This is a genomic window from Streptomyces sp. WZ.A104, assembly GCF_002382885.1.
Taxonomy (GTDB): domain Bacteria; phylum Actinomycetota; class Actinomycetes; order Streptomycetales; family Streptomycetaceae; genus Streptomyces.
The window spans coordinates 1-57,122 of record NZ_NWVL01000049.1; the positions used below are offsets into that span (position 1 = coordinate 1).

The window sequence follows — 57,122 nt, forward strand, 5'->3', positions numbered from 1 at the left end:
GCCCCGGCGTCTCGCGACGGCGGCTGCTGGGCACCGCGGGCGCGGCGGGCGCGACCGGGCTGGTGCTGGGCGCCGGGGGCGGCGCCGCCGGGTACGCCGCGACCCGCCCCGACGCACCGGCCGCGCTGACGTCCATCGGCGCGACCGAGGCGATGTTTCACGGGAAACATCAACCGGGGATCACCGCTCCGCTTCAGGCCCGGGGCCATCTCGTCGCGTTCGACCTGGTGGCGGGCGCGGGCCGCAAGGAGGCAGCGGCGCTGATGCGGCGCTGGTCGGCGACGGCGAAGGAGCTGATGGCGGGCCGCCCGGCGGCAGGCGGGTCCGACGGTCCCGGGCACGACACCGGGATCGCACTGGACGCGGGCCCCTCGTCCCTCACCGTCACCTTCGGCTTCGGCCGTACGTTCTTCGCGCGCACCGGACTGACCGCCGCACTGCCCGCCGCGCTCGACCCGCTGCCCGCCTTCTCCTCCGACCACCTGGACGCCAAGCGCTCCGACGGCGACCTGTGGGTACAGATCGGCGCTGACGACGCACTGGTCGCCTTCCACGCGCTGCGGGCGATCCAGAAGGGCGCCGCGGGCACGGCACGGGTGCGGTGGCAGATGAACGGCTTCAACCGAACCCCGGGAACCACCGCCCGGCCGATGACCGCCCGCAACCTGATGGGCCAGATCGACGGGACCGGCAACCCGAAGCCCGCCGACGAGGACTTCGACCGGCGCGTCTTCGTGCCCGACTCCCCCGGCACCCCGCAGGAATGGCTGGCGGGCGGCTCGTACGCGGTCGTCCGCCGGATCAGGATGCTCCTGGACGACTGGGAGAAGCTTCCGGTGGACCATCAGGAGCGCGTCATCGGCCGGCGCAAGGCGGACGGGGCGCCGCTCAGCGGGGGGACCGAGACCACGGAGATGGACTTCGACAAGGCGGGCCCGGACGGCAGGCTCGTGATCCCCGGCAACGCCCACGCCCGGATCTCCTCCCCCGAGGAGAACGGCGGGGCCGCGATGCTGCGGCGACCGTTCTCGTACCACGACGGCATCGCGGAGGACGGCACTCCGGACGCCGGGCTGCTGTTCGTCTGCTGGCAGGCGGACCCGTTCCGGGGCTTCGTGCCGGTGCAGCGCAAGCTCGACCGGGGCGATGCGCTGTCGCGCTTCATCCGCCACGAGTCGAGCGGAGTGTTCGCGGTACCGGGCGGAGCCGCGGAGGGGGAGTACGTGGGGCAGCGGCTGCTGGAGTCGTAGGGGCACGGCGGCCGCTGGAGCCGCGGGCCAGGGGCCGCGCTGCTGGAGTCAGGAGAAGGGGCGCACCGCTGGAGTCGCGGAGAAGGGCCCCCGACCGCACCCCTGACCGCATCCTGAGACAGCGCGGCGGCCGCCGCAGGGCGCATTAGGGTGACCGTATGTCAGCCACGCGCTACGCCTATCTCGGCCCCGAAGGCACCTTCACCGAGGTCGCCCTCCGTACGCTCCCGGAAGCCGCCACCCGGGAACTCGCCCCGATGGTCTCCGTACCGGCCGCGCTGGACGCCGTACGCAACGGGGAGGCCGCGGCAGCGCTCGTACCGATCGAGAACTCCGTCGAGGGCGGCATCACCGCGACGCTCGACGAGCTGACCAGCGGGGAACCGCTGATGATCTACCGCGAGGTGCTGCTCTCCATCACCTTCGCGCTGCTGGTGCGGCCCGGGACCAAGCTGTCGGACGTCAAGACGGTCACCGCGCACCCGGCCGCCCAGCCGCAGGTGCGCAACTGGATGGCGGCCCACCTCCCGGGGGCCGTGTGGGAGTCGGCGGCTTCCAACGCGGACGGTGCCCGGCTGGTCCAGGAGGGGCGCTACGACGCCGCGTTCGCCGGGGAGTTCGCCGCCGCCACCTACGGCCTCGAACCGCTGGTGACGGAGATCCACGACGCGGAGAACGCCCAGACCCGCTTCGTACTGGTGGGCCGGCCCGCCCGGCCCTCCGCCCCGACCGGCGCCGACAAGACCTCCGTCGCGATCTGGCTCGGCGACGACCACCCCGGCGCCCTGCTGGAGCTGCTCCAGGAGTTCGCGGTGCGCGGGGTCAACCTGATGCTGATCCAGTCCCGCCCGACCGGCGAGGGCATCGGCAACTACTGCTTCGCCGTGGACGCGGAGGGGCACATCGCGGACCGGCGGGTCGGGGAGGCCCTGATGGGGCTGAAGCGGATCTGCCCGAAGGTGCGGTTCCTCGGCTCGTACCCGCGGGCCGGTGTGTCCGCGGACGAGGTCAGGCCGCTGCGGGCGGGCACCTCGGACACCGCGTTCACGGAAGCCGCGGACTGGCTGGCGCGCAGCCAGGACGGCCGGATCTGACGCAGGACCTCTCCGCAGCAGTGCTATCTACGGATAGTCACGCACTCCGCAGAGTTATCCACAGGATGGCCATTCGACCTGGGGACAAGTCGACACTCTCATGCGACATCATCGACAAATCGACCCACCACTCCCGGAGCCGTCCACAGAGGCACGAGGCGGCACGAGTCGTCGCGTGTCACGTCAATTCCCTTGATCAACTCTTTAGGGCGAGGAATTCCCACCCGAATGAGCGCCCAGGGAGGGTTTGGGTGGGGAATCCCTGGAACTTCACCCACCCCCCGGAACAATCCCTTCCGGCATCCACAGAACTTCTTCACAGCCTGTGGATAACCATTCCGGCGCCGATCCCCTGTGGACAACGGCCGCCGACCCGCCCCTCAACTGCCTCTCCCCCCAAGGCTGGTACGTCAAGGCGTAGTACACCTTCTGCCCTGTTCAGGGGAGTTAACGGCCGTTATTGACGCCCGCCGGGCAGCGATCACCCGCCATCGCCCACGAGCATCCGCGATGCATCCGCGGACATCCGGCATTGACTGCGATCCGCCCCCAGAAATATCAATTCCGGCAATTCGGTCATAGTGACACGCGTGGCGATATCGGTTCGAGTGCGAGAACCGCGCACCGGTAGCCTGGAGGGGTGATTGACCTTCGCCTGCTCCGTGAGGACCCCGACCGTGTTCGCGCCTCCCAGCGCGCCCGTGGAGAGGACGTCGACCTCGTCGACGCCCTGCTCTCCGCCGACGAGCTGCGCAGGTCGTCCGGCGTCCGCTTCGACGAACTCCGCGCCGAGCAGAAGTCGCTCGGCAAGCTGATCCCCAAGGCCACCCCCGAGGAGCGCGCCGAGCTCCTCAAGCGGGCCGAGCAGCTCAAGGCCGACGTCAAGGCAGCCGACGCCGCCCAGGACGAGGCCGACGCGGATGCCAAGCGCCTGCTGCTCCAGCTCGGCAACATCGTCCACGAGGACGTCCCGGTCGGCGGCGAGGAGGACTTCGTCGTCCTGGAGACGCACGGCACCATCCGGGACTTCGGCGCCGAGGGCTTCGAGCCCAAGGACCACCTGGAGCTCGGCGAGGCACTCGGCGCGATCGACATGGAGCGCGGGGCCAAGGTCTCCGGTTCGCGCTTCTACTACCTGACGGGCGTCGGCGCCCTCCTGGAGCTCGCCCTCGTCAACGCGGCGATCGCCCAGGCCACCGAGGCCGGCTTCGTCCCGATGCTGACCCCGGCGCTGGTCCGCCCGCGCGCCATGGAGGGCACCGGCTTCCTCGGCCAGGCCTCGGAGAACGTGTACCACCTGGAGAAGGACGACTACTACCTGGTCGGCACCTCCGAGGTCCCTCTCGCCGCGTACCACATGGACGAGATCATCGAGGCCGACAAGCTGCCCCTGCGGTACGCCGGCTTCTCCCCCTGCTTCCGCCGCGAGGCCGGCACGTACGGCAAGGACACCCGCGGCATCTTCCGCGTCCACCAGTTCGACAAGGTCGAGATGTTCTCGTACGTCGACCCGGCGGACGCCGAGGCCGAGCACCGCAGGCTCCTGGAGTGGGAGAAGCAGTGGCTCACCGGCCTGGAGCTGCCCTTCCAGGTGATCGACGTCGCCACCGGCGACCTCGGCGCTTCGGCCTCGCGGAAGTTCGACTGCGAGGCGTGGATCCCCACCCAGGGCAAGTACCGCGAGCTGACCTCCGCGTCGAACTGCGACGGCTTCCAGGCCCGCCGCCTGTCCGTCCGGATGCGCGAGGGCAAGAAGGTCCAGCCGCTGGCCACGCTGAACGGCACGCTCTGCGCCGTACCGCGCACGATCGTGGCGATCCTGGAGAACCACCAGCTCGCCGACGGTTCGGTCCGGGTCCCCGAGGTGCTCCGCCCCTACCTGGGCGGGCGCGAGGTCCTGGAACCGGTCGCCAAGTGACCTTCCCCTACAAGCTCGTCGCGACCGACCTCGACGGCACGCTGCTGCGTGACGACGGCACGGTCTCCGAGCGCACCCGCGAGGCTCTGGCCGCGGCCACCGCGGCCGGTGCCGCGCACATCATCGTCACCGGACGCGCGGTCCCCTGGACCCGGCACATCCTGGACGATCTCGGTTACGAGGGCCTCGCCGTCTGCGGTCAGGGCGCGCAGGTCTACCACGCGGGCGAGCACCGGCTGCTGACCTCGCTGACCCTGGACCGGCAGCTCGCCGGTCTCGCACTGTCCAAGGTCGAGGCTGAGGTCGGCCCGCTGCACCTGGCGGCCAGCCGCGACGGGCTGGACGGCGAGGTGCTGGTCTGCCCCGGCTACCGGGTGCAGGAGGGGCCGCTGCCGTACGTCTTCGTGGACAACTCCACCGAGCTGTGGGCCGCCCCGCTGAACAAGGTCTACATACAGCACCCGGAGCTGAGCGACGACGCGCTGGCCCTCGCCGCGCGGGCGGCCGTCGGAAGCCTGGTCGACGTGGTCATGGCCGGTGCCGGTGTGGTCGAGATCCTGCCGCTGGGCCTGAGCAAGGCGACCGGCCTCTCGCTGGCCGCCCGTCGGCTCGGCGTGAAGGCCGCGGACACCGTCGCGTTCGGCGACATGCCGAACGACATCCCGATGTTCGGCTGGGCACACCACGGCGTAGCCATGGCCAATGCCCACGAGGACCTCAAGGCCGTCGCCCACGAGATCACGGCGTCCAACGAGGACGACGGCATCGCGGTGGTCCTGGAGGAGCTCCTCCGGTCGGCGCCGGTGCGGTAGACGCCCCACCACCGGACATCGCGACGGCGGCCCGGCACCGTTTCCCGCGGTGTCGGGCCGCCGCTCTCTCAGCGCCGCCCGCTACGGCGGCGCAGATCCTTCAGCTGCCGCCCGAAGCAGTCCAGCCGCGCGTCCAGGCGCACGACGTCCTGCTGCACATCCGTCAGCCGCAGGCTCATGGCACCGATCACCTGATGGGTCACCTCCACCTTCCGCTCCAGGCCCTCCAGCCGCTCGGACATCCGGCCCAGCACCGGCCCGAGCTCCTGGAGCGCGCTGCCGACCCCGCTGAGACAGCTCTCGATGCGCGTGACGCGCTGGTCGAGGGAGGCGTACTGGCTGCGCAGCGGCCCCTCGGCGTCGAGGAGGTAGGTCCGCACACATCGGGCAATGTCGCTGTCGCGAAGAAGCATGGCGACGTTGAGGACGGTCCGGCGGGTGTAGATCCGCAGCTGCGTGGCCGCCTGTGGATAACTTTCCACCCCGTCGCCGGCCCATAGCGACATCATGTCGCTATGGAAGGACTGCAGTTCAGAGCCGCGCAGCACGCGCATGCCATTCTCGGCGAGCTCCTCCTGATGCCGGTCGGTCAGCCTCCTGACGGCACCTGTGGATACTTCGAAGTAACGAGCCACATCTTCTGTGCGAACGTGAATTCCGTCCGGGAGCATGACAAGGCCCTTCACCTTGTCGAGGACATCAACGCGCCCCAGCTGCTCGACGCGCAGCGTGCGCGATTCGAGCAGGGCGGCTTCCGTGGGCATGGGCATGCCTTTCGTACGAGGGAATGACGAGGACGGCCCCTACCCCGGGCTTCAGGGGTGGAGGACGCTCACGGTTGCCACTCACTCGATGACCGGTCCGGTGGGCTGAGCCTCACCCGGTGCCGGCATTCCCCTATTTCACGATCGCTACGACGGTCGGGTAGCCGGGTCATGTTGCCATGACCCGGCCCCCTCAGAACCGTGCGTGCCACTCATCGCGGCACACGGCTCAAGCAAGCCGCTAGGGCTTCGCAGGTCAGCAGGATGATGTGGCTCGTCTGCCATCGCCCGCGTGGTGCTGGCGATGACATTCGGAGTGCACGAGGCGGAGGTTGGTCCGTTCATCCGTGCCGCCGTCTCGCCGGTAGGTGAAGTGATGCTTGTGCAGCATCTTCTTCGAAGCCGCGAACCAGTTGATCCACTCGCGTGGACTGTCCGGTTCGTACTCGGCACCGACGATCAGCGCCTGCTTGCAGAGGGGGCAGACCCCCTTCTGCCTGGCCGCCAGGATGAGACTTGACTTATCCATGGGCGGTGGCGCCTGCTTCCGACGGCGTTCTTGCCAGTAACCGGTCAGGGCAGGGTCGTCCGGGGACGCCGCACCTCTCACCAACTGGTGTCGGACGATACCCATCCAGGAAAACTTCGTGAGATAGGCCCCGCTGATGCGGTTGCCGAACACCCACTGGTCCTGCCTGGCCAGGTTGTACCTACCGAAGTACCGGGCAACTACCCAGCGCCTCGGCTTCCTCTGGTGGCGATTATTGGCCCATTTGTAGGTCAGCCGCCACAGGTAGTGATCCAGCGACTTGAAGGTTGTCGAGGATGCCACCCCCCGGTAGTAGGCCGCCCAACCGCGAACGATCGGAGCGATCTTGCGCAGCACAGCGTCGATGCTGGCCCCTCTCAGGGCTTTCATCTCGGTCCGTAGCCGCTCCCGGAGCCTCTTACATGCTGTTGCACTCGGCTTGATGATCAGTTTGTTTCCGGTCCGGCGGACGGTGAAGCCAAGAAAATCGAACCCCACAGCGAGAGGCGCAACCTTGGTCTTTTCCTCATTGAAGTGAAGCCCCCTCGGCTTCAGCCATTTCTCCAGCCGGACCCTGACCTGGTTTGCTTCCGCTTCGTCATGACAGAGCACAACAAAGTCATCGGCATATCTCACCAGTACCGGGGTGCCTGGCGCCGCGCCGGGCTCACGCCCGGCCTTCGTCACCTTGTACTGACACCCAGCAGCCTGTTCCAACCCGTGCAGGGCAACGTTCATCAGCAGCGGGCTGATCACACCGCCTTGAGGAGTACCCTCCTCGGTCGGTGCGAACCGACCGCGATCGATAACGCCCGCTCTCAACCACCCTTGGATCAACTCCCTGGCCGGGAATTTCCCGATAGATGACATCAGGTGTTCGTGATCGATGCGGTCGAATGCTGCTGCCAGGTCTGCATCCAAGACCCATAGACGTTTCGGAGCTGCGCCCTTCAACGTCCAGAAGATCGCTGATATCGCGTCCTGACAGCTGCGGCCGGGCCGGAATCCATACGACCTCGGCTCGAACCGCGCTTCCCATTCAGGCTCCAAAGCATTCTTCACTCGTGCCTGAAGCACCCGGTCCCGGATGACCGGGATACCGAGCGGCCGTTGCTTCCCGTTGCTCTTGGGGATGTACACACGCCTGACCGGCCTGGCCCTCCAAGGCTCGGACGACCGATGGATTTCGGTCGCCAGCTTGCCCCTCGCCTTCGGCGTGAGGGCTCGCTCCCCGTCGATGCCAGCGGTCTCGCGACCACTGCTCTGCTGCGTCACGCGCTTCACGCTGACCAGCGTGTTGCTATGGCTTCGCAGCATAAGCTTCTGCAAGTTGCGAACCTTCTTGAGGTCCCCGTCCTGCGTTGCCTTGAAGATCCTCTGTCTCAGCCGCCGTACGTTCTCCTCGCAGGTGGCCCAGTCGATGCTGTGCCAGTCGAGAGTCACGCCCTCCGGTCCGTTCGTCGCAGCCGCGGCGGCTGTGGCTGTCGCCGTGCCGTTCATGCGCGCCTCCGATGTCTAACTTGTCCGTCGGTTATGGATACCTTTACAGGGGAGCCTCAATGGCTCACCTGATCCACTTGGGCTCCCTTTCGGGCCGGGCCACCAGGGGCCCGTATCCGGCGAGTTATGCGGGAGTGGGTGAAGGTCCCAGTCCCCGGTTTCCTCTGGCCTTTCGGCCTGCCGACCTTCGCTTCTTGGATCATCCTTCTCCCGCCGGGGAGTTGAACCTTCCTTACGGTCGGCCTACCAGACATGAGCTGTCTGGACCTCGACGGGGTTCTCACGTTCCGCACCGGTAAGACGCGGCTGGGGCAGGGCGCCCTCTCAACCCCGGGACCAGCGGTATCCGTTCCCCCGAGAGCAGTGCTTGAGGGTTCGCTCGGCGCCTTCCAACGCCGGGTCCTGTGACTGCGGCTTGCAGACCATCACACAGCCTTGGAATCACGGGGCATCATCAAGGGTTCATTCTCATTCGCCCGTCCAGCCTTCCCCTCGCCTGTGGTTCCCCGATGGCCGAGGACCCCTTGGGCTTGAACGCTCAGCTCCACACCCCTCCGTTACCAGTGACGCATGTGAGCGCGGGGACGGGTCTGGATACTGACCCGAAGTTCAGCCGAACTATCTTTCCTTCATGCAGCTGTCCTTACTTACACGGAGCGACCTCGTGTCGCACCCACGGATTCCAGTTGCCTCCACGCGACCTGTCCAACGACCCGATAAACGTACGGTTACGCGCGCGCCTGTCCGTCAGTCCGCCTGTCCGCCCGTCCGCCCGTCCGCCCGTCCGGTCATACGACGACCTCCGCCCTTCCCGAAGGGCGGAGGTCGTCGAGGCGTACGGCGGCTCAGGCCGGGATCACTCCTCCCCGGCCAGCTTCAGCGCCCGCAGCTTCTGGCCCGCGTACCAGGTGGCGGCGACCGTGACGGCGGCCAGCAGGACCGTGGCGAGCGGCAGGCCGACGTCCGAGGTGATCGCCCCGTCCCCCGCGACCTTCTGAGCGACCGCCAGGGACCACTGCTGGACACTGAGCGTCCGCGCACCGGGCACCAGGCTGCCGAAGAGGGCCTCCCAGACCAGGGCGTACACCAGGCCGAGAACCACCGCGTGCCGGCTGACCGTGCCGAGCAGCAGGAACAAGGCGCTGTAGGCGATCGAGGCGACCAGCGCCGCGATGGTGAAGGCGACGGCGATCTGCTGGCCGTTGCCGTTGAGGATCAGTCCCGCGATGAGTGTCGGCAGGGCGGAGAACACCATGGTCACCGCGATGGCCACGATCAGCTTGGTGAAGATGATCGTGGGCCGCTTCACCGGCTTGGCGAGCAGATAGACGATCGAGCCGTCGTCGATCTCCGGGCCGATCGCTCCGGTGCCCGCGATCACGCCGATCAGCGGCACCATCGTGGCGATGGCGAACCCGCCGAGGACGTTGGAGGCGACCTGGTCATCGGCCCCGGCGAACATCCGCACGGCCGCGGCGATCACCAGCAGCAGTGCGGGCAGGACGAACAGGATGGCGGCCCGGCGCCGGCCGAGCAGGGCCCGGTAGGTGAGCCGGGCGACTGTGGGGTCGTACATGACGGTGCACAGCTCCTTTCAGGCCACTACTCAGGCCGCTACGAGATAGGAAAAGACCGATTCGAGGGACTCGTCGGACGGAGAGACGGTGAGCAGCCGGATGCCCTGCTCACGGGCCACCTTCGGCAGCAGTTCGGTGAACCGCCCGAAGTCGACGGCCTGGATGCGCAGGGCCCTCTCGGTCAGGTCGACCTCGATGCCCGCGGTGGACGGGTCGGCGATGAGCGCGGCCGCGAGGGCCCGGTCGTCGCTGGAGCGGACCAGATAGCGGTGCGGCCGGTCCGTCATCAGTCGGCGGATCTTCCGGAAGTCGCCGGACGCGGCATGGCGGCCCGCCACGATCACCTCGATGTGCGAGGCCAGCTGCTCGACCTCTTCGAGGATGTGGGAGGAGAACAGGACCGTGCGGCCCTCGGCTCCCATCCGTCGCAGCAGCTCCATCAGCTGCATCCGCTGGCGCGGGTCCATCCCGTTGAACGGTTCGTCCAGGAGCAGCACCGAGGGTTCGTGGACCAGTGCGGACGCCATCTTCACGCGCTGGCGCATGCCCTTGCTGTACGTGGAGATCTTGCGGTCCTGCGCGTACTCCATCTGGACCGTGGCGAGCGCCCTTTGCGCCTCGGCCGCTCCCAGACCCTGGAGTTCGGCGTTGGCGACGACGAACTCCCTGCCGGTGAGGAAGTCGTACATCCCTTCCCGCTCCGGGACGATGCCGATCTCCTTGTAGACACTCTCGTTGCGCCAGATCGTCCGGCCGTCGAGCGTGACCTTCCCCGTCGAGGGGGCGAGGAATCCGCCCATCATGTTGATGAGGGTGGACTTTCCGGCGCCGTTCGGGCCGAGGAGTCCGGTGACGCCGGGGCCCACGGTCATGGAGACGTCGTTGACGGCGACCACATTGCCGAACCAGCGCGAGGTGTGGTCGATCTCGATGGTGGTCACAGCCCGGCCCTCCGGTAGCGGCGCATCAGGACGGCGTACGAGCCGGCGACGAGCGCGAGAACAACGATCAGGTAGACCACACCGGTACCGGCCCCCGGGCCTTCCCCTCCGGGGAAGGCTGAGGTCGCGCCGAGGAACGCGGCCTGGACACCGTCGATCAGCGTGATCGGCGAGAACAGGCCGAGCCACTGCACGGCCCCCTCCGACCCGGTCTCCCAGGCGATGGCCTGGACCGTGGAGACGGCACCGTAGGTGATGGTCAGCAGGGCGATCACCGCGGCGACACCGAAGCCCCGCCGGGGCGTGAGGGCGGCCATCACGAGGCCGAGCCCGGCGAACAGCACGGACAGCAGCGCCACCGACACCAGTCCCTGGCCGAACCACTTCGTCTGGTCCACGAAGTCGAACTTCGCGAGCAGTGAGCCCACATAGAGGATGAGCAGCGGGGCCCCGGTGAGAATGAACAGTGCCGACGCGGTGGCGGCGAACTTCGCGAGAACGTAGTCGGAGCGTTCGATCGGCCGGGAGAAGTACAGCGGGATGCTCTTGAAACGGAGGTCCCTGGAGACCGCCTGTGGTGCCTGTGCGGCGATGAAGAGGCCGATGACGGCCTGGAGGTAGATCGCGTACGAGGTGTACTTGAGCACCAGCTTGCTGGCGTCCGGCGTAGCCATCGAGACGGCCACGAGGATCGCCGCGACCAGGGCCATCACGCCGAACAGCAGCATGGGCAACACCTTGGACTTGGCGGAACGGCCCAGTCCGTAGGAGCCCCGCAGGGTCTGCGAGAACAGCGAGCGGCGGGCGTAGGCCCGTCCGAGCCGCGGTCCGTCGTAGGAGCGGTAGCCGATGTTGTGGATCCGGGAGGCGTCGCGCCCGGTCGCGGTGCCGGTCTCAGTGCTCATGGCGACCGCTTCCCTTCTGCTGTGCGGCCGCGGCCGTTACGGCCGCGGCCGGGCCGGCGGGACTGTTCGCCCCGCCCTGTTCGGTACGCCCGCCCTGTTCGGTGCGCCCGCCCTGTTCGGTGCGGAAGACCTCGGCGATCTGGTGGCGGCGCTGTTCCATACGGACGAGGCCGAGGCCGAGCCCGGCGACGCTGTCGCGGACCAGGTCGTACGTCTCCTCGCCGACGGCCTCGATCAGCAGGATGTGGCCCGCGCCCGGCAGCCCATCCGTGTCGATCCCGTCGTGGCCGACGAGCGTGACCCCGGCCTCGGTGAGGACCCGGCGCAGGGCGTCGGTGCCGTCGGGATGGGCGTCGCTGTCGGTGACCTCGACCGCAAGGGTCGCGGTGGTCTGGGTGAAGTCGCTGGTGGAGCTGGAGCGCAGGAGCGTTCCGCCGTCGATGACGACGACGTGGTCACAGGTGCGTTCCAGCTCGCCCAGGAGGTGCGAGGTCACCAGCACGGAGATACCGAAGTCGGTGTGGATCCGGCGGATCAGGCCGAGCATCTCGTCGCGGCCGACCGGGTCGAGGCCGTTGGTCGGCTCGTCGAGCAGGACCAGCTGGGGGTCGTGGACCAGGGCCTGGGCCAGTTTCACCCGCTGCTTCATACCGGTCGAGTAGCCGCCGATGGGGCGGTAGCGCTCTTCGTAGAGGCCGACGTGGCGCAGGGTGTCCGCGGTGCGCTCCCGGGCGGCCGTCGGCGGCAGCCCGGACATGCGAGCCATGTGCACGACAAACTCGGTCGCCGAGACGTCGGGCGGCAGGCAGTCGTGCTCGGGCATGTACCCCACCCGTTCCCGGATGGCGGCGCCGCTGGTCGCGACGTCGAGCCCGAGCACTGCGGCCCGGCCTTCGGTGGCGGGGGAAAGACCCAGCAGGATCTTGATCAGTGTGGACTTGCCGGCACCGTTGGAGCCCACCAGACCGGTCACACCCGGTCCGATGTCCAACGTGAGCCGGTCAAGCGCGGTCACCCGGGGGAACCGCATGCTCAGGGCTTCGGTCGCGATCACAGTCACGACGACGACGTTAGTGGCGCGGACCACAGAGGTCGTCAGCCCTGGCGGCTGGATCGGCGTCAGACTCCAGGCGTACGGCCCCGTAGGGGGACCCCGCGAAGGAGGAGGCCCGAGCCCGGACCGGCGGCGCGGGCGGGGTTGCCCACAGGTGGGCCACCGCCGCTTTCCACAAGTCTGTCACCGTCGCTCTCCACAGGCCGGCAACCGCTGTTGTCCACAGGCCATGCACGCCTCTTGACGCAGCCGCTGGACATTGTCACATTCATCAGTGTCACGTTACGGGCACGTACCGCACACGGCAGGGAACGGACGGTGGCATGACCGGCAGGACCTCGGCAGTGCAGAACGAAATCGCCCCGGAGCTGCGGGGGTTCAGGGAAGTGCAGCGCCTGGCCTATGCCTGCGCGGAGGCGGTCGCCGGACAGCTCAGATCCGGCGTGACCGAGCGCGAGGCGGCCCGGATGCAGCGGGTGTGGCTGCGCGAGCGTGGGGTGCGGGACTGGTTCCACCTCCCGTTCGCCTGGTTCGGCGACCGTACGGCCTTCGCGGGGTTCAAGGTGCCGCTCCAGTTCTTCCCGACCGACCGGAAGCTGGAGCCCGGGATGCCGTTCATCCTCGACATGGCCCCGGTCCACAAGGGATTCACCGCCGACATCGGATATTCGGGGTGCCTCGGCCTCAACCCGCTGCACGACAAGCTGCTGGCCGATCTTGAGGTGCACCGCGAGCTGATCCTGCGGGAGGTGCGTGAGCGCCGTTCGCTGCGCGAGATCTACGAGGACGTCGAACGCCTGATGACCACCCAGGGATACGCCAACAGGCACCGGGCCTACCCCTTCGGCGTCATCGCCCACAAGGTGGACCGGGTCCGCGAACGCCGTTGGTCCCCGCAGGTGTTCGGCTTCGGCACCCAGTCCCTCAAGGGCCTGGTCAGCGATGCCCTGCACGGTCACCGGGAGGGCTGGTCTCCCCTGTGGAGCCCCTACCGCTTCTCCGACCACCCGCCGCAGCCGGGCCTGTGGGCGGTCGAACCCCACCTCGGATTCCGGGGTACGGGCGCGAAGTTCGAGGAGATCCTGGTCGTCACCGACTCCAAGGACCCCGAGCAGAGCGCATTCTGGCTGGACGACGATCTGCCGCACGTGCGGCGCTGGGCCGAGGAGAAGGTGGCGGCGTGAATCTGTCTCAAGCACGTGAGCGGCGTGTGCACACGGGCGGCATCGAGCTGTGCGTCGTCGAGCTGGGCGACGGGGCCCGTCCGACCGTGGTGCTGGTCCACGGGTATCCGGACAGCAAGGAGGTCTGGTCGGAGGTTGCCGCACAGCTGGCCGAGCAGTGGCACGTCGTTCTGTACGACGTACGGGGGCACGGCAGGTCCACGGCCCCCGAGCCGCTGCGCGGAGGCTTCACCCTGGAGAAGCTGACCGACGACTTCCTGGCCGTGATCGACGCGGTCAGCCCGGACCGCCCGGTGCACGTGGTCGGGCACGACTGGGGCTCCGTGCAGGCCTGGGAGTTCGTCACGGTCGGGCGGACCGAAGGCAGGATCGCCTCCTTCACCTCGATGTCCGGGCCGTCCCTGGACCACTTCGGCCACTGGATAAAGCAGCGGATGACCCGGCCCACGCCACGCCGGGTCGGTCAGCTGCTCGGCCAGGGCGCGAAGTCCTGGTACGTGTACATGCTCCACACACCGGTCCTGCCCGAGCTGGCCTGGCGCGGGCCGCTCGGCAAGCGGTGGCCCCGCATCCTGGAGCGGATGGAGAAGGTGCCCGCCGGCGACTACCCCACCGCCTCCCTGCCGAACGACGCCGCGCACGGGGCCTGGCTCTACCGCGACAACGTCCGCGCCCGGCTGAGCAGGCCGCGCGCCGACGCCTACGCCCACGCACCGGTCCAGCTGATCACCCCGACCGGCGACTCCTTCCTCTCGGAGCGGCTCTACGACCAACTGGAGTCCTGGGTCCCCACGTTGGTACGCCGCTCGCTTCCGGCCAAGCACTGGGTGCCGCGCACCCGGCCGGACCAGCTGGCCTCGTGGATCGGCGAGTTCGTCGCCGCGAACGAGTCCGCCGGGCAGGAGGGGGCGCCCGGCCCGCAGGTGACCGCGAAGGGCCCCTGTGCGGAACGGTTCGGCGGGCAGCTGGTCCTGGTGACGGGAGCGGCCTCCGGGATCGGCCGGGCCACGGCGTTCGCGTTCGCCGAGGCGGGCGCCCGCGTGGTGGCCGTGGACCGCGATGCGGAGGGGGCGGCGCGGACGGCGGAGATGGCCCGGCTGATCGGGGCCCCGGCGGCCTGGGGCGAGGCGGCCGACGTCAGCGACGAGGCGGCGATGGAGAAGCTCGCCGACCGGGTCGCCGCCGAGTACGGCATCGTCGACGTCCTGGTCAACAACGCCGGGATCGGGCTCTCCGGCTCCTTCCTGGAGACCACGGGCGAGGAGTGGAAGAAGGTCCTCGACGTCAATCTGTGGGGCGTCATCCACGGCTGCCGGTTCTTCGGCAAGCAGATGGCCGAGCGCGGTCAGGGCGGCCACATCGTCAACACGGCGTCGGCCGCGGCCTTCCTGCCCTCACGCGCCCTGCCCGCCTACAGCACGTCGAAGGCGGCCGTGCTGATGCTGAGCGAGTGCCTGCGGGCCGAGCTGGCGGAGAAGTCGATCGGGGTGAGCGCGATATGCCCCGGCGTCGTCAACACCAACATCACCGCCACCACGCGCTTCGCGGGCGCCGACGTGGCGGAGGAGGAGCGGCTGCGGAAGCGGACGAGCCGGCTCTACGGTCGGCGCAACTACCCGCCGGAGAAGGTCGCCGACGCGATCCTGCGGGCGGTCGTGCGCAACCAGGCCGTGGTGCCGGTGACTCCGGAGGCGCGCGGCGCCCGGCTGCTGTCCCGGCTGAGCCCGGGGGCGCTGCGCTCCGTCGCCCGGCTGAAGCCTCCGCTGTGACCGGGGCCGCGGGCGGGGACACCGCCGAGTACCGGATCGAGGACCTGGCCCATGCCAGCGGGGCCACGGTCCGCACGATCCGCGCCTACCAGGACCGGGGCCTGCTCCCGACGCCCGAGCGCCGCGGCCGGGCCAACGTGTACCGGGAGACCCACCTGGCCCGGCTGCGGCAGATCGCGGACCTGCTCGACCGCGGCTACACCCTGGCCAGCATCAAGGAGCTGCTGGAGGCGTGGGACGCGGGCCGGGGGCTGGGCGGGGTGCTCGGCCTGGTCGCCGAGGTGCACGGCCCGTGGACGGACGAGGAGGCCGCCCGGATCACCCGCGAGGAGCTGGACGCGAAGTTCGGCGGCTCGCAGGACGACGGGGCGATCGCGGAGGCGGTGGAGCTCGGGGTGCTGGAGTGCGTCTCCGGCCGGGACGACGAGTTCCTGGTTCCGAGCCCCCAGGAGCTTGCGGTAGCGGTCGAGTTGCACGCGGCGGGCGTGCCACTGCGTGCAATCTCCGGGCACCTGAGGGAGCTTCGCGGCCAGGTGGAGCACATAGCCTCGCGTTTCCTGGAGTTCACCACCGAGCATGTCTTCGCCCGCTATCTGGGCCATCGGCCGCCCACGGACTCCGACGCCACCGAGGCGGCATCCCTCGTACGCCGTCTGCGGCCGCTCGCCCAGCAGACGGTGGACGCCGAACTCGCGCGTGCGATGCGGATGTTCGCCACCCGGCATCTGCATCACCACCTGGGGGCGGAGGAGTCGGTGGTGGACGAAGGTGCGACCCGCCCGGTACTGCTGCCCGCCAGGACAATCCAGGCTGTTCAGAAGCTGGTTGGTGCGGAGGGCGTCGCAGCCTTCGTCACGGCAGCCGCCGAACGAGAGGTGCAGGCACGCACCTTGGATGCCCTCGCCTCATCTCACAGCGAGCGTAATAAAGTTGACGAAAGCACCTAAATCATCCGCCAGTTGTCCACAGATTCACCAAATGGCCTGTGGATAACCCGAGTTGGCTGTGGATCAAACCTGGACCGGAAGAAAGGCGGAAAGAGCGGAAAAGAAACGGGAGGAGGGGGGGCGAAATCCGGATGCGGCGGCGGGAGCGCCCCGGGCACTCTGACGGGATGGACGAACGACGCACCGTCAAGGTGTCCAAGTACCTCTCGAAGCATCTGCGCCACCAGCCGGACCGCATCGGCATCACCCTCGACGAGCACGGCTGGGTGGCCGTCGACGAGCTGCTGCACGCTGCGGCGGCGCACGGCTTCGCCATCACCCGCGCCGAGCTCGACCACGCCGTCGCCGTCAACGACAAACGCCGCTTCACCGTCGAGGGCGACCGCATTCGCGCCAACCAGGGCCACACCGTCGCCGTCGACCTGGACCTGCCGCCCGCCGAGCCGCCCTCGTACCTCTACCACGGCACGGTCGCCCGGGTGCTGGACGCGATCCGGGCCGAGGGGCTGCGCCCCATGAACCGCCACCACGTCCACCTGTCGCCCGACCGCGAGACGGCCACCCGGGTCGGCGCCCGCCGGGGCCGCCCGCTCGTCCTCACCGTGGACGCGGTCGCCATGCACCGTGCCGGGCACATCTTCCGGGTCAGCGCCAACGGGGTCTGGCTCGCCGAGTCCGTGCCCCCGCGGTTCCTGCGCCTGCCCGGCTGAGGGGGCACTTCTCAGGACTCAGGCCAGCTGCGCGGGCGCCTCGGTCACGATGCGTTCGAACACCGCCGGGTCGGTGGCGAAGTCCGAGTCCGGGATCGGGGCGTGCAGGACGATCTCGGTGAACCCGAGCTCCGCATGGAGCCCCGCGAAATCGACGAACGCGTCCACGGACTCCAGCGGGGCGTTCCGATCGGGCGTGAAGCCGGTGAGCAGGATCCGGTCCGGCTCGGAGGCGTCCCGGCCGATCTCCGCGCAGGCCGCTGCGAACTTCTCGCCCTGCGCCCGCAGGGCCGCCCGTGACTGTTCCGGGGTGCCGTTCTCGTACAGCTTGGGGTCGCCGGTGGTGACCCAGGCCTGCCCGTGGCGGGCGGCGAGCTTCAGTCCGCGAGGCCCGGTCGCGGCCACCGCGAAGGGGAGCCGGGGCCGCTGGACGCAGCCCGGGATGTTCCGGGCCTCCTCCGCGGCGTAGTGCGCTCCGCGCTGGGTCACCGCGTCCTCGGTGAGCAGGCGGTCCAACAGCGGGACGAACTCGGCGAAGCGGTCGGCCCGTTCGCGCGGCGTCCAGGCGTCCTGTCCCAGGGTGGTGGCGTCGAAGCCGTTGCCCCCGGCGCCGATACCCAGGGTGATCCGGCCACCCGAGATGTCGTCCAGGGAGATCAGCTCCTTGGCCAGCGTCACGGGGTGGCGGAAGTTGGGCGAGGTCACGAGAGTGCCCAGCCGCAGCCGCTGCGTGGCTGTCGCGGCGGCGGTGAGCGTGGGGATGGCCCCGAACCACGGACCGTCCCGGAAGGACCGCCAGGACAGGTGGTCGTAGGTGTAGGCGGTGTGGAACCCGAGGTCCTCGGCCCGCTGCCAGATCTTCTGTCCTTCGGCCCACCTGTGGATGGGGAGGATCACCGTGCTCAGACGCATGACCCCGACGATACGCGGGCTTCCCATCCGCCACGGGTACACCACCGGAACGGTTCCCGAGGGGGAGTCGTACCATCGGTGGGTTTGTTCGAACAGCGGAGTCCGTTCGCGAGGGGGAAGTTCATGACCGGCGACAGCAGCCGGACGCGGACCGACAGCTACCACCAGGCCGGCAGCGACCGGGCCGACAGCCCCGAGCAGGCTGACAGACGGGGCAGGATGTCGGTCTGGGCGGTGGTCGCCATCGTGCTCGCGACCGGTGCCGGGCTGTGGGCCGCGGACGGCCGACCGTTCCGTGCCCGCCACTGCTGGGGGGCGTGGTACGAGAACAGCGGCCCGCTCTTCCTGAGCAAGGACGCGATCGCCGGGCCGGAGTCCCGGCGGCAGAGCACACAGTCGAAGCCTCCGTCGGACGGTGCGACGGAACAGGCGACCTGCGACGTGACCGTCACTTCGCCCCTCAAACTGCACGGAGGAACGGTCGAGGTCAAGGAGCGCGTCTCGCTGGCGATCGGCCGCGTTCCGGCTGAGGCCGGGGCCCGCCGTGCGTGGATGGCCCCTTATCTCGACGGTTCCGCCTCGCCGTTGCCCGACGGCCTGGAGGGTGTCGTGGCGCGGGACAGGGCGCTGCTGGTCCTCCCCGAGGCGTGTGACGTCGACGGAAGGCCCTCGGCTGTGACGATCCTCAGCGCGATGTGGAAGCAGGACGCGGGCGAGGAGTCGGCCGATCCCTTTCCGATCGGCTCGCCCCACCAGGTCACCGAGCTCTTGCTGACGGCCGCCGACGTGGGCATGGAAGAAGCGGACTGCGCGCCGGACGAGCCGTTGCGCGCAGAATCGCCGCTCGTGGTGGTGGACGGACCCTCGGAGTTCGCCGACGAGCACTTCGACATCTGCCGTGTCTCCGGGATGCGCTTCTCCTTCGCCCGCGACCAACTCGCCTACTGGCAGGTGGGTGCGGTCACGGGGAGGCTCCAGACGTGTTCCGTGACGACCGGGCCGAGGAACAGCCCGCAGGCGCCGACGGCCCAGTACGCGATGGTCTCGTCCCCACGGATGGCTGCCCTGTTCGACGGGCTGCCCGAGGGAGTGGACAAGGGGCTGCGACGGACCAAGTGCAAGGACAGACCCACGGTGTTCTACGGCAACGCCGACGAGGCGCCCGGCGGCGCAGCGGTGCCGGACGCCGCAACGGTGTTCACGCACTTCATGAAGGCCGCGGCCGGACGCAGCGGATGCCCCGACGCGGCTGGGCCGTGACGAGCGGCCGGCTGCGGCCGCTCGCGGCCGCGGACACGACGCCGCACGGGGAACACCGTGCAGAGGTGGGCACGCGCATGGAATACGGGAACAGACGAAACGCGGGAACAGGGGAAACGTGTGATGGCCGGTAGCCACGAGAACGAGGACGTCAGCACCCCGCCGCGGCGCTCCCCGCTGGGCAGACTCCTGCGCAACCGCACAGCCCGCACCGCCACCGTCGCCGGCCTGATCGGCGCGCTGCTCGGCGCCGGCGGCGTGGCCTGGCAGACGGACACGCTGCCGCTCGTCGGGCCCCGGCCGTGCTGGGACTCCCTCGACGACTCGGCCATGACGGCGCTCTTCGCCGACCGCAGGACCGAGGTCGAGGAACAGGAACTGCGGCCCGACCCGCACGGCGACAGGCTCATGTACGGGAACTGCCGGATCACGAGCTACCGCACGGACCACGGCGAGGAGAGAGCCGCCCGGCAGGTGACCGTGCACGTCCGCAGGCTGGACTCGCTCTTGGGCACCGACAGTCGCAAGTGGCCCGCGGAATTCCTCGCCGCGAACATGGCGCCGCTGGGGGACGGCCTGCCCGGCATGGCATCGGGCCTGCGCGCCTGGATAGCCCTGCCGCAGAGCTGCACCGGAGGCGGGGACAGCGGCCCGGCCGTGATCGACGCGGGACGGGGTCAGGCGGGCCTGGACCTCGACTCGGCGTACGACCCGGCCGAGCGGGCCGCGCTCGCCCGCATGGTGGTGGCGGTGGCCAACGGCGTCATGCGTGACTTCGACTGCGACGGCTCATACCCAGCTCCAGGGGAGCTGGCCGATCCCGTCGACTGGGCCGACGCCGACCCCCAGGCGTTCTGCGGGATCGAGGGGTTCGTCCTGCCCGCCCATCGCAAGCTGCTGACCACCACGCGCACGGTGGCCGGTGACGGCGGCCCCGCCCGGGTCTGCGAGGCCTCCTACGACCGTGGCCGGCCGTCCGTACGGTTCACGACCGTGGTCGAACCACTCACCGTGAACATCTTCTCGACGGACCTGCTCCACGGCGGCCCGCGGATCAAGGGCACCAAGGGGTACGGGACAACCAACGCCACCCGTGCCGTCTACCAGGCCGAATGCCAGAGCGGGCGCGCGGTGTTCATGGTGGAGCAACTGAAGAACATGGACCCCGCCACCTCCTTCACACGTGACCTCCTGCCCGTCTACGTCGCCGCCGAGGCCCAGCGCATCGGCTGCGGGCCCGAAAAGGTCACCATGCCGAATGGGTGACCCCCGCCTCTCCCGATAACCTCTGACATATGCCGGAGGAACGTTCCGCAGATCAGAGGCGCACTCACTCAAATGTGCGCCCCTGCGCACGCCCGTGCACTTCCGTGGGCGAGAATGACCCGGTGACCTCAGTGACCGATGCGCCCCTTCCCGCCGTGACCCGGCTGATCGCCACCGACCTCGACGGCACCCTGCTGCGCGACGACAAGACGCTCTCCGCGCGCACGGTCGCGGCCCTCGCCGCAGCCGAGGAGGCCGGGATCGAGGTCTTCTTCGTCACTGGCCGGCCGGCCCGCTGGATGGATGTCGTCCGGGACCACGTCCACAGCCACGGCACGGCGATCTGCGCCAACGGCGCCGTGGTCACCGATCTGCGGACGGACGGCGATCTCCTCTCCGTACGGCCGCTGGAGCGCGACGCCGCCCGCCATGTCGTCCACGCCCTGCGCGCGGCGGCCCCCGGCACCTCCTTCGCCGTCGAACTGACCACCGGCATCAACTACGAACCGGCCTACCCGCCCTTCCACCTGGACCCGGGCGCCGCCGTGGCCGTCGCCGAGAAGCTGCTCCACGAGGACACCCCGGACTCCGGCGCGCCCGTGATCAAGCTGCTCGCCCACCACACCGAGCTGGCCCCCGACGCGTTCCTCTCCCTGGCCCGCACGGCCGCCGGGGCGAGGGCCTCCTTCACCCGGTCCAGCCCCTCCGCACTCCTGGAGGTCAGCGGCCTCGGGGTCTCCAAGGCCACCACACTCGCCGCCTGTTGTGCCGAGCGGGGCATCTCGCCCGCCGAGGTGGTCGCCTTCGGGGACATGCCCAACGACATCGAGATGCTCAGCTGGGCCGGTGCCTCCTACGCGATGGGCAACGCCCACCCGGACGCGCTGGCCGCCGCCTCGGGCCGGACCGCGACCAACGAGGAGGACGGCGTGGCGGTCGTCATCGAGCGGATCCTCGCCGCCCGCGCGCAAGGCCGCTGACGTCCCGGAGGTTCGCTGAATCCTTTCGGCAGGCCGAGGGCCCGCCCGGACAGCGGCTCACAGCGGCGCCTCCCACACCACCGTCGTACCGCCGCCGTCCTCCCCGATCCCCGGGGCGATCCGGCTCGCCCCTCCCAGGGAGTCGGCGCGGCGGGCCAGGTTCCGCAGTCCGCTGCGGCGGCCGCCCTCCGGGATGCCCACCCCGTCGTCGGCGACCGAGAGGCGTACCGCGCTCCGCCCGTCCGGCAGGGTCACCGTCGCGTCGACGACCACGTCGATCAGCGAAGCCTGTGCGTGCCGGAACGCGTTGGAGAGGGCCTCGCGCAGCGCCGCCACAAGGTTCTTGCCGGTCAGCTCGCCGACGACGGAGTCCACCGGGCCCAGGAAGCGGTGCGAGGGTTTGAAGCCGAGCGGTACGGCCGCCATGTTGATCTCCCGCAGCACCCGGGTGCGCAGCCCCGCGGGGGCCTCGGCCGGTTCCTGCTGGAGCGCGAAGATGGCCGTACGGATCTCCTGAATGGTCACGTCCAGTTCGTCGACCGCCCGGCCGACGCCGGTCCGCACCTCGGGCACCACCGATCCGCGCTGGGCGCTCTCCAGCATCATCCCGGTGGCGAACAGCCGTTGGATGACCAGGTCGTGGAGGTCACGGGCGATCCGGTCGCGGTCCTCGTACACCGCGAGCCGCTCCCGGTCCCGCTGGGCCTCGGCCATCATCAGCGCGAGCGCGGCCTGGGAGGCGAACTGGGTTGCGAGCGTCCGCTCGGTGTCCGTGAACGGGCGCCCGCCCCGGGCGCGGGGGGTCGCCAGCGCTCCGAGGACCCGGCCGCCACTGTGCAGCGGCAGCAGCATGCTGGGGCCGAACCGGTCGGCCAGTCTGGTGATCATCCGGCTGTCGGTGGCCGAGTCGTCGATGAACACCGCCTCACCGGCGAGCAGTTTCGCCACCACCGGGCTCCGGGGCGGGATGATCACACCGAGCGAGGACGAGGGGTTGTCGGAGGAGACGGCGACGATCTCCAGACCGCCTTCCTCGGCGGGCAGCAGCACGATCCCGGCGGCGGAGTCGGCGAGCCTGCGGGCCTGTTCGGCGACGACGGACAGCGCGTCGTCGGCGTCGCCGCCCGACAGGAGCGCCGTGGTCACCGCGACCGACCCGTCGATCCAGCGCTCCCGCTGCCGCGCCGCCTCGTACAGCCGGGCGTTGCCGATGGCGATCCCGGCCTCCGTCGCGAGCACCCGCACCATGTGCAGGTCGTAGTCGCTGAACTCGGCGCCGCCCTCCTTCTCCGTCAGGTAGAGGTTGCCGAAGATCTCCCCCTGAACCCGGATCGGCACCCCGAGGAACGTCCGCATCCGGGGGTGGCCCGCCGGGAACCCCGCGGAGCGCGGATCGCTGGTCAGATCCGCCAGCCGTACGGGAGCGGGGTCGTGGATCAGCGCGCCGAGCAGGCCGCGGTGGCCGTCGGGCCGACGGCCGATCGCGTCGGCGACCTCCTGCGGAACGCCGTACGTGACGAAGTCCGAGAGCCCTTCGCCCGCCTCGTCGACGACGCCGATCGCGGCGTACCGGGCGTGCGCGAGCTCGGCGGCGGTCTCGCAGATCCGGTCCAGGGTGGAGTGGAGTTCCAGTCCCGTGCCGACGGAGCGCATCGCCTCCAGGAGCTGCGGCACCCGCGCGGTGAGCTCGGTGGACAGGCCCTGGAGGCTGCGGGTGGCCCGGGTGGCTGCGTCGAGTGAGTCCTTCGGGTCAGGCTCTGCCATGACCTGAGCCTAGTTAGTACGGTTTGATGAGGAAAGTCGGGAATGGCCGTACCGGCGGCACCAGCAGCGGCCCGGGACTGCGGAAGTCAGCGGCCCGCCCCCGCCATCCCCACCGCCTCCCGTTCACGCTCCAGCAGGTCCCGCAGCGGACCCTCCTCGGCGGCGAGTTCGGCGTACGGTCCTCGCTGCACCACCCGGCCCGCGTCCAGCACCAGCACCTCGTCGACCGCGTCGAGGCCGGTCAGCCGGTGGGTGATCAGCACCGTCGCACATCCCCGGGTCGCGGCCAGCAGGTCGGCGGTCAGGGCGTCGGCGGTCGGCAGGTCGAGGTGCTCGGCCGGTTCGTCCAGGACGAGCACGGGGAAGCCCGCGAGCAGCGCGCGGGCCAGGGCGAGGCGCTGTCGCTGTCCGCCGGAGAGCCGCGCGCCGTGCTCGCCCACCGGGGTGTCGAGCCCCTCGGGCAGGGCCAGCACCCAGTCCAGCAGCCGGGCCCGGGAGAGCGCTTCGCGCAGTTCGGCGTCCCGCGCCCCGGGGCGGGCGAGGCGCAGGTTCTCCCGGATCGTGCTGTCGAAGACATGCGCGTCCTGGGCGCACAGCCCCACCGAGCGCCGGACCGTGTCCGGCTCCAGTGCGGCCGCCGCCACGCCGCCGAGCCGGTACGTCCCCGACGAGGCGTCCAGGAACCGCAGGAGGACCTGGGCGAGCGTCGTCTTGCCCGAGCCGGAGGGGCCCACGACCGCGATGCGCCGTCCGGGCGTCAGTGTCAGGTCGAGCGAGACCAGCGCGTCCTGCCCGGACCCCGGGTAGCGGGCGGTCAGCCCCCGTACCTCCAGCGGGAAGGGGGACTCGGGCCCCTCGGCCGGAGCCGTGGGCTCCTGTACGGGCACGGGGGCGTCCAGCACCTCGAACACCCGCTCCGCGCTCCGGGCGACTCGCTGGCGGTACTGCACGGCGAGCGGCAGCCCGGCGACGGCCTCGAAGGCGGCGAGCGGGGTCAGCACCACGACGGCGAGAGCGACCCCGGACAGCCGTCCGTCCCCCACGGCGGGGACGGCGACGATCCCGGCGGCCACCACGGTGAGCCCGCAGACCAGGGCGGAGAGGCCGCCGCCCAGTGCCGTGGCGGCGGCCGCCCGGGAGGCGATCCGGCTCAGGAGCGTGTCGGCTTCGCGCAGCCGCTCCTGCCGGGCGGGCAGAGCTCCTGCGACGGTCAGTTCGGCGGTACCCCCGAGGAGATCGGTGACCCGGGTGGCCAGCGCGGCGCGGGCGGGCGCGAGCTGACGCTCCGTACGGCGGGCGCAGGCCCCGCTGACCAGCGGCACGCCGACCCCGGCGACCAGCAGTCCCACCGCCAGGATCACGCCCGCCTCCGGGAGCAGCCAGCCGGTGAACCCGGCGGCCGCCGTCCCCACCACGAGGGCGGTCCCGACGGGCAGCAGCCAGCGCAGCCAGTAGTCCTGGAGCGCGTCCACATCGGCGACGAGCCGGGAGAGCAGGTCGCCCCGGCGGGTGGTGCGCAGACCGGCGGGGGCGATGCGTTCGAGGCCCCGGTAGACGGCGACGCGCAGCTCGGCGAGGAGCTTCAGGACGGCGTCGTGCGAGACGAGCCGCTCGGCGTAGCGGAACACCGCCCGGCCGATGCCGAAGGCACGGGTCGCGGTGACCGCCATCATCAGATAGAGGACCGGGGGCTGTTCGGAGGCGCGGGAGATCAGCCAGCCGGAGACCGCCATGAGCCCCACGGCCGAACCGACCGCCAGGCTGCCCAGCAGCAGGGCCAGGGCCAGCTGTCCGCGCCGCGCCCCGGCGGACTCACGGACCCGGGCGAGCACCCGCCCGGTCCGGCTGCCGGCCGTCCGGAAGGGGTCGGGAGTCTCCGCGCGGCGGGCGTCCGGCAGCTCGCCCCCGGCCAGGGGCTGCGGTACGGCGGGGCCCGGGGCGGCGACGCCCGCGAGCGCCGTCGCGTACGGCTCCGTACCGCCCTCCGTGCGCGGCTCCAATGTCACCACCCGGTCGGCCACCGCCAGCAGCGCCGGGCGGTGTACGACGAGCAGCACGGTCCGCCCGGCCGCCAGCCTCCGTACGGCGTCGACGATGCCCGCCTCGCTCTCACCGTCCAGGCTCGCGGTCGGCTCGTCCAGCAGCAGGAGCGGCCGGTCGGCGAGGAACGCACGGGCCAGGGCGAGGCGCTGGCGCTGCCCGGCGGAGAGCCCCGCCCCGTCCTCGCCCAGTTCGGTCCGCATCCCGTCGGGCAGCGCGGCGACGAAGTCGTACGCCCCGGCGTCCCGCAACGCCGTGAGGACCGCCTCGTCGTCGGCGCCGGGCCGGGCGAGGCGAACGTTCTCGGCGATCGTGCCCGCGAAGAGGTGGGGGCGCTGGGGAACCCAGGCGATCCGGCTCCGCCAGCGCTCCGGGTCCAGGTCCGCGAGATCCCGGCCCCCCACGCGTACGCGCCCCTCGTCGGGCCGGGCGAAGCCCAGGACCACATTCAGCAGGGTGGACTTGCCGACGCCGCTGGGGCCGACCAGGGCAACGGTCTCCCCCGGCTCGACGGTGAGCGATGCGGCGTCCAACGAGGGCGCGGCGCGGCCCTCGTGGCGCACGGTCACCTCCGCCAGCTCCAGCCGCAGCGTGGCCGGGACATCCCCGGTGCCCGGGGCAGGGGGCTCGGTCTCCAGAACCGTGAAGATCTCCTCGGCGGCCGAGAGCCCCTCGGCCGCCGCGTGGTACTGCGCCCCGACCTGGCGGATCGGCAGATACGCCTCCGGGGCCAGGATCAGGACCACCAGGCCGGTGTAGAGGTCGAGTTCGCCGTGGACGAGCCGCATACCGATGGTGACGGCGACAAGGGCCACCGACAGGGTCGCCAGCAGCTCCAGGGCGAAGGAGGAGAGGAAGGCGATCCGCAGGGTGCGCAGGGTGGCCCGACGGTAGTCGGAGGTGATCGCGCGGATCGACTCGGCCTGCGCCTTGGCCCGTCCGAAGACCTTCAGGGTCGGCAGCCCGGCGACGACATCCAGGAAATGCCCGGAGAGCCGGGACAGCAGCTGCCACTGACGGTCCATCCGGGCCTGGGTGGCCCAGCCGATGAGGATCATGAAGAGGGGGATGAGCGGCAGGGTGACGACGATGATCGCCGCCGACACCCAGTCCTCGGTGACGATCCGGGCCAGCACCGCCACCGGGACGACGACCGCGAGCCCGAGCTGCGGGAGGTAGCGCGCGAAGTAGTCGTCGAGCGCGTCGATCCCCCGGGTCGCCAGGGCGACGAGCGAACCGGTGCGCTGCCCGTTCAGCCAGTCCGGCCCCAGCCGCGCGGCCCGCTCCAGCAGCCGGCCGCGCAGTTCGGACTTGACTGCCGCACTCGCCCGGTGGGCCGCCAGTTCGGTGAGCCAGGCGACGAGGGCCCGTCCGAGAGCGACGGCGGCGAGCAGGAGCAGGGGGGTACGGAGGTCGGTGACCGTGAGCCCGCCCTCGAACCCGCCGACCACGATCTCGGCGATGAGCATCGCCTGAGCGATCACCAGCAGGGCACCGACCAGACCGAGACCCACCACGGCCGCCAGGAAGAGACGGGTGGCCCGTGCGTAGCGGAGCAGACGCGGATCGATCGGTTTCACGTGAAACATCCCCCAGTGGGATCGGTGGGATCTGCGACCCTGTCGGCCCTGCGGGAGCAGCGGGGCCGACAGGGCCCACGGCCGTCAGTGGGCGTCGGCGATGTGCTGGGTGCCGATGCGCTTGCGGAAGACCCAGTACGTCCAGCTCTGGTAGAGCAGCACCACGGGCGTGGCGATGCCCGCGCACCAGGTCATGATCTTGAGCGTGTACGGGCTGGACGAGGCGTTGGTGACGGTGAGGTTCCAGGCATCGTTCAGCGAGGACGGCATGACGTTCGGGAAGAGCGTCAGGAACAACATCGCCACCGCGGCCACGATCGTCACTCCCGAGAGCGCGAACGACCAGCCCTCACGCCCCTTGGCGATGGCCCCGATCGCGCCCAGGAGCGCCACCACCGCCACGACCAGGGCCCCCAGGCTCCACCCGTCCCCGTTGTCGGCCTGGGTCCAGAGCAGGAAGCCCAGCGCGAGCACCGCGGTGACCGGGCCCAGCTTCAGGGCCAGGGCGCGGGCCCGGACGCGGATGTCACCGGCCGTCTTGAGACCGGCGAACACCGCCCCGTGGAACGTGAACAGGGTGAGCGTGACGAGTCCACCGAGGATCGCGTACGGGTTGAGGAGGTCCCAGAAGTTGCCGACGTACTCCATGTCCGCGTCGATCTTCACGCCGCGCACGATGTTGCCGAACGCGACGCCCCACAGCACGGCGGGGATCAGAGAGGTCCAGAAGATCGCGGTCTCCCAGTTCGTCTGCCACCGCTCCTCGGGCCGCTTGGCGCGGTACTCGAAGGCGACGCCGCGCACGATCAGGCAGAACAGGATGATCAGCAGCGGCAGGTAGAAGCCGGAGAAGAGGGTGGCGTACCACTCGGGGAAGGCGGCGAAGGTCGCGCCGCCCGCGGTGAGCAGCCAGACCTCGTTGCCGTCCCAGACGGGCCCGATCGTGTTGATCAGGACCCGCTTCTCCTTGCGGTCGCGGGCCAGCAGCTTGGTGAGGACCCCGATACCGAAGTCGAATCCCTCCAGGAAGAAGTAGCCGATCCAGAGGACGGCGATGAGCACGAACCAGACGTCGTGGAGTTCCATCTCTCAGCTCCTGTGCTCAGTACGAGAAGGCCATCGGCCGGTCGGCGTCTTCTTCGTCGTGACCGCCGATCCTGGTGGGCGGATTGAGGTCGCTCTCGGTGAGTTCCGGTGGCCCGGCCTTGACGTACTTCACGAGCAGCTTCACCTCGATCACGGCGAGCACCGCGTAGAGCAGGGTGAAGACGGTCATCGAGGTGATCACCTCGCCCTGCGAGACACCGGGGGAGACGCCCGCGCGGGTCTGGAGCACCCCGTAGACCACCCACGGCTGGCGTCCCATCTCGGTGAAGATCCAGCCCCAGGAGTTGGCGATCAGCGGGAAGAGCATGGTCCAGAGCGCGACGAGCCAGTAGAGCTTGGTGAACCGTGGGCTCAGCGCCTTGTTCCGGAACAGGACCAGATGGGGCACCTCGTCCTCACCGGTCCGCATCGCCGGTGGCAACAGGAACTTCTTCCGGGTCAGCCAGAGCCCCAGGAGGCCGAGGCCGAAGGAGGCCATGCCGAAGCCGATCATCCAGCGGAAGCTCCAGAACGCGACCGGGATGTTGGGCCGGTAGTCGCCGGGCCCGTACTTCTCCTGCGACTCCCTGTTGACGTCGTTGATGCCGGGTACGTACGAGTCGACGTCACTGTTGGCGAGGAAGGACAGTATCCCGGGGAGCGAGATCTCCACCGTGTTGTGGCCCTTGCTGACATCCCCGTACGCGAAGAGCGAGAACGGCGCCCGCTCCTGGCCGTCCCACAGCGCCTCCGCCGCGGCCATCTTCATCGGCTGCTGCCGGAACATGACCTTGGCCAGCATGTCGCCGCTGACAGCGGTGAGCAGCCCGGAGATCACGATCGTGACCAGGCCCAGGCGCAGCGAGGTCCGCATCACCGGGATGTGCTTCTTGCGGGCCAGGTGGAACGCGGCGATGCCGACCATGAAGGCCCCGCCGACGAGGAAGGCCGCCGTGATGGTGTGGAAGAACTGGGTCACCGCGGTGTCCTGGGTGAGCACCCGCCAGAAGTCCGTGAGCTCGGCGCGGCCGCGCTCCTCGTTGATCCGGTAACCGACCGGGTGCTGCATCCAGGAGTTGGCCGCCAGGATGAAGTAGGCGGACAGGACCGTGCCGATCGAGACCATCCACATGCAGGCGAGGTGGATCTTCTTCGGCAGCTTGTCCCAGCCGAAGATCCACAGCCCGATGAAGGTGGACTCGAAGAAGAAGGCGATCAACGCCTCGAAGGCGAGCGGGGCACCGAAGATGTCGCCGACGAAGCGCGAGTAGTCGGACCAGTTCATGCCGAACTGGAACTCCTGCACGATGCCCGTGACGACGCCCATGGCGATGTTGATCAAGAACAGCTTGCCCCAGAACTTGGTCGCCCTGAGGTACTTCTCGTTCGCCGTCCGCACCCAGGCGGTCTGCAGGCCGGCGGTGAGCGCGGCGAGCGAGATCGTCAACGGGACGAAGAGGAAGTGGTAGACGGTGGTGATGCCGAACTGCCATCGCGCCAGGGTTTCCGGCGCCAGAGCGAGGTCCACGTCGTCAGTCTCCTTACATCGCCGTGTCCATACCGGCACTATGCCCTGTTGATCCCACTGATTCCGGGAGAAAGCAGGGCACGCTTGTGAACGCGTTCACATTCACAAGCAATTATGGCGCACACACTTTCGGAGCCTGCGCCGGGGGTACCCCTTTTCGGCCAGGAGGCCTGCGGGAGCACACGGACCATGCGAAAGGCCCCGGACCTCATCGATCGAGGTCCGGGGCCCACCCGGCCGTACAGCCGCCGCAGCGCCCTGGAAGAGCGCTACAGCTCCGCGCGGAACTCCGCCGCCGCCTTCAGGAACAGGTCGTTGCCCTCGGCCTCGCCGATCGTGACCCGTACGCCCTCGCCCGCGAACGGCCGCACCACCACACCGGCCCGCTCACAGACGGCGGCGAAGTCGAGGGTCCGGTCCCCCAGCCGCAGCCAGACGAAGTTGGCGTGCGACTCCGGCACCGCCCAGCCCTGGCCCGCCAGCGCCTCGCTCACCCGGGCGCGCTCGGCGACCAGCGAACCGACCCGGCCCAACAGCTCGTCCTCGGCACGGAGCGAGGCCACCGCCGCGTCCTGGGCGACCTGGCTGACGCCGAAGGGGACGGCGGTCTTGCGCAGCGCGGCGGCCACCGGCTCGTGGGCCACCGCGAACCCGACCCGCAGCCCGGCCAGGCCGTACGCCTTGGAGAAGGTCCGCAGCACCGCCACATTGGGCCGGTCCCGGTAGATCTCCAGACCGTCCGGCACATCGGCGTCGCGGATGAACTCCTTGTACGCCTCGTCCAGCACGACCAGCACGTCGCCCGGCACCCGGTCCAGGAACCGCTCCAGCTCGGCCCGGCGCACCACGGTGCCGGTGGGGTTGTTCGGGTTGCAGACGAAGATCAGCCGGGTCCGGTCGGTGATCGCCTCCGCCATCGCGTCGAGATCGTGCACATCGCCGTCGGTCAGCGGGACCTTGACCGATGTCGCGCCGCTGACCTGGGTGATGATCGGGTACGCCTCGAAGGACCGCCAGGCGTAGATGACCTCGTCACCCGGGCCGGAGGTGGCCTGAAGCAGCTGCTGCGCCACGCCCACCGACCCGGTCCCGGTGGCGATGTGGGAGACCGGCACACCGAAACGGTCGGCCAGCTCGTTCATCAGCCCGGTGCAGGCCATGTCCGGGTAACGGTTGAAGTTGTGCGCGGCGGCGAGCGCCGACTCCAGGACGCCCGGCAGCGGCGGGTAGGGATTCTCGTTGGAGGACAGCTTGTACGCGACCGGTCCGCCGGCCGCCGCCGGCTTGCCGGGCACATAGGCGGGAACGCCATCCAGTTCGGCACGCAGCTTGGGGCTCGTCTCGCTCACCGCAGGTCCTCCTCGACCGTCCGTTCACAGCAATACTGCTCACCCTATGAGGATTGAGTCCCGCTGCGAATGGGCCGAGCGGCAAATCGACCGCAGTGCCCGGGAATGCCCCCCTGCCGCACAACCGCTCCGGCCGCTTCTCCGGGGGAGCGTTTCCCTTTTCGGCGCGCGCCGGTGGCTCACTCCGTGGCGCGCGTCCCCCGAAGTGGTGAGTTGAGACCTCTTCGAGACATCGCACATTTAGCAGGCTGCCACCCGCCAGCACCTGACACACTCATGCAATACCGGCCAACACCCTAGGTTTTCAAGGAAATTGAGCATGGGTGACCATGCAGAAACGTGCCTGTCAACGTGTGCATATGCGACCGGACCGACCGCCCTCCGGAGCCCTACTATCGGCTCGCCATGACAGCAGCAGGGAAGCACCAGGTGAGCCGGACGGAGACCCCCCGGCGCAGCGGCCGGCCGGGACGGGCAGGAATCCGTGACGTGGCCGCCGCGGCCGGAGTTTCGATCACGACCGTCTCCGACGCGCTCAACGGCAAGGGCAGGCTCCCGGACGCCACCCGCCGCCATGTCCGCGAGGTCGCCGAGCGCCTGGGCTACCGCCCGTCCGCCGCGGCCCGAACCCTCCGCACGGGCAAGTCGGGGCTGATCGGCCTGACCGTGACCACGTACGGGAATGAACCTTTCACCTTCACCGAATTCGCGTACTTCGCGGAGATGGCCAGAGCCGCGACCTCCGCGGCGCTCGCCCGCGGCTACGCCCTCGTCATCCTCCCCGCCACCTCCCGGCACGACGTCTGGTCGAACGTCGCGCTCGACGGGACCGTCGTCATCGACCCCTCCGACCAGGACCCGGTCGTCACCGAACTCGTCCGCCAGGGCCTGCCCGTCGTCTCGGACGGCCGCCCGGCCGGGACCCTCCCCGTCACCGCCTGGGTGGACAACGACCACCGGGCCGCCGTGCTCGACCTCCTCGACCATCTCGCCGCCGCCGGGGCCCGCCGTATCGGCCTGCTGACCGGCACCACCACCGACACGTACACCCGGCTCTCCACCAGCGCCTACCTCCACTGGTGCGAGCGGGTCGGCCAGGACCCCGTCTACGAGTCCTACCCGGCCCACGACCCGTGCGCGGGCGCGGTCGCCGCCGACCGGCTGCTCGCCCGCCCGGACCGCCCCGACGCGGTCTACGGCCTCTTCGACCCCAACGGGACCGACCTCCTCGCGGCGGCCCGCCGCTACGGGCTGCGGGTCCCCGAGGACCTGCTGCTGGTCTGCTGCAGCGAGTCCACCGTGTACGCGGCCACCGAACCGCCCATCACGACCCTCTCGCTCAAGCCCCGCCGCATCGGCACAGCCGTCGTCCAGCTGCTCATCGACGCCATCGAAGGGGTCGAGCACGACGGGCCGGTCGAGCAGGTCATACCGACGGAGCTCATCGTCCGGACCTCATCGCAACGCCGCCCGCCGCGCACGACGGTCAGCGCGCCGCGCTCCCCCAGCGGGGACTGATCGTTCTCCCCTCGGGGACCGATCGGCTTTTTTCGGACCAATCGGCCGGTGAACCGTGCGTGCGCCCGGATTCACCACCCCTGGTGCGTCACACAGATCGATCCGCATTCCTATGATGGGCGCACGACACCGCGGACCACCTCTACCAGGCAGGGCCCGTCAGGTGTACGGCGGCGCGACGGTGGTGGAGGGGTCGATGACTCAGGGGGCCGGTCAGGAACCCGTGGTGCGGACGGCGACGTTGCGAGACTTCCGGGTTCCGCCGTATGCGCAGACGCCCGTGCCTCCACAGGCGCCCGGCGCGGTGACGCACGCTCCGGTGCCGCCGCGGGCACCGGAACAGCGCGCATCGGCACCACACGCCGCAGTGCCGCCCCCGGTCCCCGCACCGGGGGCATCCGTCCCGCCGCACGCGCCCGCCCCGCCCCCGCTGCCGCATCCCGGCAACGCCTCCGTGGGCGACGAGCCGGAGGGCTACACGCCGACCGAGCGGGACCTCCCCGTCATCAACCGGGGCGACACCGTCCAGGTGCAGACCGTCCCCGAGCCCCGGCCGGTCCCCGAGGACGGGCGCGGCCCGCTGTTCGTCGTCGGCGACGTCCACGGCTATCTGGACGAACTGCTCGCCGCGCTCGCCGAGCAGGGCCTCATCGACGCCGACGGGAACTGGGCCGCGGGCAACGCCCGGCTGTGGTTCCTGGGCGACTTCACCGACCGCGGCCCCGACGGCATCGGGGTCATCGACCTGGTCATGCGGCTCTCCGCGGAGGCTGCGGCCGCGGGGGGCTACTGCAAGGCCCTGATGGGCAACCACGAGCTGCTGCTGCTCGGCGCCAAGCGGTTCGCCGACACCCCCGTCAACTCCGGGGCGGGCACCGCCACCTTCCAGGCCGCCTGGCTGCTCAACGGCGGCCAGAAGACCGACATGGAGCGCCTCCAGGACGTCCATCTCCAGTGGATGTCCCGGCTCGACGCGGTCATCGAGGAGGACGGGCATCTGCTGATGCACTCCGACACGACGGCCTACCTCGACTACGGGTCCACCATCGAGGACGTCAACGACACGATCACGGCCATTCTCACGCGTAACGACGCCGACGAGTGCTGGGACCTCTTCCGCAAGCTCACCAAGCGGTTCGCCTTCCGGGACGAGGGCGGCGCCGATGCGGTGCGCGAGCTGATGGCGACGTACGGCGGACAGCGCGTCGTCCATGGTCACAGCCCTATTCCGTATCTCCTGGGCGAGGTCGGCTCGGAGGACGGCGAGGACGGTTCCGGGCCCGTGGTCAACGGTCCGCATGTGTACGCCGACGGGCTCGCGATCGCCATGGACGGGGGGGTGACCATGGCCGGAAAGCTGCTGGTCGTCCAACTCCCCCTGCATGACCAGGTGTAGGCGGGGAAGACGCACCAGGTTCCGCCCGCGCGGACCGCGCCGATCGTCGGGCCCCTCACCGGGCCCAATTCCGGAAACACCCTGTCACCCCGTGCCGTGGGCGCTCTACCATCGGCGTATCAGTAGCAGGCTCTCCTCCGTTTCCGCCCGATCGCCCGGTCCGTACGGGCAGCCGGGCACCGACGGAGCATCGGGGGATGCAGATGACAAGCGCTCCGCACCTGCTGGCCGAGGACGGTCCCGAGTACGAGCGGATCCTGGGCGACGCACTGCGCCACGCTCATGAACGACCGGATCTGGAGGGCGTCGGGGACCGGCTCAACACCGAACAGCTGCGCACCATGGCACTGAGCGCGACGGCGCTGATCACCGCCGCCGCGGCCACCGAGTACGACCACTACGTCGAGGCCCGGGCCGAACTGCGCGGCACGACGGCCGCCGACGGAGCGGACGGCGCCCCGGTCCTGGACGGGCCGCAGAGCACCGCGGCCGGATCGGGCGCCGGGATAGGCGCGGTCCTCACGGTCCTGACCCCGCTGCTGGCAGGCACCGCGGCGGTCATCTTCCTGCTCGTCGGCTACCTGCTGAAAGCGGTCAGCCCGTCGGTGGCCTTCGGTGACTCGATGGTCGCGGCCGGGTGGTTCTTCGCGGCGGTCGCCGCCGCGGCGATCCTGGTCGCCGCCGTCGGACTGCTCGTCACCGCCCTCCGCAACGGCGCGACGTCCCTGGCCGCCGAGAACGAGGAACGGGAGCTTCCGGAGGAGGTGGCCCGCGCCCGGGAGGCCTGGCGCCACGCCCTGCTGGAGCGCGGCATCCTGCCGTTCCTCCGGGACGCCCTGGCCGACCCCACGGCGGGGCCCGCCGCTCGGACTCCACACCGCTCGCCCAACCGCATCCCGAAGATCGGCTACAGCAGGCCGGACTTCTCCGGCCCGGACGAGGGCCCCGCCGCGGGCCCCCGGCCGACCTTCACCAGCCCCGACTTCACGAGCCCGGACTTCGGCGGCCCGGAACACCGGCCGGACTGACACCAGCCGGACTGGCACCGACCGGGCTGACACCGGCCGGACCGAGCCGGCACTCAGGCCCCGGACACACCGCGGGCCGGGGCGGCAGTTGCCGCGCCCGGCCCGGGGGATGCTCCGGATCGACCGGAGCGGTGGATCAGCCGACCTGCGGCGCGAGCTTCGGGTTGGCGCCGTGCTCGTTCGCCTCCTGCTTGCCCTCCGAGGCGAGGAAGACGATCAGGACGATGAAGCCGACCAGCGGGACGAGCCCGATCAGCAGCCACCAGCCCGAGCGGCTGGTGTCGTGCAGGCGGCGGACGGCGACGGCGAGCGTCGGGACGAGGACCGCGACGGCGTAGAGGTAGTACAGGATGTCCGTGCCGATCACACTGCCGAGGATCGACAGGACGAGAGAGATGACGAAGCTGACGAGCGTGAACATCCAGTACTCCTTGCGGCGCGCCCGTCCGCTGAAGCCTGCGTAGTTCTTGAGTACAGCCAGGTACCAGTTCATAGTGTTCCCTCCCCGGGCCCCCGTGCGAGGGCTTCCAATTTCAGCCAAGCAAGCCGGAAAGTAAGCCACGGATAAGGGAAGGGTCAAGTCAAGGCGAGCTGATGGCCAAACATACATAAAGCCGCCACACGACCGTGTCCATACTGTCGCTTAACAAGCTGACCAACCAGGTCAAATGGGCACCAATGCCATCAAGTCGCCCGTAACGCAAGGAAACGGACCCAGCCCGCCCGGCCCACCGAGGAGGGCCGGAACGGGCTGTCGCTGATCGGGCCGGGTCAGTCCGCGATGGGCAGATAGACCCGGTTGCCCGCGGCCGCGAACTCCTTCGACTTCTCGGCCATGCCCTGCTCGATCTCCTCCTGCGAGCCACCGTGCTGACGGCGGATGTCCTGGGAGATCTTCATCGAGCAGAACTTCGGCCCGCACATCGAGCAGAAGTGCGCCGTCTTCGCCGGCTCGGCGGGCAGCGTCTCGTCGTGGAACTCCCGGGCCGTGTCCGGGTCGAGCGCCAGGTTGAACTGGTCCTCCCACCGGAACTCGAACCGCGCGTCCGAGAGCGCGTCGTCCCACTCCTGCGCGCCCGGGTGCCCCTTGGCGAGGTCGGCCGCGTGGGCTGCGATCTTGTAGGTGATCACGCCGGTCTTCACATCGTCCCGGTTGGGCAGCCCCAGGTGCTCCTTGGGCGTGACGTAGCAGAGCATCGCCGTGCCCCACCAGGCGATCATCGCGGCGCCGATGCCCGAGGTGATGTGGTCGTAGGCGGGCGCGACGTCCGTGGTCAGCGGGCCGAGCGTGTAGAACGGCGCCTCCTCGCAGATCTCCTGCTGGAGGTCGATGTTCTCCTTGATCTTGTGCATCGGGACGTGCCCGGGGCCCTCGATCATCGTCTGGACGCCGAACCGCTTGGCGATCGTGTTCAGCTCGCCCAGCGTGCGCAGCTCGGCGAACTGCGCCTCGTCGTTGGCGTCCGCGATCGAGCCGGGGCGCAGCCCGTCGCCGAGCGAGTAGGTGACGTCGTACGTCGCGAGGATCTCGCAGAGCTCCTCGAAGTGCTCGTACAGGAACGACTCCTTGTGGTGCGCCAGGCACCAGGCCGCCATGATCGAGCCGCCGCGCGAGACGATGCCGGTCTTACGGCGAGCCGTCAGCGGGACATACGGCAGGCGCACTCCGGCGTGCACCGTCATGTAGTCCACGCCCTGCTCGGCCTGCTCGATGACGGTGTCCTTGTAGATCTCCCAGGTCAGCTCCTCGGCCCGGCCGTCGACCTTCTCCAGGGCCTGGTAGAGCGGAACGGTTCCGATCGGCACGGGGGAATTGCGCAGCACCCACTCGCGGGTGGTGTGGATGTTGCGCCCGGTGGACAGGTCCATGACCGTGTCGGCGCCCCACTTGGTCGCCCAGGTCATCTTGTCCACCTCCTCCTCGATGGAGGAGGTGACCGCCGAGTTGCCGATGTTGGCGTTGACCTTCACCAGGAACCGCTTGCCGATGATCATCGGCTCGATCTCCGGGTGGTTGACGTTGGCCGGCAGTACCGCCCGGCCCGCCGCGATCTCCTCGCGGACGACCTCGGGCTCCACGTTCTCCCGGATCGCGACGTACTCCATCTCCGGGGTGATCTCCCCCCGCCGGGCGTACGCGAGCTGGGTGACGGGCCGCCCGTCACGGCTGCGGCGCGGCTGGCGCGGGCGGCCGGGGAAGACCGCGTCGAGGTTGCGCAGTCCGCCGCGCGGCGAGGTGTGCTTGAGTCCGTCGTCCTCGGGCCGGACCGGGCGGCCCGCATACTCCTCGGTGTCGCCGCGGGCGATGATCCAGTTCTCCCGCAGGGGCGCGAGGCCGCGGCGGACGTCGGTGTCGATGGAGGCGTCGGTGTACGGCCCCGAGGTGTCGTACAGCGTCACATCCTTGCCATTGGTGAGGTGCACCTGTCGAACCGGCACCCGGAGGTCCGGGCGTGAGCCCTGGACGTACCCCTTGTGCCAGCCGATGGACTTCCCGGCCTCGTCGTCGTTCCGATCGGAGGCAGGCGTGCGTGCGTCCGCTGTGGTCATGAGACCTACTCCCTACGCCGGCATTACCCGGTAACAGGTTCGGCGGTCGGCGCAGCGTGCCCCGTACGGATGTACGGCGATCAGCGCCCTCTCAGCCCGGTGCTCCGAGCTCCCGCGTGTACAAAGGTGCCTCCACGCTAGCGTCCTTCCCGGCGAGCTGACCAGAGGGCCCTGCCGTTCTTGCGATGATCCCTCCGTGACCTCTCCCCAGAGCGACCCCGCACCCCCGCCGCCCCAGGGCCCCCCGCACGACCACACCCACGGGCATTCGCACAGCCACGGACCGGCCGCCCCGGTCTCCAAGCACCTGCGCAAGGTCATCGCCGCCGTGGTGATCCCGTTCGCGACGGCGGTCGTCGTCGGCCTGATCGCGTTCTGGCCCGGCGGCGCCCCCGACCACGAACGCACAGGCGTCGGCTTCGACCGGCAGACCCAGGACGGCAAGGTCGTCCAGGTCGTCAAGGTCGACTGCGCGGACGTCAACGCCGCTCAGGTGCCCCCGACCGGCGACACCTCAACGCCCTCGGGCCGGGAGGCCGTCAACGAGCAGGAGGGGGAGTGCGCGAAGGCCACGGTCGAGGTGACCACCGGAGACGACAAGGGCCGGAGGTTCGTCGAGGTCGTCCAGCCGGACGCGCCCCGCCAGCTGCGCGAGGGCCAGGGCGTGGTCGTGGCGTACGCTCCCGACGCGCCGCGCGACCTCCAGTACTCGGTCACCGACGTGAACCGGAAGGTCCCCATGGCGCTGCTGGCCGGGATCTTCGCCCTGGCGGTGGTCCTGGTGGGCAGAATGCGCGGCGTGATGGCGCTGGTGGCGCTCGCCGTGTCGTTCGCCGTGCTGACCCTGTTCATCCTCCCGGCGATCCTTCAGGGCTCGAATCCGCTGGTGGTGGCGGTGATCGGGGCCAGTGCCATCATGCTGGCGGCGCTCTACATGTGCCACGGGGTGACGGCCCGGACGTCCGTCGCGGTCATCGGAACGCTGATCTCGCTGCTGCTGATCGGGCTGTTGGGCTCGCTCTTCATCGGCTGGGCGAGCCTGAGCGGCAACACCGACGACAACACCGGCCTCATCCACGGTCTGTACCCGGACATCGACATGAGCGGTCTGCTGCTCGCCGGCGTCATCATCGGTTCGCTCGGTGTGCTCGACGATGTGACGGTCACCCAGACCTCCGCCGTGTGGGAACTCCACCAGGCCGACCCGCAGATGGGGTGGAAGGGGCTCTACCAGGCAGGTATCCGGATCGGAAGGGACCACATCGCCTCGGTGGTCAACACCCTGGTGCTGGCGTACGCGGGCGCGGCGCTGCCGCTGCTGCTGCTCTTCTCCATCGCGCAGAGCAGTGTGGGAACGGTCGCCAACAGCGAGCTGGTCGCCGAGGAGATCGTCCGCACGCTGGTCGGTTCGATCGGCCTGGTCGCCTCGGTGCCGGTGACCACGGGGCTCGCCGCGCTGGTGGTATCCGCGGACCGCCCGGGCACGGGCGCCATCGCGGCCACGGCCGCCGCGCCCGCGCGGACCGGAAGGGGCCGCCGCCGCAAGAAGTGAGAGGCGGTCAGCCGGCGTTCTGCTCCTCGGCCAGGATGCGGCCCAGCGCCTCCTCCAGGTTCCCGTCGAAGTCACCCAGCGTGTGTTCCTGACCTAGCGGCACCAGCTTGTCCGTCCGGTCCAGAAACGCCACCAGCGGTGCCGTGCCCGCACGGAACAGCGCACTGTCCTCGCCGACCTGGAGCCGGATGTGCACATCTCCCAGCCCTTCCGGCTCGGTCGGGCCGATGTGCACATCTCCGTCGCCGCTCGGGCTGTTGAGCCCGTCCAGCAGCAGTTCGCGACCGAACGCCCAGGTCACAGGGGCATCGCCGGGCAGGTGGAACGTCATCCGGATGGCGTACGGATCGCTGACCTCGTACCGGAGCTCCACCGGAATACGGAACGAGAGCTCCTCGGAGACGAGGAAGCTCATCATGACCTCTGCTTGAACCGATTCGCGCATCGTTCAACCCCGCAGTAGATGAAACTGGCCAGGAATGATCCCCCAGGCCCTATTGACGCCATCGTGGTGCACGCGATAGCAGATCACAAGGAGTGATTTTTCAGATACTGATAGAGAACACGAACGAACGCAAGAGGCTGGCAACTTCGCCACGTAGCTGTTCGACTGCGGGCAGCAACCGTTCCTCACGGTCCAGGGGTACCGAAACGGCCATCGCCGCAATGGTGGCACCGGCCGTGACCGGAATCGCGGCACAGACGGTCCCCAGTGCGTACTCCTGGCGTTCGATGACCGGTTCACCTCTCCGGAGCGTTCGCAGCCGCTCAAGAAGTGCCGCTCGATCTCGCACTGAGTAACGGGTGAGCGGGCGCACGGGGTGCCGGTCGAGGTGGTCCTCGCGGGCCCTCTCGTCGAGTTGGGCGAGCAGACACTGGCCGATCGCATGCGCGTGGCCGGTCTCGCGGAACGAGGCCCACTCCTCCACCGCGGGGATGTCGGGGGCGTCCGCGACCGCGATGAGCTCGATCTCGCCCTCGCAGTAGACCGCGCAGTACACGGGGGTGCCGATGGTGTCCCGCCAGTGACCGAGGGAGTCGGCGACGGAGGAGGGGCGGCTCCTGACCCCCGGGGCCGCGGTCAGGTTCGCGGCGGCCGCACCGAGGTGGAAGACACCGTTCTCGCGGCGGAGATAGCCCTCATGGGCGAGCGTGCGCAGCAGGTGGTACGCGGTCGGCAGCGGAAGCCCTGCCTCACGTGCGAGTTGCTTGGCCGGCGCCCCCTCCCGATGGGCGCCCACAGCCTCCAGCAGCCTCAACGCCCGCTGGACCGAAGCGATCAACGTCGGGACAGCGGTGCTCGATGCCGTGGTCAAAGGTCACCCCCAGGCATGGTGACGGGCCATCAGCCCTCCCGTGGGGGCCGCCCCCACGGGCCTGCCGCGATCCCGAGGACCGGAGAGCACCGGAGAACCGGGAAACCGGACCCATGACCGTTCGGGCGGCTCGGTGACTGAACGTCACATTCCGGATAGCGGCAACGGTGTGTCACTGTATCGGCCGCCTCCGGCAGACGGGTGGTTTCCTCCGGGACTTAGCTCAGCTGGGCTAATCCCCGGGGGCAACGCACCGGCCTCCCGACCGTGTTACTACCAGTCACCACGCGAGGACGACGACGTCATGAACTTGCGTACGACGAAGATCAGCCCGCCGACCAGGACGACGAAGACCAGCGCCTTGAAGAGCAGGCTGATCACGAATCCGACCACGCTGGCGATCAGTCCGCCGAACACGAAGATCGCGATGACGGGAATCGCCACCCACTTCACCCACCAGGGCATCCCTGCGAATATCTCCCGCACGGCCATCGCCTCTACCTCGTCTCTCTTTGAGTACCTGCCTCGATGCTAAGCGCGCGGAGGCCTCGGGCGGGGCCCCGGGAGCCCTTGAAGACCCCTGATCGAACCCTTAGGGAACCCGGGGATCATCCCTCCGGCGGGGAGAAGACGACCATCACTCGCAGGTCCTCGGTGATGTGGTGGAACTTGTGGGCCACCCCCGCGGGCACGTAGACGACGCTGCCCCGGCCGACCTGTGTCGTCTCCATCCCCACCGTGATCGACGCGCGGCCGCTGACGACGAAGTAGACCTCGTCCTGCTGGTGCGGCTGCTGCGGATCGGTCTCCCCGGCGTTCAGGGCGTACAGGCCGACGGACATGTTCCGCTCCCGTACGAACTGAAGGTAGGCGCCGTCGTTGGCGGCCCGTTCCGCCTCCAGCTCGTCCAGTCTGAATGCTTTCATGGCCCGTCCGCCCCTAATCGCCCGCGCTGCGGTGATAACTGTGCTGCCGATGGTGGCTGCGCTGCCGGTGTCCACCACCGGTCATGTCTGCCACGATCAGACACATGAAGAATTTCGTAGTCAAGACGATCGCCAACGCGGGTGCGCTGGCCGTGGCCATCTGGCTGCTGGGCAACATCACCCTGGAGGGTGGCAGCACCGGCCGCAAGATCCTCACCCTGATCCTGGTCGCGCTGATCTTCGGGTTGGTGAACTTCCTGGTGAAGCCGGTGGTCCAGCTCCTGACCTTCCCGTTGTTCATCCTGACGCTCGGGCTGATCACCCTGGTGGTGAACGCCCTGATGCTGATGCTGACCTCCTGGCTGGCCGACGTGCTCGATCTCAGCTTCAACGTCGACGGATTCTGGACGGCGGTGCTCGGTGGCCTGATCATCTCGGTCGTGTCCTGGGCGCTCAACGTCGTCCTGCCCGACGAGAACTGATCCCGGGCCTCTCGGATCGCGGACCCGCCCCACCACTGTTCCCGACCTCTGGAAGAGTGCGGGTCACCTCGGCCGGTGACCGGGGGAGACCAGCGAAGGAGCAGCATGAGCACCATGGGCGACGGAACGCGTGCGGTACGGGCCGGGCTTCCCGAACCGGAGCAGTTCGAACCCACTCTGCCCGGCCCGGTCTTCGCCGCCCACTTCCACCTCTCCGGCGAGCCGGTGGGCCCCTACACCTACGGCCGGGAGACCAACCCGACCTGGACCCACCTGGAGCGGGCCATCGGCGAGCTGGAAGCGCCGGGTGAGGAGGTGGGCACGACGGTGTTCGCCTCGGGCATGGCGGCGATCACTGCGGTGCTCCTGTCCCAGGTCCGCTCGGGCGACGCCGTGGTCCTGCCGGACGACGGCTACCAGGCGCTGCCGCTCGTACGCGAGCAGCTGACGGCGTACGGCGTCGAGGTCCGGACCGCGCCGACCGGCGGCGATGCCCAGCTCGCCCTGCTGGAGGGCGCGAAGCTGCTGTGGATCGAGAGTCCGTCCAACCCCGGTCTGGACGTCTGCGACATCCGGCGGCTGGTGAAGGCCGCCCACGCGGCAGGCGCGCTCGTCGCGGTCGACAACACCCTGGCCACCCCGATCGGCCAACGCCCGCTGGAGCTGGGTGCCGACTTCTCCGTGGCCAGCGACACCAAGGGCATGACCGGGCACGGCGACATCCTGCTCGGCCATGTGACCTGCCGCGACCCCGGTCTGACAGCGGACGTACGGCGCTGGCGCAAGGTCGTCGGTGCGATCCCGGGCCCGATGGAGGCCTGGCTCGCGCACCGCTCGCTGGCCACGCTCCAGCTGCGCATCGACCGCCAGTGCACCACTGCCCTCGCCCTCGCCGAGGCGCTGGCGAAGCGTAAGGAAGTCACCGGGCTGCGGTATCCGGGGCTGCCCACCGATCCCTCGTACGCCACAGCGGTGCTCCAGATGCGGCGGTTCGGCTCGGTGGTGTCCTTCGAACTGGCCGACCGGGAGAGCGCCGAACGCTTCCTGTCCGCGCTGCGGCTGGTCGACGACGCGACGAGCTTCGGCGGCGTCCGCTCCACCGCAGAGCGCCGGGGACGCTGGGGCGGCGACGCCGTGGCGGAGGGCTTCATCCGCTTCTCGGTCGGCGCGGAGGACCCCGAGGACCTGTTGGCCGATGTCGAACAGGCACTGGACGCGGCAAGCCGGTAGGGCCTGAGGGGAAGCGAACGGTCCGACGGAGTTTCAGACGGTGCTCCGCGGGCCACTCTCTTGCCATGACCGAACGTCCTGTGGTCAAGCGCACCGCACGCGCCATCCTGCTCGACGGCGACGATCTCGTCCTCATCAAGCGCACGAAGCCGGGGGTCGATCCGTACTGGCTCACGCCCGGCGGCGGGGTCGAGCCGGAGGACGCCACTGTCGTCGACGCCCTGCACCGTGAGGTCGACGAGGAGCTCGGGGCCAAGATCGTCGATGTGGTCCCGTGCTTCGTCGACACGGTCGAGCACATCGCGGACGGTGGCGTGACGGGCGTGAAGGTCCAGCACTTCTTCGTCTGCCGACTGGCGTCGATGGACGCCTCCCTGCGGCACGGGCCGGAGATCGACGCGCCCTGCGGGGAGTACGAGATCGTCCGGGTGCCGTTCAGCCGGGTGGGGATCGCGGCCGTGCACCTCGTGCCGCTCTCCCTGCGGCACTACCTGGACGGCAACATCGAAGGCGTACGCGCGATGCACGCCCCCGACCTGGGCTGACACACCCCCCGCCGGGCTGACGCGGCCGGAGGCGCAGGAGCGCGTACTCCCCTGCCGGTATCCATGGACACTCCCGCCGCCGGACGACCCGGGATGCCTCGCTCGTCATCGTGTTTCACGTGAAACCACGCCCCGTACGCCGAGGGCCCCTCGTCGCCCGTGTCGCCGTCTCCGTCAGGGGCTGGGTCTGACCGTCGGCCTGCTGACGCTCGGCACGAGCGGCGGCTGCGGTTCTCGGCCAGTTCCGCCAAACCGGTGGACGCGCGATCATCCCGTCAGACAGCCTGACCCCATGCACAGCCCATCACCCCGCTCTCCCGCCGACCTGCCGATCCGGCGCCTGTCCCGGGAGGACCTGGTCGCCTGCGCCGATCTCTGCGAGGACCGCGGCTGGCCGCGCGACGAGCACCGGTGGGGGCTGCTCCTCGCCGCGGGCACGGGGTACGGAATCGACGCCCCCGACGGCAAGGGCCTGGCGGCCACCTGCATGCTGACCTCGTACGGGCCGCAGCTGGCCGCCGTCGGCATGCTGCTCGTCGCCGGACGCCACGGACGTCAGGGGCTCGCCCGACGGCTCATGCGGCAGGTCATGGAAGACGTCGGGGACACCCCGCTCGCCCTGTACGCGACGGAGCAGGGGCAGCCGCTCTACGAGAAGATCGGCTTCTTCCCCGTGGGCCGGGCCGAGCGGGTCGGCGGTCATTTCCGGGCGGACGGCACCGATGGCTCCCCGGCGTCCCCCCACGCCTCGCCGGTGACTACGCGTCCGGCGGAGGCTGCCGATCTGCAGGCGATGGTCCGGCTCGACCTCCCCGTGTTCGGCATAGACCGGACGCACCTCCTCGCCCGGCTTCCGGCCTTCGCCGACCGGCTCCAGGTGGCCGAGGAGGACGGCGAGCTGGTCGGCTACGCGGCGCTCTGGCCGAGCGGCCACTCCCATGTGATCGGCCCGCTGGTCGCACGGGACACGGACACCGCGCAGGCCCTGGTCACCGCCCTGGCCGCGACGACGGACCGGCCGCTGCGGGCGGATGCCGACGCCCGTCATGGGGAACTGCTCTCCTGGCTGGCGGACCGAGGGCTGGAGCCCCTCGCCCGGACCACTGTGATGACATACGGCATCCCGGATCTGCCGGGCGACGCCACCCGCAGGTTCGCCCCGCTCTCGGTCGCGACGGGCTGACACGTCACCGCCGCACCGCCACGGGGGGCAGCGGTGGCCGGGAGCCGTGCGCTCAGAGGAGGGTGTCCGCGGCGGCCGTGGCGAAGCCGTGGTCCTGCAAGGGCGCTCCGCCGCCCACACCGATGGCACCGATCAGACGGCCGTACCGGTGCAGGGGAACGCCTCCGGCGATGAAGAGCAGCGGGCGGTCGAGCGCGGTCGGCAGGGTGTGGAAGGGACCGCCGGGCCGGACCGCGTCGACCAGGTCCGCGGTGGGGGCATCCAGTTGCAGCGTGGTGAACGCCTTACGGGTGCTGGTATCACCCGCGATGAGGACGGCCCGGTCATCGCGCCGGAAGGCCAGCAGGTGACCGCCCGCGTCGAGGACGCTCACGGCGACGGCGACACCGGCCGCCTCGGCCGCGGAGCGGGCCGTCTCGACGAGGGTTTCGGCGTCCTGGATGGTCAGCGGGGCGACGGCGGTGGTGGCGGTGCTCATGGAACTGCTCCTTGCGTGGTGCTGGGGTGCGTGGCGCGGCGGTTGGCGCCGCGCGGGTCGTGCGGGGTGGTGCGGGTGGTCCGGAAGGGCGTCGGGGGCATGGGCCTCAGCGCCGGGCCGCGACGGCCGCCGGCTCCGGGCCACTCGCGACAGCGATGTGGTCGGCGGTGGGCTCGCGGCGCTCCAGCAGGCTGGAGACCACGGCGAGGACCAGGGCCGATGCGGCGAGGACGGCGCCGACCCAGTTGGGGGCGGTGTAGCCGAGACCGGCCGCGATCACGAGGCCGCCGAGCCAGGCAGACAGGGCGTTGCCGAGATTGAAGGCCCCGATGTTGACCGCGGAAGCCAGGGTGGGCGCACCCACCGCCTGGTCGAGGACCCGCTTCTGGAGCGGTGGCACGGTCGCGAAGCCGAGGGCGCCGATCAGGACGATGGTGACGGCAGCCGCGATCTTGTTGTGGGCGGTCACGGTGAACAGACCGAGGACGAGGGCGAGCGCACCGAGCGACACGTACAGCATCGGCATCAGATGCCGGTCGGCGAACTTCCCGCTGACCAGGTTGCCGCCCACCATGCCGAGGCCGAAGAGGACCAGCAGCCAGGTGACGGACGAGGCCGAGTAGCCGGCGACCTCGGTCATCATCGGGGTGATGTAGGTGATCGCGGCGAAGACTCCGCCGAAGCCCAGGACGGTCATGGCCATCGCCAGCAGCACCTGGACGTTGCGGAACGCGGCCAGCTCATGGCGGATGCGTACGCCTTCCGGCTTGGGCTGCTCAGGGATGAGCTTCGCGACGCCGAGCAGTCCGAGGACGCCGAGGACGGCGACGATGAGGAACGTGGTCCGCCAGCCCGCGGACTGCCCGATGTAGGTGCCGAGCGCTGGCGCTGCTCGAAGCGGCCCGGCCGACCAATGACCGTGCTCTGCGGGCCGCGCTGGACGAGGCGGCGGAGAACCCCGAGCTCGCTCCCCTGGTCAGGGCGGTCGAAGAGCTGAAGTTTCCGGCGCGGGCGTGATCCCCGGCCCAGCACTTCCCGCCCCTAGGATGCCGATCATGAGCGATCTTGAAATACGCCCCGTCGCAGAGGCCGATCTGCCGACCGTGGTCGCCATGCTCGCCGACGACCCGCTCGGCGCACAGCGCGAGTCACCGGACGATCTGGCCCCGTACCGGACGGCGTTCCAGCGGCTGGCCGGCGACCCCAACCAGCATGTCGTCGTCGCCGTGCGTGAGGACCGCGTCGTGGGGACGCTCCAGCTGACCATCGTCCCGGGGCTGTCCCGCCGCGGCGGGACCCGCTCGATCATCGAGGGCGTCCGCATCCACGGCGACGAACGCGGCAGCGGTCTGGGCACCCAGCTCATCCAGTGGGCGGTGGACGAATCCCGTCGGCAGAACTGCCAGTTGGTACAGCTGACCTCGGACGCCACTCGCGAGGACGCACACCGCTTCTACGAACGGCTCGGCTTCACGGCCAGTCACGTGGGCTTCAAGCTCGCCCTCTGACCGATCAAGGGGGCGGGTGGGTGTTTCACGTGAAACACCCACCCGGTTCCGGTCCCGGAGTCAGCCGCCGAAACCCCGCCACCCTTCCGCGTCCACCCCGCCCGGTACGGCCGCCCCCGCCTCGTAAGGCTCCCGCGTGAACACGAACGAGCCCAGGTCGAGGTGGTCCACCGAGCCGTCGTCCCTGCGTACGACGCGGAGGGTCTCACCCGCGTAATAGTCGTCCTGGCCCATCCAGGTGCCGTCCGGCCCGGCAGCGAAGGACGCACCACGCCCCTTGCCGCCCCATGGCTTGAGCTCCAGGCCACGGTCCGCCAGGAGCCTCAGCGTGAAGGTGTGGGTGCCCCAGTGCCAGATCCCCGTAAGGGCGAGCAACTCCTCGTCCACCTCAGGCAGTGGGCGCCAGGGCTCCGGGATCCTCGGCTCGGCCTCCGCCACGATCCCCACGAGTTCGGCGGCCACCGTGGCGGCAGGCAGGCCTGAGGTGACGTTGGCGAGGACGACGGCGGCGATGTCCTCCTCCACATTGATCCACAGACCGGCGACGAACCCGGGCAGCGATCCCGTGTGCCCGAAGAGCACGGTCCCCGCACCCGTCACGATCTGGAGGCCCAGACCGTAGCCGCTGCTCCCGGTCTCGGTCGGCGCGGCGGGCGCGCGCATCTCCCGTACGGAGGAGGCCGCCAGGACCCGGTCGTCCCCCTCGGCCAGGAACGCGGCGAACCGCAGCAGGTCGCTCGCGGTCGACCAGAGCTGACCGGCGGGTGCCATCAGCCCGAGATCCTCGGCGGGCTCGCTCAGCATCACATCGGCCCAGGGGTGGACAGCCCAGCCGACCGCATGCGGCGCCACGGGTTCACTCGCCGTGCGGTGCATGCCGAGAGGCTCCAGGATCTCGCGGCGCAGCGCCTCCTCCCACGGGACTCCCCGGACCGCTTCGACCAGCGAACCGAGCAGGGTGTAGCCCGGGTTGGAGTAGTGATGGCGGTGACCGGCGGGGTGAGTCCGAGGCCGCTCACCCAGTACGTCGGCGAGTTCGGGGCGCAGGGTGCCCGGAGTCCGCTCCCACCAGGGGGCGGGCGCCTCGGCACCCAACCCCGCGCTGTGCCCGAGCAGCTGAAAGACGGTCACGCTGCCCGCACTCGTGCCAGGAAGGTGCTTCTCCAGCGGGTCGTCCAGGTCGATCAGACCCTCGTCGCGCAGCCGCAGCACCAGGACAGCGGTGAACGTCTTGGTGATCGAGCCGATCCTGTACTGCGTATCGGTGTCGGGAGCATGCCCCTCGACGCATGTACGCGCCCCGCTCCAGACCAGCCGCCCCTGCCGCTGCACTGCCGCCACGAGGGACGGCGCGCGGCCGTCCCGCTGGGCGAGGGCGACACGGTGCAGCAGGGCGCGCCGGGTGCTGGGGAGCAGGTCTTCACCGGGAGAAGTCATGGGCAACACCTACCCGACGGAAACGCCTCCTGACGAATCAGTATCGGCAGGACGCCGGGGGCACTGCATTGCCCTTCAGTCGGTGCCGAACTCCATCGCGGCGTGGTCGAGCATCTCGTCGCCGCCGGAGCCCCTGCCGCGCGAGGCGATGACCTCGGCGCCACCCTGCGGCATCGCGCCGATCAGTCCGGTCGAGGCCGCCTGGGCGGCGCCGATGAGCGCGGGGTGGGTCGATCCGACCATGCCGAGGCCCGCGTACTGTTCGAGCTTGGCGCGCGAGTCGGCGATGTCGAGGTTGCGCATCGTGAGCTGGCCGATCCGGTCCACCGGGCCGAACGCGGAGTCCTCGGTGCGCTCCATCGACAGCTTGTCCGGGTGGTAGCTGAACGCCGGGCCTTCGGTGTCCAGGATCGAGTAGTCGTCACCACGCCGAAGTCGCAGCGTCACCTCCCCGGTGACCGCCATCCCCACCCAGCGCTGCAACGACTCGCGGATCATCAGCGCCTGCGGGTCGAGCCAGCGGCCCTCATACATCAGCCGGCCGAGCCGCCGCCCCTCGTTGTAGTAGTTGTCCAGGGTGTCCTCGTTGTGGATGGCGTTGACCAGCCGCTCGTACGCCACGTGCAGCAACGCCATTCCGGGCGCCTCGTAGATGCCGCGGCTCTTGGCCTCGATCACCCGGTTCTCGATCTGGTCCGACATACCCATGCCGTGGCGACCGCCGATCGCGTTCGCCTCCATCACCAGGTCGACCGGGGTGGCGAACTCCTTGCCGTTGATCGTCACCGGGCGGCCCTGGTCGAAGCCGATCGTCACGGTCTCGGCAGCGATCTCCACCGAGGGGTCCCAGAACCGGACGCCCATGATCGGTTCCACGGTCTCGATGCCCGCATCGAGGTGCTCCAGGGTCTTGGCCTCGTGGGTGGCACCCCAGATGTTGGCGTCGGTGGAGTACGCCTTCTCGCTGCTGTCGCGGTACGGCAGCGCGTGGGCGAGCAGCCACTCCGACATCTCCTTGCGGCCCCCGAGTTCGGTGACGAAGTCCGCGTCCAGCCACGGCTTGTAGATCCGCAGGTGCGGGTTGGCGAGCAGCCCGTACCGGTAGAACCGCTCGATGTCGTTGCCCTTGAACGTCGACCCGTCGCCCCAGATCTGGACGTCGTCCTCCAGCATCGCCCGGACCAGCAGGGTCCCGGTCACGGCACGGCCGAGCGGCGTGGTGTTGAAGTAGGCGCGCCCGCCGGAACGGATGTGGAACGCACCGCAGGTGAGCGCGGCCAGCCCCTCCTCAACCAGCGCCGCCCGGCAGTCGACCAGCCGGGCGATCTCGGCACCGTACGTCGAGGCGCGGCCGGGTACCGAGGCGATGTCGGGCTCGTCGTACTGGCCGATGTCGGCGGTGTAGGTGCACGGGACGGCGCCCTTGTCGCGCATCCACGCGACCGCGACCGAGGTGTCGAGTCCGCCGGAGAAGGCGATGCCGACGCGCTCGCCGATGGGCAGGGAGGTGAGAACCTTAGACATGGGAAGAGTATGCATGCCCACGCATGATCATTCAATGTGGAAACGGAGAGCTGCCGCACCGGCAAGAGGAGTACTGGGCCCTCCACGAACGTGCGAGGGCCCCGTCAGGTCTGCGCCATGTCGACGAAACGGGAGTAGTGGCCCTGGAAGGCCACGGTGATCGTGGCCGTCGGACCGTTACGGTGCTTGCCGACGATGATGTCGGCCTCGCCCGCGCGCGGTGACTCCTTCTCGTACGCGTCCTCGCGGTGGAGCAGGATGACCATGTCGGCGTCCTGCTCGATGGAGCCGGACTCACGCAGGTCGGACACCATCGGCTTCTTGTCCGTGCGCTGCTCGGGGCCACGGTTCAGCTGTGAGAGCGCGATCACCGGGACTTCCAGCTCCTTCGCCAGCAGCTTGAGGTTTCGGGACATGTCCGAGACCTCCTGCTGGCGGCTCTCGGAGCGCTTCGATCCGCCGGCCTGCATCAGCTGGAGGTAGTCGATGATCACGAGCTTGATGTCGTTGCGCTGTTTGAGCCGGCGGCACTTCGCGCGGATCTCCATCATCGACAGGTTGGGGGAGTCGTCGATGTAGAGCGGAGCGGCGGAGACCTCGGGCATCCGGCGCGCGAGCCGCGTCCAGTCCTCGTCCGTCATCGTGCCGGACCGCATGTGGTGCAGGGCCACCCGCGCCTCGGCGGACAGCAGACGCATCGCGATCTCGTTGCGCCCCATTTCGAGGGAGAAGATGACGCTGGGCAGATTGTTCTTGATCGACGCGGCACGCGCGAAGTCCAGCGCCAGCGTGGACTTGCCCATGGCGGGACGGGCCGCGATGACGATCATCTGGCCGGGATGCATGCCGTTCGTCAGGGCGTCGAGGTCGGTGAAGCCCGTCGGCACACCGGTCATCTCGCCGCTGCGCGAGCCGATCGCCTCGATCTCGTCGAGCGCGCCCTCCATGATGTCGCCGAGGGGGAGGTAGTCCTCGCTGGTGCGCTGCTCGGTGACCGCGTAGATCTCGGCCTGCGCGGAGTTGACGATCTCGTCGACGTCCCCGTCGGCCGCGTATCCCATCTGCGTGATCTTCGTGCCCGCCTCGACCAGCCGCCGGAGCACCGCCCGTTCATGGACGATCTCCGCGTAGAACGAGGCGTTGGCGGCGGTCGGCACGGACTGCACCAGGGTGTGCAGATACGGCGCCCCGCCGACCTTGGTGATCTCGCCGCGCTTGACCAGCTCGGCGGCGACCGTGATCGGGTCGGCCGGCTCGCCCTTGGCGTAGAGGTCGAGGATCGCCGTGAAGACGGTCTCGTGGGCGGGGCGGTAGAAGTCGTGGCCCTTGATGACCTCGACGACCTCGGCGATCGCGTCCTTGGACAGCAGCATGCCGCCGAGGACCGACTGCTCGGCGTCGAGATCCTGCGGAGGCACTCGCTCGAACCCGGGGGAACCGCCGTCCCAGGCCTCGTCCGAGCCCCGGTCGTGCCGGTCCTCGCGCCCCTTGCGGTCCCCGCGCCGCTGGCGGGAGGCAGGCAGACGGTCGCCGGGACCGGCCTCGGTCCAGGGGTCGTCCAAAGGCTCGGGAATGCTCACCGGGCCGCCTCCTCCCGTCCGCATCGCGGACCTAGCCGTGCCACTCTTTCTTACGGCACGGCACCGACAAACAGGTCGCCCGACTCCACTTCCGGCGCGTCTGGTTCGGTGGATTCCGGTGCCGGAACGGAGTGCGGGCGCCGGTACACGGTAGGCCTGTCGGCACCGTCAGCCAATCTGGTTATCCACAGGGCATGTGGACGACACACCAGATGCTGTGGAGAACTCCTCAGAACCTGTGCACGGACCGGGGGACAGCACTGTGGACAAACTCATAGCAGAACCTGCGTGACCACCCTGACCTGCGCGTTCTCCGTCCACTGACTGTGGGGGAGAAAAACTTTCGACCTCATTTCAAGATCACTGCAAACGGTGCAGGGATGAACACGCCGAGACCTGGCCCGTAAGGGCCAAAGATGGATTGCATCTCTTACCTGTGGAAGATTAGATTGACCCCTATGACCCAGGCCCCCGCGACCCCGAAGAACAGCCGTCGACGGCATGACCGAGAGATCATCGCCCTCGCGGTTCCGGCCTTCGGAGCACTCGTCGCCGAGCCGCTCTTCGTGATGGTCGACAGCGCTGTCGTGGGCCACCTCGGCACCCCACAGCTCGCCGGCCTCGGGATCGCCGCAGCCCTCCTGATGACCGCTGTGAGCGTCTTCGTCTTCCTCGCCTACGCCACCACCGCGGCCGTCGCCCGCCGTGTGGGAGCGGGCGATCTGCCCGCTGCGATCCGCCAGGGCATGGACGGTGTCTGGCTCGCCCTCCTGCTCGGAGCCGCGGTCGTCGCGCTCGCGCTCCCGTCCACCCCCTGGCTGGTGGACATCTTCGGTGCATCCGACACCGCCGCCCCGTACGCCATCACGTATCTGCGGATCTCCGTCCTCGGCATCCCGGCCATGCTCGTCGTGCTCGCCGCCACCGGCGTACTGCGCGGCCTCCAGGACACCCGCACCCCGCTTTACGTCGCCATCGGCGGTTTCACAGCGAACGCCCTCCTCAGTGTGACCCTCGTCTACGGGGCCGGTCTCGGCATCGCCGGATCCGCATGGGGCACCGTGATCGCCCAGGTGGGGATGGCCGTCGCCTACCTCGTCGTCGTGATCCGAGGAGCCCGCAGACACGGCGCTTCCCTGCGCCCCGACGCGGCCGGAATCCGGGCCAGCGCCCGGGCCGGAGTGCCGCTGCTGGTGAGGACCCTGTCGCTGCGCGCCGTCCTGATGATCGCCACCGCCATCGCCGCCCGCCTCGGGGACAGCGACATCGCCGCACACCAGATCATCCTCTCCCTCTGGAGCCTGACCGCCTTCGCGCTCGACGCCATCGCCATCGCGGGCCAGGCGATCATCGGTCGCTATCTGGGAGCCAACGACGAGAAGGGCGCGCGCGATGCCTGCCGTCGCATGGTCGAGTGGGGCATCGGCAGCGGGATCGCCCTCGGCATCCTGATCGTGCTCGCCCGTCCCCTGTTCATCCCGCTGTTCACGAGCGACCCGACCGTGAAGGACACCCTGCTCCCCGCCCTCCTGGTCGTAGCGGTCTCCCAGCCGATCGCCGGCGTGGTCTTCGTCCTGGACGGCGTCCTGATGGGAGCGGGCGACGGCCGCTACCTCGCCTGGGCCATGCTCGTGACGCTCGCGGTCTTCGCTCCGGTCGCGTTCCTGGTGCCCGCCCTCGGCGGCGGGCTCACCGCACTCTGGTGGGCGATGACGCTGATGATGACCGTCCGGCTCGCCACGCTCTGGCTGCGTACGCGATCGGGCCGCTGGATCGTCACCGGTGCCACGCGCTGACGATCCAGCCCCCACGCGCCGACGTTTCACGTGAAACGGTGAGCGGGACCGGAGCCCTGTTTCACGTGAAACACTCCCCCGGACACAGTGAAGGGCCGCACCCACGGGGTGCGGCCCTTCACTGACTCTGCTGAGCTCTGCCCTTAGGCAGCAACGACCTCGATGCCGAGCTTCGCTGCGACCTCGGGGTGCAGACGGACGGACACCTGGTGTCCGCCGAGCGTCTTGATGGGCGAACCGAGCTCGACGCGACGCTTGTCGACGTCGGGACCACCGGCAGCCTTGATCGCCGAAGCGATGTCGGCCGGGGTCACGGAGCCGAAGAGACGGCCGGCGTCGCCGGAGCGAACGGCCAGACGGACCTTCACGCCCTCAAGCTTGGCCTTGATCTCGTTGGCCTGCTCGATCGTCGCGATCTCGTGGATCTTGCGGGCGCGGCGGATCTGCGCCACGTCCTTCTCGCCACCCTTGGTCCAGCGAATGGCGAAGCCACGCGGAACCAGGTAGTTGCGGGCGTACCCGTCCTTGACGTCGACGACGTCGCCGGCGGCACCGAGGCCGGAGACCTCGTGGGTGAGGATGATCTTCATGCTGTTGTCACCCTTCCCTTATCGCGCGGTGGACGTGTAGGGCAGCAGCGCCATCTCACGGCTGTTCTTGACTGCCGTGGCGACGTCACGCTGGTGCTGCGTGCAGTTGCCGGTGACGCGGCGGGCACGGATCTTGCCGCGGTCGGAAATGAACTTCCGCAGCATGTTCGTGTCCTTGTAGTCCACGTACTGGGTCTTGTCCTTGCAGAACGCGCAGACCTTCTTCTTAGGCTTGCGCACAGGCGGCTTCGCCATGGTGTTTCTCCTGTGTGATCAAGAAGTGGGGTACGAGCCGACCTAGAAAGGGGGCTCGTCCGAGTAGCCGCCGCCAGAGCCACCGGAACCGCTGGGGCTTCCGCCCCAGCCGCCCTGCTGGGCCCCGCCCTGCTGGCCGCCTGCCGGCGCGCCGGTCGCCCACGGGTCGTCGGCGGGTGCACCGCCACCGCCCTGCTGGCCACCGCCACCGGGACCGCCGCCCCAGGTGTTGCCACCCTGCTGGCCGCCGCCGTATCCACCCTGGCCGCCCTGACCACCGCGACCGGTGGTCTTGGTGACCTTGGCCGTGGCGTTCTTGAGGCTGGGGCCGACTTCCTCGACGTCCAGCTCGTAGACCGTGCGCTTGACGCCCTCACGGTCTTCGTAGGACCGCTGCTTCAACCGGCCCTGCACGACGACGCGCATGCCTCGCTGAAGCGACTCCGCGACGTTCTCCGCCGCCTGACGCCAGACCGAGCAGGTGAGGAACAGGCCTTCGCCGTCCTTCCACTCATTGGTCTGCCGGTCGAAGATGCGGGGTGTGGACGCGACACGGAACTTCGCGACCGCCGCACCGGACGGGGTGAAGCGCAGCTCGGGGTCGTCGACGAGATTGCCGACGACCGTGATGACGGTCTCGCCTGCCATGGGTGAACCTCTCGGCGGGATTGCTTCTGGCTGCTTGCTGCTACTCGGACCCGAAAACCGCTGAGCTAAATGCTCAGTGGACCTCGGGACGGAGGACCTTGGTCCGGAGGACCGACTCGTTCAGGTTCATCTGGCGGTCGAGCTCCTTGACGACCGCAGGCTCGGCCTGCAGGTCGATGACCGAGTAGATGCCCTCGGGCTTCTTCTTGATCTCGTAAGCGAGCCGACGACGGCCCCAGGTGTCGACCTTCTCCACCTTTCCGTTGCCCTCACGGACAACGGAGAGGAAGTTCTCGATCAGCGGGGAGACTGCTCGCTCCTCGAGATCGGGGTCGAGGATGACCATCACCTCGTAGTGACGCATGTGGAACCCACCTCCTTTGGACTCAGCGGCCACGGTCGTTCCGTGGCAGGAGGGTCGTGATGCGTGAGCAACGGTGTCCCCGAGGAGAACACCCGGCACTGACAATCCCGCTTCCGAACGGTCCCGTGGAGGGGGTTCGGGGAGAGGCTCGCCGTGCTGGCCTGGGCAGACACCGGTGCAGACCGTACAGACTACCCGTAGACCGGCTTCCGGTTGAAATCCGGAGCTCAGAGGGCACAATCGAGACAGATGCGGTGTGAGAGGCGCTACACGCGACCGCTCCCTGTGAGAGCGGCCTCCGCGCGTGCGACGCCGCACCCACCGCCCGTCCGGCCAGGAGGTACTCCATGGCACAGACCATCCGCCCCGCCACCGGTTCGCTCTTCGCGACGGACGGGAAGCCGCACCCGCTCCAGGACACCCTGCTCGCCGTGACCCTCGTGCTGGGACTCCTCGCCTTCGTGACGGCGATGTTCCACCACCTGCACCTGATCAGCTCCTGGGCCGGTCTCGTCGGCATCCTGACCGGGGGCTACGGACAGTTCATCTCCCGGACCACCGCGGAACGGTTCGGACTGATCGTCGGGCTCGGCCTGTCGGCGGTCGGCTTCTTCCTCGGCATGGCGCACGGCGGCCTCTTCGGCGGCGTGATCACCTGACCGGCGCACCGGCCGGCGCGGTCGCCAGGGGCGCTCGCGCCGGTCGGCCGTACGTACCGGGCCAACGGGGCCAGGCCGGGTCCCCCTCGGTCACAGTAGGCTTCGGCGCGAGAGCCGGAGCCCCTGACCGATGGGGACACACCTGCCGAGGAGCGCCCCGCATGAGCCTGACCCTGAGGACCATCAGCCGAGAGCAGCATCTGGCGTACATCCAGAGCCTTCCCTCGGCAAGTCACTGCCAGGTCCCGGCGTGGGCTGATGTGAAGACCGAATGGCGCTCGGAGAATCTGGGCTGGTTCGACAAGAACGGCCAGATCGTCGGTGCGGGCCTCGTCCTGTACCGCCAGCTGCCCAAGATCAAGCGCTACCTCGCGTACCTCCCCGAGGGCCCGGTCATCAACTGGTACGCCCCGAACCTGGACGACTGGCTCCAGCCGATGCTCGCCCACCTCAAGCAGCAGGGCGCCTTCTCCGTGAAGATGGGCCCGCCGGTGGTCATCCGGCGCTGGGACTCGGCGGCCATCAAGTCCGGCATCCAGGACCCGGACGTCAAGCGGCTGCGCGATGTCGAGGCCACCCACATCGAGCCGCGCGCCTTCGAGGTCGCGGACCGGCTGCGCAAGATGGGCTGGCAGCAGGGCGAGGACGGCGGTGCCGGCTTCGGTGACGTACAGCCCCGTTACGTCTTCCAGGTGCCGCTCGCCAACCGCTCCCTGGAGGACGTCCTCAAGGGCTTCAACCAGCTCTGGCGCCGCAACATCAAGAAGGCCGACAAGGCCGGGGTCGAGGTCGTCCAGGGCGGCTACGAGGACCTGGCCGAGTGGCAGCGCCTCTACGAGATCACCGCTGTGCGCGACCACTTCCGGCCGCGCCCGCTCTCGTACTTCCAGCGCATGTGGACGGTCCTCAACTCCGAGGACCCCAACCGGATGCGGCTCTACTTCGCCCGGCACAACGGCGTGAACCTCTCCGCGGCCACGATGCTCGTCGTCGGCGGACACGTCTGGTACTCCTACGGCGCCTCCGACAACATCGGACGCGAGGTCCGGCCGTCGAACGCGATGCAGTGGCGCATGCTGCGCGACTCGTACGCGATGGGCGCCACCGTCTACGACCTGCGCGGCATCAGCGACTCGCTGGACGAGACCGACCACCTCTTCGGTCTGATCCAGTTCAAGGTCGGCACCGGCGGCGAGGCCGTCGAGTACGTCGGCGAGTGGGACTTCCCGCTCAACAAGCTGCTGCACAAGGCGCTCGACATCTACATGTCGCGCCGCTGACCCGCTTCAATACAGCGATACAGCAGTACAAGACCTCGGCACACACCGTTCGTCCCTCTGATTCACCGCATCCACCAGAAAGGTTCCGGGCCGGCCATGGCGCTCTCCCTCTACGTCGACACCGCGCGCTGGCGGGCGCACCAGAAGTCCGTGCTCGACCAGTTCCCCGGCCTCGTACCGGTCTGCAAGGGCAACGGCTACGGCTTTGGCCACGAGCGGCTCGCCGACGAGACGATCCGCTTCGGGTCCGACACCCTCGCCGTCGGCACGACATACGAGGCTGCCCAGATCAAGGACTTGTTCAGCGGCGACCTGCTCGTCCTGACCCCGTTCCGGCGCGGTGAGGAGCCCGTTCCGCTGCCGGACCGTGTCATCCGGTCCGTCTCCTCCGTCGACGGGGTGCACGCCCTGGTGGGCGCCCGGGTCGTCATCGAGTGTATGAGCTCGATGAAGCGCCACGGCGTCAAGGAGGAGGAGCTCGGGCTGCTGCACGCGGCGATCGAGGACGTACGGCTCGAAGGCTTCGCGCTCCACCTGCCGCTGGACCGCACCGACGGC

Annotated in this window: 50 protein-coding genes, 2 pseudogenes and 1 riboswitch (1 of these 53 running past the window's edge); of the genes and pseudogenes, 25 read left to right on the forward strand and 27 right to left on the reverse strand. The window is 69.7% G+C overall.

The genetic code is table 11. The features are described from left to right. From efeB to CIB93_RS24215, 4 genes are all read left to right on the forward strand, one after another. On the forward strand, positions 1-1,250 hold a 1,250-nt coding region (gene efeB / locus CIB93_RS24200), incomplete at its 5' end, for an iron uptake transporter deferrochelatase/peroxidase subunit (RefSeq protein ID WP_107470977.1). A 158-nt stretch (positions 1,251-1,408) separates the two neighbouring features. Further along, a complete protein-coding gene (gene pheA, locus CIB93_RS24205) occupies positions 1,409-2,344 on the forward strand; it encodes a prephenate dehydratase (protein WP_096629786.1) in 936 nt (311 codons plus the stop codon). A 640-nt stretch (positions 2,345-2,984) separates the two neighbouring features. Then, entirely contained in the window at positions 2,985-4,262 is a 1,278-nt protein-coding gene (gene serS, locus CIB93_RS24210) for a serine--tRNA ligase (RefSeq protein ID WP_096629787.1), read from the forward strand. Continuing rightward, positions 4,259-5,074 (forward strand): HAD family hydrolase, encoded by an 816-nt coding sequence (locus CIB93_RS24215; RefSeq protein WP_096629789.1) that lies wholly within the window; start codon positions 4,259-4,261, stop codon positions 5,072-5,074. The genes serS and CIB93_RS24215 overlap by 4 nt, the downstream gene beginning before the upstream one ends. A 68-nt stretch (positions 5,075-5,142) precedes the next feature. On the opposite strand, the gene CIB93_RS24220 is transcribed toward CIB93_RS24215, so the two are convergent. The 6 genes from CIB93_RS24220 to CIB93_RS24245 form a co-directional block, all read right to left on the reverse strand. Further along, positions 5,143-5,838, reverse strand: a complete 696-nt coding sequence (locus CIB93_RS24220) for a hypothetical protein (RefSeq protein ID WP_096629852.1) — start codon at positions 5,836-5,838, stop codon at positions 5,143-5,145. Positions 5,839-6,094: 256 nt separating this feature from the next. Beyond that, positions 6,095-7,867 (reverse strand): group II intron reverse transcriptase/maturase, encoded by a 1,773-nt coding sequence (gene ltrA, locus CIB93_RS24225; protein ID WP_096629790.1) that lies wholly within the window; start codon positions 7,865-7,867, stop codon positions 6,095-6,097. Positions 7,868-8,723: 856 nt separating this feature from the next. Beyond that, positions 8,724-9,443, reverse strand: a complete 720-nt coding sequence (locus tag CIB93_RS24230) for an ABC transporter permease (RefSeq protein WP_096629792.1) — start codon at positions 9,441-9,443, stop codon at positions 8,724-8,726. Between the two features lie 30 nt (positions 9,444-9,473). Continuing rightward, positions 9,474-10,385 (reverse strand): ABC transporter ATP-binding protein, encoded by a 912-nt coding sequence (locus CIB93_RS24235; protein WP_096629793.1) that lies wholly within the window; start codon positions 10,383-10,385, stop codon positions 9,474-9,476. Further along, positions 10,382-11,290, reverse strand: a complete 909-nt coding sequence (locus CIB93_RS24240) for an ABC transporter permease (RefSeq protein WP_096629794.1) — start codon at positions 11,288-11,290, stop codon at positions 10,382-10,384. Before CIB93_RS24240 ends, CIB93_RS24235 begins: the two co-directional genes overlap by 4 nt. Further along, positions 11,280-12,320, reverse strand: a complete 1,041-nt coding sequence (locus CIB93_RS24245; protein ID WP_096629854.1) for an ABC transporter ATP-binding protein — start codon at positions 12,318-12,320, stop codon at positions 11,280-11,282. The genes CIB93_RS24240 and CIB93_RS24245 overlap by 11 nt, the downstream gene beginning before the upstream one ends. Positions 12,321-12,667: 347 nt before the next feature. Between CIB93_RS24245 and CIB93_RS24250 the strand changes: the two genes are divergently transcribed. The 4 genes from CIB93_RS24250 to CIB93_RS24265 all read left to right on the forward strand — a co-directional run bounded on the left by CIB93_RS24250 (position 12,668) and on the right by CIB93_RS24265 (position 16,954). Continuing rightward, a complete protein-coding gene (locus CIB93_RS24250; RefSeq protein WP_096629796.1) occupies positions 12,668-13,528 on the forward strand; it encodes a M24 family metallopeptidase in 861 nt (286 codons plus the stop codon). Continuing rightward, positions 13,525-15,297, forward strand: coding sequence for an SDR family oxidoreductase (locus CIB93_RS24255; RefSeq protein WP_096629797.1), 1,773 nt, complete (start codon positions 13,525-13,527; stop codon positions 15,295-15,297). Before CIB93_RS24250 ends, CIB93_RS24255 begins: the two co-directional genes overlap by 4 nt. Beyond that, complete coding sequence (locus CIB93_RS24260; RefSeq protein ID WP_096629799.1) at positions 15,294-16,244, forward strand: MerR family transcriptional regulator; 951 nt, start codon at positions 15,294-15,296, stop codon at positions 16,242-16,244. The genes CIB93_RS24255 and CIB93_RS24260 overlap by 4 nt, the downstream gene beginning before the upstream one ends. A gap of 167 nt (positions 16,245-16,411) precedes the next feature. After that, positions 16,412-16,954, forward strand: a complete 543-nt coding sequence (locus tag CIB93_RS24265; RefSeq protein WP_096629800.1) for an RNA 2'-phosphotransferase — start codon at positions 16,412-16,414, stop codon at positions 16,952-16,954. Between the two features lie 18 nt (positions 16,955-16,972). On the opposite strand, the gene CIB93_RS24270 is transcribed toward CIB93_RS24265, so the two are convergent. Continuing rightward, positions 16,973-17,866, reverse strand: coding sequence for an LLM class flavin-dependent oxidoreductase (locus CIB93_RS24270; RefSeq protein ID WP_096629855.1), 894 nt, complete (start codon positions 17,864-17,866; stop codon positions 16,973-16,975). Between the two features lie 123 nt (positions 17,867-17,989). Between CIB93_RS24270 and CIB93_RS24275 the strand changes: the two genes are divergently transcribed. The 3 genes from CIB93_RS24275 (at position 17,990) to CIB93_RS24285 (ending at position 21,372) form a co-directional block, all read left to right on the forward strand. Continuing rightward, positions 17,990-19,126 (forward strand): hypothetical protein, encoded by a 1,137-nt coding sequence (locus tag CIB93_RS24275; RefSeq protein ID WP_257002334.1) that lies wholly within the window; start codon positions 17,990-17,992, stop codon positions 19,124-19,126. Between the two features lie 123 nt (positions 19,127-19,249). Continuing rightward, complete coding sequence (locus CIB93_RS24280) at positions 19,250-20,392, forward strand: hypothetical protein (protein WP_096629802.1); 1,143 nt, start codon at positions 19,250-19,252, stop codon at positions 20,390-20,392. 122 nt (positions 20,393-20,514) lie between these two features. After that, complete coding sequence (locus tag CIB93_RS24285; RefSeq protein ID WP_096629803.1) at positions 20,515-21,372, forward strand: HAD family hydrolase; 858 nt, start codon at positions 20,515-20,517, stop codon at positions 21,370-21,372. 57 nt (positions 21,373-21,429) lie between these two features. Here CIB93_RS24285 and CIB93_RS24290 read toward each other — a convergent pair whose 3' ends face one another. The 5 genes from CIB93_RS24290 to hisC form a co-directional block, all read right to left on the reverse strand. Then, entirely contained in the window at positions 21,430-23,136 is a 1,707-nt protein-coding gene (locus CIB93_RS24290) for a GAF domain-containing protein (RefSeq protein ID WP_096629805.1), read from the reverse strand. Positions 23,137-23,222: 86 nt separating this feature from the next. After that, the gene (gene cydD / locus CIB93_RS24295; RefSeq protein ID WP_096629806.1) at positions 23,223-26,756 is read right to left on the reverse strand and encodes a thiol reductant ABC exporter subunit CydD; all 3,534 of its coding nucleotides are present in this window, start codon (positions 26,754-26,756) and stop codon (positions 23,223-23,225) included. Positions 26,757-26,840: 84 nt separating this feature from the next. Beyond that, positions 26,841-27,842 (reverse strand): cytochrome d ubiquinol oxidase subunit II, encoded by a 1,002-nt coding sequence (gene cydB, locus CIB93_RS24300; RefSeq protein WP_096629808.1) that lies wholly within the window; start codon positions 27,840-27,842, stop codon positions 26,841-26,843. A 16-nt stretch (positions 27,843-27,858) separates the two neighbouring features. Continuing rightward, positions 27,859-29,370: a cytochrome ubiquinol oxidase subunit I gene (locus CIB93_RS24305; RefSeq protein ID WP_096629809.1), complete on the reverse strand. Its 1,512-nt coding sequence runs from the start codon at positions 29,368-29,370 to the stop codon at positions 27,859-27,861. A gap of 269 nt (positions 29,371-29,639) precedes the next feature. Next, complete coding sequence (gene hisC, locus CIB93_RS24310) at positions 29,640-30,719, reverse strand: histidinol-phosphate transaminase (protein WP_096629810.1); 1,080 nt, start codon at positions 30,717-30,719, stop codon at positions 29,640-29,642. A 405-nt stretch (positions 30,720-31,124) separates the two neighbouring features. Here hisC and CIB93_RS24315 point away from each other — a divergent pair, with 405 nt between their 5' ends. The 3 genes from CIB93_RS24315 (at position 31,125) to CIB93_RS24325 (ending at position 34,661) form a co-directional block, all read left to right on the forward strand. After that, positions 31,125-32,237, forward strand: a complete 1,113-nt coding sequence (locus CIB93_RS24315) for a LacI family DNA-binding transcriptional regulator (RefSeq protein WP_096629812.1) — start codon at positions 31,125-31,127, stop codon at positions 32,235-32,237. 196 nt (positions 32,238-32,433) lie between these two features. Next, positions 32,434-33,633 (forward strand): metallophosphoesterase, encoded by a 1,200-nt coding sequence (locus tag CIB93_RS24320; RefSeq protein WP_179500226.1) that lies wholly within the window; start codon positions 32,434-32,436, stop codon positions 33,631-33,633. A 197-nt stretch (positions 33,634-33,830) separates the two neighbouring features. Further along, entirely contained in the window at positions 33,831-34,661 is an 831-nt protein-coding gene (locus CIB93_RS24325) for a hypothetical protein (protein WP_096629815.1), read from the forward strand. Between the two features lie 136 nt (positions 34,662-34,797). Here the strand turns inward: CIB93_RS24325 and CIB93_RS24330 are convergent, their stop codons facing one another. Then, positions 34,798-35,154 (reverse strand): DUF805 domain-containing protein, encoded by a 357-nt coding sequence (locus CIB93_RS24330; RefSeq protein ID WP_096629816.1) that lies wholly within the window; start codon positions 35,152-35,154, stop codon positions 34,798-34,800. Positions 35,155-35,432: 278 nt separating this feature from the next. Beyond that, positions 35,433-37,211 carry a phosphomethylpyrimidine synthase ThiC gene (gene thiC, locus CIB93_RS24335; RefSeq protein WP_096629818.1) on the reverse strand — a complete coding sequence of 593 codons (1,779 nt, stop codon included), beginning with the start codon at positions 37,209-37,211 and terminating at the stop codon, positions 35,433-35,435. Continuing rightward, a riboswitch (TPP riboswitch) is annotated at positions 37,204-37,337 on the reverse strand. (Overlaps the previous gene by 8 nt.) Positions 37,338-37,407: 70 nt before the next feature. On the opposite strand from thiC, the gene CIB93_RS24340 reads away from it, so the two are divergent. Next, positions 37,408-38,763 carry a YibE/F family protein gene (locus CIB93_RS24340; RefSeq protein WP_096629820.1) on the forward strand — a complete coding sequence of 452 codons (1,356 nt, stop codon included), beginning with the start codon at positions 37,408-37,410 and terminating at the stop codon, positions 38,761-38,763. Positions 38,764-38,770: 7 nt separating this feature from the next. Here the strand turns inward: CIB93_RS24340 and CIB93_RS24345 are convergent, their stop codons facing one another. The 4 genes from CIB93_RS24345 to CIB93_RS24360 form a co-directional block, all read right to left on the reverse strand. Beyond that, a complete protein-coding gene (locus CIB93_RS24345; protein ID WP_096629822.1) occupies positions 38,771-39,208 on the reverse strand; it encodes an SsgA family sporulation/cell division regulator in 438 nt (145 codons plus the stop codon). A gap of 100 nt (positions 39,209-39,308) precedes the next feature. Next, positions 39,309-40,079: an IclR family transcriptional regulator gene (locus tag CIB93_RS24350; protein ID WP_306454826.1), complete on the reverse strand. Its 771-nt coding sequence runs from the start codon at positions 40,077-40,079 to the stop codon at positions 39,309-39,311. 273 nt (positions 40,080-40,352) lie between these two features. After that, complete coding sequence (locus CIB93_RS24355) at positions 40,353-40,565, reverse strand: DUF5326 family protein (RefSeq protein ID WP_096629858.1); 213 nt, start codon at positions 40,563-40,565, stop codon at positions 40,353-40,355. A gap of 122 nt (positions 40,566-40,687) precedes the next feature. Continuing rightward, positions 40,688-41,005 (reverse strand): cupin domain-containing protein, encoded by a 318-nt coding sequence (locus CIB93_RS24360; protein ID WP_096629825.1) that lies wholly within the window; start codon positions 41,003-41,005, stop codon positions 40,688-40,690. 104 nt (positions 41,006-41,109) lie between these two features. On the opposite strand from CIB93_RS24360, the gene CIB93_RS24365 reads away from it, so the two are divergent. The 4 genes from CIB93_RS24365 to CIB93_RS24380 all read left to right on the forward strand — a co-directional run bounded on the left by CIB93_RS24365 (position 41,110) and on the right by CIB93_RS24380 (position 44,445). Further along, complete coding sequence (locus CIB93_RS24365; protein WP_096629827.1) at positions 41,110-41,487, forward strand: phage holin family protein; 378 nt, start codon at positions 41,110-41,112, stop codon at positions 41,485-41,487. A 105-nt stretch (positions 41,488-41,592) separates the two neighbouring features. Beyond that, complete coding sequence (locus CIB93_RS24370; RefSeq protein ID WP_096629828.1) at positions 41,593-42,717, forward strand: cystathionine gamma-lyase; 1,125 nt, start codon at positions 41,593-41,595, stop codon at positions 42,715-42,717. A gap of 65 nt (positions 42,718-42,782) precedes the next feature. Beyond that, positions 42,783-43,262 (forward strand): NUDIX domain-containing protein, encoded by a 480-nt coding sequence (locus tag CIB93_RS24375; RefSeq protein ID WP_096629830.1) that lies wholly within the window; start codon positions 42,783-42,785, stop codon positions 43,260-43,262. Between the two features lie 292 nt (positions 43,263-43,554). Then, complete coding sequence (locus tag CIB93_RS24380; protein ID WP_096629831.1) at positions 43,555-44,445, forward strand: GNAT family N-acetyltransferase; 891 nt, start codon at positions 43,555-43,557, stop codon at positions 44,443-44,445. A gap of 52 nt (positions 44,446-44,497) precedes the next feature. Here CIB93_RS24380 and CIB93_RS24385 read toward each other — a convergent pair whose 3' ends face one another. Both CIB93_RS24385 and CIB93_RS24390 read right to left on the reverse strand, forming a co-directional pair. Further along, on the reverse strand, positions 44,498-44,923 hold the full coding sequence (locus CIB93_RS24385) for a heme-binding protein (RefSeq protein WP_096629833.1): 426 nt from the start codon (positions 44,921-44,923) through the stop codon (positions 44,498-44,500). Between the two features lie 106 nt (positions 44,924-45,029). Then, a pseudogene (locus CIB93_RS24390) lies at positions 45,030-45,803 on the reverse strand (MFS transporter); the annotation flags it as partial. Between the two features lie 2 nt (positions 45,804-45,805). On the opposite strand from CIB93_RS24390, the pseudogene CIB93_RS39065 reads away from it, so the two are divergent. Together CIB93_RS39065 and CIB93_RS24400 are read left to right on the forward strand one after the other, a co-directional pair. Next, positions 45,806-45,940: pseudogene (locus tag CIB93_RS39065) on the forward strand (MarR family transcriptional regulator); the annotation flags it as partial. Positions 45,941-45,978: 38 nt separating this feature from the next. Beyond that, the gene (locus tag CIB93_RS24400) at positions 45,979-46,431 is read left to right on the forward strand and encodes a GNAT family N-acetyltransferase (protein ID WP_096629834.1); all 453 of its coding nucleotides are present in this window, start codon (positions 45,979-45,981) and stop codon (positions 46,429-46,431) included. A gap of 60 nt (positions 46,432-46,491) precedes the next feature. Here the strand turns inward: CIB93_RS24400 and CIB93_RS24405 are convergent, their stop codons facing one another. From CIB93_RS24405 to dnaB, 3 genes are all read right to left on the reverse strand, one after another. Continuing rightward, a complete protein-coding gene (locus CIB93_RS24405) occupies positions 46,492-47,868 on the reverse strand; it encodes a serine hydrolase (protein WP_096629836.1) in 1,377 nt (458 codons plus the stop codon). A gap of 75 nt (positions 47,869-47,943) precedes the next feature. After that, the gene (argG, locus tag CIB93_RS24410) at positions 47,944-49,392 is read right to left on the reverse strand and encodes an argininosuccinate synthase (protein ID WP_096629837.1); all 1,449 of its coding nucleotides are present in this window, start codon (positions 49,390-49,392) and stop codon (positions 47,944-47,946) included. 104 nt (positions 49,393-49,496) lie between these two features. Beyond that, on the reverse strand, positions 49,497-50,972 hold the full coding sequence (gene dnaB / locus CIB93_RS24415; protein ID WP_096629839.1) for a replicative DNA helicase: 1,476 nt from the start codon (positions 50,970-50,972) through the stop codon (positions 49,497-49,499). 458 nt (positions 50,973-51,430) lie between these two features. On the opposite strand from dnaB, the gene CIB93_RS24420 reads away from it, so the two are divergent. Further along, positions 51,431-52,768, forward strand: coding sequence for an MATE family efflux transporter (locus CIB93_RS24420; RefSeq protein ID WP_096629840.1), 1,338 nt, complete (start codon positions 51,431-51,433; stop codon positions 52,766-52,768). A gap of 143 nt (positions 52,769-52,911) precedes the next feature. Here the strand turns inward: CIB93_RS24420 and rplI are convergent, their stop codons facing one another. The 4 genes from rplI to rpsF form a co-directional block, all read right to left on the reverse strand. Beyond that, a complete protein-coding gene (rplI, locus tag CIB93_RS24425; protein ID WP_096629842.1) occupies positions 52,912-53,358 on the reverse strand; it encodes a 50S ribosomal protein L9 in 447 nt (148 codons plus the stop codon). A gap of 18 nt (positions 53,359-53,376) precedes the next feature. Then, a complete protein-coding gene (gene rpsR / locus CIB93_RS24430; protein ID WP_003967857.1) occupies positions 53,377-53,613 on the reverse strand; it encodes a 30S ribosomal protein S18 in 237 nt (78 codons plus the stop codon). A gap of 42 nt (positions 53,614-53,655) precedes the next feature. Continuing rightward, entirely contained in the window at positions 53,656-54,261 is a 606-nt protein-coding gene (locus CIB93_RS24435) for a single-stranded DNA-binding protein (RefSeq protein ID WP_096629843.1), read from the reverse strand. 73 nt (positions 54,262-54,334) lie between these two features. Continuing rightward, complete coding sequence (gene rpsF, locus CIB93_RS24440) at positions 54,335-54,625, reverse strand: 30S ribosomal protein S6 (protein ID WP_006126011.1); 291 nt, start codon at positions 54,623-54,625, stop codon at positions 54,335-54,337. 347 nt (positions 54,626-54,972) lie between these two features. On the opposite strand from rpsF, the gene CIB93_RS24445 reads away from it, so the two are divergent. From CIB93_RS24445 to CIB93_RS24455, 3 genes are all read left to right on the forward strand, one after another. Beyond that, positions 54,973-55,284 carry a hypothetical protein gene (locus CIB93_RS24445; protein ID WP_096629845.1) on the forward strand — a complete coding sequence of 104 codons (312 nt, stop codon included), beginning with the start codon at positions 54,973-54,975 and terminating at the stop codon, positions 55,282-55,284. A 161-nt stretch (positions 55,285-55,445) separates the two neighbouring features. Then, a complete protein-coding gene (locus CIB93_RS24450) occupies positions 55,446-56,564 on the forward strand; it encodes a peptidoglycan bridge formation glycyltransferase FemA/FemB family protein (RefSeq protein ID WP_096629846.1) in 1,119 nt (372 codons plus the stop codon). A gap of 96 nt (positions 56,565-56,660) precedes the next feature. After that, positions 56,661-57,122 carry the 5' end (the start) of an alanine racemase gene (locus tag CIB93_RS24455; protein ID WP_096629848.1) on the forward strand. Its footprint extends 570 nt past the window's final position, so only the first 462 of its 1,032 coding nucleotides appear in the window; its start codon is at positions 56,661-56,663; its stop codon lies off the right edge, out of view.

Excerpts from the sequence above, each read along its gene's own strand:
- CIB93_RS24385 (WP_096629833.1), bottom strand. The coding sequence starts at position 44,923 with ATGAGCACCGCCACCACCGCCGTCGCCCCGCTGACCATCCAGGACGCC.
- CIB93_RS24450 (WP_096629846.1), top strand. The coding sequence starts at position 55,446 with ATGAGCCTGACCCTGAGGACCATCAGCCGAGAGCAGCATCTGGCGTAC.
- CIB93_RS24320 (WP_179500226.1), top strand. The coding sequence starts at position 32,434 with ATGACTCAGGGGGCCGGTCAGGAACCCGTGGTGCGGACGGCGACGTTG.
- CIB93_RS24380 (WP_096629831.1), top strand. The coding sequence starts at position 43,555 with ATGCACAGCCCATCACCCCGCTCTCCCGCCGACCTGCCGATCCGGCGC.
- CIB93_RS24265 (WP_096629800.1), top strand. The coding sequence starts at position 16,412 with ATGGACGAACGACGCACCGTCAAGGTGTCCAAGTACCTCTCGAAGCAT.
- rpsR (WP_003967857.1), bottom strand. The coding sequence starts at position 53,613 with ATGGCGAAGCCGCCTGTGCGCAAGCCTAAGAAGAAGGTCTGCGCGTTC.
- CIB93_RS24445 (WP_096629845.1), top strand. The coding sequence starts at position 54,973 with ATGGCACAGACCATCCGCCCCGCCACCGGTTCGCTCTTCGCGACGGAC.
- pheA (WP_096629786.1), top strand. The coding sequence starts at position 1,409 with ATGTCAGCCACGCGCTACGCCTATCTCGGCCCCGAAGGCACCTTCACC.
- CIB93_RS24400 (WP_096629834.1), top strand. The coding sequence starts at position 45,979 with ATGAGCGATCTTGAAATACGCCCCGTCGCAGAGGCCGATCTGCCGACC.
- CIB93_RS24290 (WP_096629805.1), bottom strand. The coding sequence starts at position 23,136 with ATGGCAGAGCCTGACCCGAAGGACTCACTCGACGCAGCCACCCGGGCC.
- CIB93_RS24275 (WP_257002334.1), top strand. The coding sequence starts at position 17,990 with ATGACCGGCGACAGCAGCCGGACGCGGACCGACAGCTACCACCAGGCC.
- CIB93_RS24280 (WP_096629802.1), top strand. The coding sequence starts at position 19,250 with ATGGCCGGTAGCCACGAGAACGAGGACGTCAGCACCCCGCCGCGGCGC.
- CIB93_RS24315 (WP_096629812.1), top strand. The coding sequence starts at position 31,125 with ATGACAGCAGCAGGGAAGCACCAGGTGAGCCGGACGGAGACCCCCCGG.
- rpsF (WP_006126011.1), bottom strand. The coding sequence starts at position 54,625 with ATGCGTCACTACGAGGTGATGGTCATCCTCGACCCCGATCTCGAGGAG.
- CIB93_RS24405 (WP_096629836.1), bottom strand. The coding sequence starts at position 47,868 with ATGACTTCTCCCGGTGAAGACCTGCTCCCCAGCACCCGGCGCGCCCTG.
- rplI (WP_096629842.1), bottom strand. The coding sequence starts at position 53,358 with ATGAAGATCATCCTCACCCACGAGGTCTCCGGCCTCGGTGCCGCCGGC.
- CIB93_RS24245 (WP_096629854.1), bottom strand. The coding sequence starts at position 12,320 with ATGCGGTTCCCCCGGGTGACCGCGCTTGACCGGCTCACGTTGGACATC.
- argG (WP_096629837.1), bottom strand. The coding sequence starts at position 49,392 with ATGTCTAAGGTTCTCACCTCCCTGCCCATCGGCGAGCGCGTCGGCATC.
- CIB93_RS24250 (WP_096629796.1), top strand. The coding sequence starts at position 12,668 with ATGACCGGCAGGACCTCGGCAGTGCAGAACGAAATCGCCCCGGAGCTG.
- CIB93_RS24375 (WP_096629830.1), top strand. The coding sequence starts at position 42,783 with ATGACCGAACGTCCTGTGGTCAAGCGCACCGCACGCGCCATCCTGCTC.
- CIB93_RS24365 (WP_096629827.1), top strand. The coding sequence starts at position 41,110 with ATGAAGAATTTCGTAGTCAAGACGATCGCCAACGCGGGTGCGCTGGCC.
- CIB93_RS24220 (WP_096629852.1), bottom strand. The coding sequence starts at position 5,838 with ATGCCCACGGAAGCCGCCCTGCTCGAATCGCGCACGCTGCGCGTCGAG.
- CIB93_RS24330 (WP_096629816.1), bottom strand. The coding sequence starts at position 35,154 with ATGAACTGGTACCTGGCTGTACTCAAGAACTACGCAGGCTTCAGCGGA.
- CIB93_RS24420 (WP_096629840.1), top strand. The coding sequence starts at position 51,431 with ATGACCCAGGCCCCCGCGACCCCGAAGAACAGCCGTCGACGGCATGAC.
- cydB (WP_096629808.1), bottom strand. The coding sequence starts at position 27,842 with ATGGAACTCCACGACGTCTGGTTCGTGCTCATCGCCGTCCTCTGGATC.
- CIB93_RS24360 (WP_096629825.1), bottom strand. The coding sequence starts at position 41,005 with ATGAAAGCATTCAGACTGGACGAGCTGGAGGCGGAACGGGCCGCCAAC.
- CIB93_RS24435 (WP_096629843.1), bottom strand. The coding sequence starts at position 54,261 with ATGGCAGGCGAGACCGTCATCACGGTCGTCGGCAATCTCGTCGACGAC.
- ltrA (WP_096629790.1), bottom strand. The coding sequence starts at position 7,867 with ATGAACGGCACGGCGACAGCCACAGCCGCCGCGGCTGCGACGAACGGA.
- thiC (WP_096629818.1), bottom strand. The coding sequence starts at position 37,211 with ATGACCACAGCGGACGCACGCACGCCTGCCTCCGATCGGAACGACGAC.
- CIB93_RS24230 (WP_096629792.1), bottom strand. The coding sequence starts at position 9,443 with ATGTACGACCCCACAGTCGCCCGGCTCACCTACCGGGCCCTGCTCGGC.
- CIB93_RS24325 (WP_096629815.1), top strand. The coding sequence starts at position 33,831 with ATGCAGATGACAAGCGCTCCGCACCTGCTGGCCGAGGACGGTCCCGAG.
- CIB93_RS24370 (WP_096629828.1), top strand. The coding sequence starts at position 41,593 with ATGAGCACCATGGGCGACGGAACGCGTGCGGTACGGGCCGGGCTTCCC.
- CIB93_RS24345 (WP_096629822.1), bottom strand. The coding sequence starts at position 39,208 with ATGCGCGAATCGGTTCAAGCAGAGGTCATGATGAGCTTCCTCGTCTCC.
- CIB93_RS24270 (WP_096629855.1), bottom strand. The coding sequence starts at position 17,866 with ATGCGTCTGAGCACGGTGATCCTCCCCATCCACAGGTGGGCCGAAGGA.
- CIB93_RS24240 (WP_096629794.1), bottom strand. The coding sequence starts at position 11,290 with ATGAGCACTGAGACCGGCACCGCGACCGGGCGCGACGCCTCCCGGATC.